The sequence below is a fragment of the Spirilliplanes yamanashiensis genome (genome assembly GCF_016863475.1).
Taxonomy (GTDB): Bacteria; Actinomycetota; Actinomycetes; order Mycobacteriales; family Micromonosporaceae; genus Spirilliplanes; species Spirilliplanes yamanashiensis.
Window position 1 is genome coordinate 109,389 of sequence record NZ_BOOY01000002.1, and the last position, 44,039, is coordinate 153,427.

The 44,039-nt window shown below is 74.5% G+C and carries 50 protein-coding genes (1 of these 50 only partly in view); 27 read left to right on the forward strand and 23 right to left on the reverse strand.

Annotated features, from left to right (window positions below):
• Positions 1-752, reverse strand: the 5' portion of a protein-coding gene (locus Sya03_RS01915; RefSeq protein WP_203936362.1) for an anti-sigma factor RsbA family regulatory protein. The gene continues 181 nt to the left of window position 1, outside the view; the window shows 752 of its 933 coding nt (coding positions 1-752); its start codon is at positions 750-752; its stop codon lies off the left edge, out of view.
• 191 nt (positions 753-943) lie between these two features.
• Between Sya03_RS01915 and Sya03_RS01920 the strand changes: the two genes are divergently transcribed.
• A complete protein-coding gene (locus Sya03_RS01920) occupies positions 944-1,279 on the forward strand; it encodes a hypothetical protein (RefSeq protein WP_203936363.1) in 336 nt (111 codons plus the stop codon).
• A gap of 9 nt (positions 1,280-1,288) precedes the next feature.
• Here Sya03_RS01920 and Sya03_RS01925 read toward each other — a convergent pair whose 3' ends face one another.
• Genes Sya03_RS01925 through malQ form a run of 3 tightly spaced genes read right to left on the reverse strand, consistent with a single transcriptional unit; the run spans position 1,289 to position 3,624 of the window.
• On the reverse strand, positions 1,289-1,468 hold the full coding sequence (locus Sya03_RS01925) for an antitoxin (RefSeq protein ID WP_203936364.1): 180 nt from the start codon (positions 1,466-1,468) through the stop codon (positions 1,289-1,291).
• Positions 1,469-1,522: 54 nt separating this feature from the next.
• Positions 1,523-1,702 (reverse strand): antitoxin, encoded by a 180-nt coding sequence (locus Sya03_RS01930; RefSeq protein WP_203936365.1) that lies wholly within the window; start codon positions 1,700-1,702, stop codon positions 1,523-1,525.
• Positions 1,699-3,624: a 4-alpha-glucanotransferase gene (malQ, locus tag Sya03_RS01935; protein WP_203936366.1), complete on the reverse strand. Its 1,926-nt coding sequence runs from the start codon at positions 3,622-3,624 to the stop codon at positions 1,699-1,701. Before malQ ends, Sya03_RS01930 begins: the two co-directional genes overlap by 4 nt.
• A gap of 71 nt (positions 3,625-3,695) precedes the next feature.
• Here malQ and Sya03_RS01940 point away from each other — a divergent pair, with 71 nt between their 5' ends.
• The 4 genes from Sya03_RS01940 to Sya03_RS01955 all read left to right on the forward strand — a co-directional run bounded on the left by Sya03_RS01940 (position 3,696) and on the right by Sya03_RS01955 (position 6,786).
• Positions 3,696-3,959, forward strand: coding sequence for a hypothetical protein (locus Sya03_RS01940; RefSeq protein WP_203936367.1), 264 nt, complete (start codon positions 3,696-3,698; stop codon positions 3,957-3,959).
• Positions 3,960-3,972: 13 nt separating this feature from the next.
• On the forward strand, positions 3,973-4,806 hold the full coding sequence (locus Sya03_RS01945) for a phosphoribosylaminoimidazolesuccinocarboxamide synthase (protein ID WP_239107056.1): 834 nt from the start codon (positions 3,973-3,975) through the stop codon (positions 4,804-4,806).
• 53 nt (positions 4,807-4,859) lie between these two features.
• A complete protein-coding gene (locus tag Sya03_RS01950) occupies positions 4,860-5,768 on the forward strand; it encodes a chitosanase (protein ID WP_203936368.1) in 909 nt (302 codons plus the stop codon).
• A gap of 133 nt (positions 5,769-5,901) precedes the next feature.
• A complete protein-coding gene (locus Sya03_RS01955; protein ID WP_203936369.1) occupies positions 5,902-6,786 on the forward strand; it encodes a GNAT family N-acetyltransferase in 885 nt (294 codons plus the stop codon).
• Here the strand turns inward: Sya03_RS01955 and glpK are convergent.
• The 4 genes from glpK to Sya03_RS01975 all read right to left on the reverse strand — a co-directional run bounded on the left by glpK (position 6,783) and on the right by Sya03_RS01975 (position 11,280).
• On the reverse strand, positions 6,783-8,270 hold the full coding sequence (glpK, locus tag Sya03_RS01960; protein WP_203936370.1) for a glycerol kinase GlpK: 1,488 nt from the start codon (positions 8,268-8,270) through the stop codon (positions 6,783-6,785). The two genes, Sya03_RS01955 and glpK, sit on opposite strands and share 4 nt — an antisense overlap.
• 82 nt (positions 8,271-8,352) lie before the next feature.
• Complete coding sequence (locus Sya03_RS01965) at positions 8,353-9,621, reverse strand: glycoside hydrolase family 16 protein (RefSeq protein ID WP_203936371.1); 1,269 nt, start codon at positions 9,619-9,621, stop codon at positions 8,353-8,355.
• 114 nt (positions 9,622-9,735) lie between these two features.
• Positions 9,736-10,704, reverse strand: coding sequence for a family 16 glycosylhydrolase (locus Sya03_RS01970; RefSeq protein WP_239107057.1), 969 nt, complete (start codon positions 10,702-10,704; stop codon positions 9,736-9,738).
• A 162-nt stretch (positions 10,705-10,866) separates the two neighbouring features.
• Entirely contained in the window at positions 10,867-11,280 is a 414-nt protein-coding gene (locus Sya03_RS01975; protein WP_203936413.1) for an ATP-binding protein, read from the reverse strand.
• Positions 11,281-11,348: 68 nt separating this feature from the next.
• Here Sya03_RS01975 and macS point away from each other — a divergent pair, with 68 nt between their 5' ends.
• From macS to Sya03_RS01990, 3 genes are all read left to right on the forward strand, one after another.
• On the forward strand, positions 11,349-12,491 hold the full coding sequence (macS, locus tag Sya03_RS01980) for a MacS family sensor histidine kinase (RefSeq protein WP_203936372.1): 1,143 nt from the start codon (positions 11,349-11,351) through the stop codon (positions 12,489-12,491).
• A gap of 34 nt (positions 12,492-12,525) precedes the next feature.
• Complete coding sequence (locus Sya03_RS01985) at positions 12,526-13,161, forward strand: response regulator (protein WP_203936414.1); 636 nt, start codon at positions 12,526-12,528, stop codon at positions 13,159-13,161.
• 149 nt (positions 13,162-13,310) lie between these two features.
• Positions 13,311-14,138, forward strand: a complete 828-nt coding sequence (locus Sya03_RS01990) for a nitroreductase/quinone reductase family protein (protein ID WP_203936373.1) — start codon at positions 13,311-13,313, stop codon at positions 14,136-14,138.
• A gap of 40 nt (positions 14,139-14,178) precedes the next feature.
• On the opposite strand, the gene Sya03_RS01995 is transcribed toward Sya03_RS01990, so the two are convergent.
• Positions 14,179-14,739, reverse strand: a complete 561-nt coding sequence (locus Sya03_RS01995) for a DUF5709 domain-containing protein (protein ID WP_203936374.1) — start codon at positions 14,737-14,739, stop codon at positions 14,179-14,181.
• A gap of 281 nt (positions 14,740-15,020) precedes the next feature.
• Here Sya03_RS01995 and Sya03_RS02000 point away from each other — a divergent pair, with 281 nt between their 5' ends.
• Positions 15,021-16,292, forward strand: coding sequence for a sigma-70 family RNA polymerase sigma factor (locus tag Sya03_RS02000; RefSeq protein WP_203936375.1), 1,272 nt, complete (start codon positions 15,021-15,023; stop codon positions 16,290-16,292).
• On the opposite strand, the gene Sya03_RS02005 is transcribed toward Sya03_RS02000, so the two are convergent.
• Positions 16,293-17,027, reverse strand: a complete 735-nt coding sequence (locus tag Sya03_RS02005; RefSeq protein WP_239107058.1) for an ATP-binding protein — start codon at positions 17,025-17,027, stop codon at positions 16,293-16,295.
• Positions 17,028-17,084: 57 nt separating this feature from the next.
• The gene (locus Sya03_RS02010) at positions 17,085-18,068 is read right to left on the reverse strand and encodes an SDR family oxidoreductase (protein WP_203936377.1); all 984 of its coding nucleotides are present in this window, start codon (positions 18,066-18,068) and stop codon (positions 17,085-17,087) included.
• 195 nt (positions 18,069-18,263) lie between these two features.
• Between Sya03_RS02010 and Sya03_RS02015 the strand changes: the two genes are divergently transcribed.
• Entirely contained in the window at positions 18,264-19,421 is a 1,158-nt protein-coding gene (locus Sya03_RS02015) for a glycosyltransferase (RefSeq protein ID WP_203936378.1), read from the forward strand.
• A 10-nt stretch (positions 19,422-19,431) separates the two neighbouring features.
• Here Sya03_RS02015 and Sya03_RS02020 read toward each other — a convergent pair whose 3' ends face one another.
• The 4 genes from Sya03_RS02020 to aroA form a co-directional block, all read right to left on the reverse strand.
• Positions 19,432-20,388 carry a DMT family transporter gene (locus Sya03_RS02020; protein ID WP_239107065.1) on the reverse strand — a complete coding sequence of 319 codons (957 nt, stop codon included), beginning with the start codon at positions 20,386-20,388 and terminating at the stop codon, positions 19,432-19,434.
• 91 nt (positions 20,389-20,479) lie between these two features.
• Positions 20,480-21,292, reverse strand: a complete 813-nt coding sequence (gene hisN, locus Sya03_RS02025; RefSeq protein WP_203936379.1) for a histidinol-phosphatase — start codon at positions 21,290-21,292, stop codon at positions 20,480-20,482.
• 10 nt (positions 21,293-21,302) lie between these two features.
• Positions 21,303-22,172 (reverse strand): ribosome small subunit-dependent GTPase A, encoded by an 870-nt coding sequence (gene rsgA / locus Sya03_RS02030; RefSeq protein WP_239107059.1) that lies wholly within the window; start codon positions 22,170-22,172, stop codon positions 21,303-21,305.
• 154 nt (positions 22,173-22,326) lie between these two features.
• A complete protein-coding gene (gene aroA, locus Sya03_RS02035) occupies positions 22,327-23,613 on the reverse strand; it encodes a 3-phosphoshikimate 1-carboxyvinyltransferase (protein WP_239107060.1) in 1,287 nt (428 codons plus the stop codon).
• A gap of 85 nt (positions 23,614-23,698) precedes the next feature.
• Here aroA and Sya03_RS02040 point away from each other — a divergent pair, with 85 nt between their 5' ends.
• The 5 genes from Sya03_RS02040 (at position 23,699) to rsrA (ending at position 26,796) form a co-directional block, all read left to right on the forward strand.
• On the forward strand, positions 23,699-24,388 hold the full coding sequence (locus tag Sya03_RS02040) for an SOS response-associated peptidase (protein ID WP_203936381.1): 690 nt from the start codon (positions 23,699-23,701) through the stop codon (positions 24,386-24,388).
• A gap of 203 nt (positions 24,389-24,591) precedes the next feature.
• Complete coding sequence (locus tag Sya03_RS02045; RefSeq protein WP_203936382.1) at positions 24,592-25,002, forward strand: WhiB family transcriptional regulator; 411 nt, start codon at positions 24,592-24,594, stop codon at positions 25,000-25,002.
• A gap of 61 nt (positions 25,003-25,063) precedes the next feature.
• On the forward strand, positions 25,064-25,663 hold the full coding sequence (locus Sya03_RS02050) for an alpha/beta hydrolase family protein (RefSeq protein ID WP_203936383.1): 600 nt from the start codon (positions 25,064-25,066) through the stop codon (positions 25,661-25,663).
• Between the two features lie 54 nt (positions 25,664-25,717).
• On the forward strand, positions 25,718-26,521 hold the full coding sequence (locus Sya03_RS02055; protein ID WP_239107061.1) for a sigma-70 family RNA polymerase sigma factor: 804 nt from the start codon (positions 25,718-25,720) through the stop codon (positions 26,519-26,521).
• 5 nt (positions 26,522-26,526) lie between these two features.
• Positions 26,527-26,796 (forward strand): mycothiol system anti-sigma-R factor, encoded by a 270-nt coding sequence (gene rsrA, locus Sya03_RS02060; RefSeq protein ID WP_203936385.1) that lies wholly within the window; start codon positions 26,527-26,529, stop codon positions 26,794-26,796.
• A 60-nt stretch (positions 26,797-26,856) separates the two neighbouring features.
• Here the strand turns inward: rsrA and Sya03_RS31815 are convergent, their stop codons facing one another.
• On the reverse strand, positions 26,857-26,931 hold the full coding sequence (locus tag Sya03_RS31815; RefSeq protein ID WP_369700219.1) for a 50S ribosomal protein bL37: 75 nt from the start codon (positions 26,929-26,931) through the stop codon (positions 26,857-26,859).
• Between the two features lie 125 nt (positions 26,932-27,056).
• On the opposite strand from Sya03_RS31815, the gene Sya03_RS02065 reads away from it, so the two are divergent.
• Entirely contained in the window at positions 27,057-27,275 is a 219-nt protein-coding gene (locus tag Sya03_RS02065; RefSeq protein ID WP_203936386.1) for a biotin/lipoyl-binding carrier protein, read from the forward strand.
• A 12-nt stretch (positions 27,276-27,287) separates the two neighbouring features.
• Here Sya03_RS02065 and Sya03_RS02070 read toward each other — a convergent pair whose 3' ends face one another.
• Entirely contained in the window at positions 27,288-29,126 is a 1,839-nt protein-coding gene (locus Sya03_RS02070) for a tetratricopeptide repeat protein (RefSeq protein WP_203936387.1), read from the reverse strand.
• A 218-nt stretch (positions 29,127-29,344) separates the two neighbouring features.
• On the opposite strand from Sya03_RS02070, the gene Sya03_RS02075 reads away from it, so the two are divergent.
• The 6 genes from Sya03_RS02075 to Sya03_RS02100 all read left to right on the forward strand — a co-directional run bounded on the left by Sya03_RS02075 (position 29,345) and on the right by Sya03_RS02100 (position 35,661).
• On the forward strand, positions 29,345-30,379 hold the full coding sequence (locus tag Sya03_RS02075; RefSeq protein ID WP_203936416.1) for an SIS domain-containing protein: 1,035 nt from the start codon (positions 29,345-29,347) through the stop codon (positions 30,377-30,379).
• Between the two features lie 37 nt (positions 30,380-30,416).
• Complete coding sequence (locus tag Sya03_RS02080; protein ID WP_203936388.1) at positions 30,417-31,961, forward strand: sensor histidine kinase; 1,545 nt, start codon at positions 30,417-30,419, stop codon at positions 31,959-31,961.
• A 322-nt stretch (positions 31,962-32,283) separates the two neighbouring features.
• Positions 32,284-33,987 carry a nitrite/sulfite reductase gene (locus Sya03_RS02085; RefSeq protein ID WP_203936389.1) on the forward strand — a complete coding sequence of 568 codons (1,704 nt, stop codon included), beginning with the start codon at positions 32,284-32,286 and terminating at the stop codon, positions 33,985-33,987.
• The gene (locus Sya03_RS02090) at positions 33,984-34,142 is read left to right on the forward strand and encodes a hypothetical protein (RefSeq protein ID WP_023562204.1); all 159 of its coding nucleotides are present in this window, start codon (positions 33,984-33,986) and stop codon (positions 34,140-34,142) included. Before Sya03_RS02085 ends, Sya03_RS02090 begins: the two co-directional genes overlap by 4 nt.
• Positions 34,139-34,903, forward strand: coding sequence for a phosphoadenylyl-sulfate reductase (locus Sya03_RS02095; protein ID WP_203936390.1), 765 nt, complete (start codon positions 34,139-34,141; stop codon positions 34,901-34,903). Before Sya03_RS02090 ends, Sya03_RS02095 begins: the two co-directional genes overlap by 4 nt.
• On the forward strand, positions 34,885-35,661 hold the full coding sequence (locus Sya03_RS02100; RefSeq protein WP_203936391.1) for a sirohydrochlorin chelatase: 777 nt from the start codon (positions 34,885-34,887) through the stop codon (positions 35,659-35,661). Before Sya03_RS02095 ends, Sya03_RS02100 begins: the two co-directional genes overlap by 19 nt.
• A 910-nt stretch (positions 35,662-36,571) precedes the next feature.
• Here the strand turns inward: Sya03_RS02100 and Sya03_RS02105 are convergent.
• The gene (locus Sya03_RS02105) at positions 36,572-36,826 is read right to left on the reverse strand and encodes a WhiB family transcriptional regulator (protein WP_203936392.1); all 255 of its coding nucleotides are present in this window, start codon (positions 36,824-36,826) and stop codon (positions 36,572-36,574) included.
• A gap of 418 nt (positions 36,827-37,244) precedes the next feature.
• The gene (locus Sya03_RS02110) at positions 37,245-38,189 is read right to left on the reverse strand and encodes a diacylglycerol/lipid kinase family protein (RefSeq protein WP_203936393.1); all 945 of its coding nucleotides are present in this window, start codon (positions 38,187-38,189) and stop codon (positions 37,245-37,247) included.
• A 64-nt stretch (positions 38,190-38,253) separates the two neighbouring features.
• Here Sya03_RS02110 and Sya03_RS02115 point away from each other — a divergent pair, with 64 nt between their 5' ends.
• Entirely contained in the window at positions 38,254-38,646 is a 393-nt protein-coding gene (locus Sya03_RS02115; RefSeq protein WP_239107062.1) for a hypothetical protein, read from the forward strand.
• A gap of 61 nt (positions 38,647-38,707) precedes the next feature.
• Positions 38,708-39,403 (forward strand): FadR/GntR family transcriptional regulator, encoded by a 696-nt coding sequence (locus Sya03_RS02120; protein ID WP_203936394.1) that lies wholly within the window; start codon positions 38,708-38,710, stop codon positions 39,401-39,403.
• A 16-nt stretch (positions 39,404-39,419) separates the two neighbouring features.
• Here Sya03_RS02120 and Sya03_RS02125 read toward each other — a convergent pair whose 3' ends face one another.
• The 3 genes from Sya03_RS02125 to sodN all read right to left on the reverse strand — a co-directional run bounded on the left by Sya03_RS02125 (position 39,420) and on the right by sodN (position 40,808).
• Positions 39,420-39,821, reverse strand: coding sequence for an ATP-binding protein (locus Sya03_RS02125; protein ID WP_203936395.1), 402 nt, complete (start codon positions 39,819-39,821; stop codon positions 39,420-39,422).
• Between the two features lie 94 nt (positions 39,822-39,915).
• The gene (locus Sya03_RS02130; RefSeq protein ID WP_203936417.1) at positions 39,916-40,347 is read right to left on the reverse strand and encodes a GNAT family N-acetyltransferase; all 432 of its coding nucleotides are present in this window, start codon (positions 40,345-40,347) and stop codon (positions 39,916-39,918) included.
• 56 nt (positions 40,348-40,403) lie between these two features.
• On the reverse strand, positions 40,404-40,808 hold the full coding sequence (gene sodN / locus Sya03_RS02135) for a superoxide dismutase, Ni (protein WP_203936396.1): 405 nt from the start codon (positions 40,806-40,808) through the stop codon (positions 40,404-40,406).
• Between the two features lie 85 nt (positions 40,809-40,893).
• Between sodN and Sya03_RS02140 the strand changes: the two genes are divergently transcribed.
• The 3 genes from Sya03_RS02140 (at position 40,894) to Sya03_RS02150 (ending at position 43,457) form a co-directional block, all read left to right on the forward strand.
• A complete protein-coding gene (locus tag Sya03_RS02140; protein ID WP_203936397.1) occupies positions 40,894-41,229 on the forward strand; it encodes a S24 family peptidase in 336 nt (111 codons plus the stop codon).
• A gap of 160 nt (positions 41,230-41,389) precedes the next feature.
• Positions 41,390-42,475: an NAD(P)-dependent malic enzyme gene (locus Sya03_RS02145; protein ID WP_203936418.1), complete on the forward strand. Its 1,086-nt coding sequence runs from the start codon at positions 41,390-41,392 to the stop codon at positions 42,473-42,475.
• 31 nt (positions 42,476-42,506) lie between these two features.
• Positions 42,507-43,457, forward strand: coding sequence for a zinc-binding dehydrogenase (locus Sya03_RS02150; protein ID WP_203936398.1), 951 nt, complete (start codon positions 42,507-42,509; stop codon positions 43,455-43,457).
• Between the two features lie 172 nt (positions 43,458-43,629).
• Here Sya03_RS02150 and Sya03_RS02155 read toward each other — a convergent pair.
• The coding region (locus tag Sya03_RS02155; RefSeq protein WP_203936399.1) for a hypothetical protein at positions 43,630-44,039 on the reverse strand (410 nt) is incomplete at its 5' end.

Here is a 44,039-nt window from a genome sequence, read left to right on the forward strand (position 1 = left end):
GAGCGGTCGGTGACCCAGACCGACAGGCCGCGCAGGCCGCCGCCGTGCCGGACGCCGTTCGTGGTGATCTCGCTCAGGGCCAGGACCAGTTCCTCCAGGCGCTGTTCGCCGAGCCACCCCTCGCGCTGCGCCCGGGTGCGGAGCGTCTCGCGCAGGCCCGCCACGGTCGCGTCGACGGGCAGTCGCACCGTGGGCGGGCCGGGCGCGGCGATCGGCGGCTCGGGGATCTCGCGCAGCAGCGCCTGCGGGGGCGTGTAGCGCGGGCTCGGCCGCGGCGTGCCGTCGTGCAGGCACGGGTGCGTGCGGTACGACGAGGTCAGCACGTCCGGCGGCAGCGTGCGGGTGTCGTACGGGCACAGCAGGTCGGCCGCCGCGCCGGCCAGGGCGGCGTTGACCGCCGACTCGTAGCGGATCCACCGGCGGTGCGCGTCGGGCTCGCCGAAGCGGACCTCGCCGACCAGCCGGGTGAACGTGTGCCCGCGGGCCGCCGACGCGGCGAGGACCCGGACCCAGCCGGCGATCGTGCGGCCGGGCGCCGTGTACCACTCGTGGTCCGGCAGGAACAGCACGTCCGCCGCGGCGTCGCCGAGCGCCTCGCGCAGCAGGCCCACCCGTCGCGGGCTGGTCGCCACCACCACGCCGTCGCCGCGGCCGAGCGCCGCGCCCACGTGCGCCACCAGCGTGGTGACGTACTGCTCGTCGGAGTCGTAGGGGAACGCGAAGTGGTCGAGCGGGGCGGTGCTGCTGCTCATCAGGCGGGATCACTGTCGTCGTCGGTGTGCTGACCACAAGCTAGCACCGGGTGGGCGCGTGCCGGGCCGGTCGCAGGGGCCGAAAGCACCGGCTCGGGTGACAGACCGCCGTGGGATTGACAAAACGGGCAACACGTCCAGAAGGGCGCGCGCAGACTGAACCGGTACGCGGATCAGTGGAGGTGGTTGCGGTGGCGACGAGCAGCGTGCTCATGGAGATCGGCCGGATCCCGGTGCCCGCGTCGGCGCCGGTGCCGCCCGGGCCGGCCCTGGTGGTGCGCCGGTGTCACCCCGAGGAGGGGGACGCCTACTGGCGCTGGGACTGCCGGCGCTGCGGCGAGTACGGCGGCGGGCGCAGTCACGGCGACGCCATCGAGCGGGCCGACCGGCACTGCGTCGAGCACCCGCGGCACCGCTCGTCGCTGCTGCCGCCGGTGCGCTGCCGGGAGCGCAACCTCGCGGTGCACCCGGCGCTGTTCGCCGCGGTCGACGAGAGGGAGGCCGGACCGGCCCCCCTCGACGTCTGACCCGCTGTCCTACTGGACGGTGTCGCCCTGGCCGGTGCGCTGCTGCGCCTGGTTCTGGCCCTGGTCGACCTTGTCGGCGTACTTGCCGCCGGTGCGCTGGTCGATCTGGTCGCCGGCCTTCTCGATGCCCTGGTCGACCTTGTCGTCGTGCTTCTCGGCCATGTCCTTGGCCTTGTCCAGGAAGCTCATGTCGGATCCCTTCCGTAGGTCACGGAAGGGATGCCCGACGCGGACGGCGGCAAACTAGCGGACGGTGTCGCCCTGCCCCGTGCGCTTCTGCGCCTCGTCGACGGCCCGGTCGATGTGCGCCGAGTGCTTGCCGCCGGTGCGGCGGTCGACCTCGTCGCCCGCCTTCTCCAGCAGCTGGTCGACCTTGTCGTCGTGCTTGTCGAGCATGTCCTTGGCCTTGTCCAGGAAACTCATGCCGCCCCCTTCGTCGCGTTCAGCACCCCGACGATACGGCGTACCCGCGGGTCGGTCTGGATCTCCTCCAGGCTCGCCGGCAGCGGGATGCGCCAGTTCGGGTACTCGTCGGTCGTGCCGGGCAGGTTGGGCTGGCGGACCTCGTCGAGCACGTCGTACAGCGACGCGGTGACCAGCCGGCACGGCGTGTTGCGCAGGAACGCGTGCATGGCCACCACGATGTCGGCGTTCGTGGCGTCCTCCGCCAGCAGCTTCTCGCCGCGCAGCAGCTCGATGAGCTCCGCCCGGTCGGCGTCCGCGCGGGCCCGCTCCTGCTCCACCGGGCCGGCCAGCTGGTTCAGCTCCGCCCGGACCGTGACGTGCTCGCCGGTCAGGAAGCCGGACGCGGTGGGCAGGTCGTGGGTGGAGATGCTGGCCAGGGCGTTGCGCGGGTAGTCGGCCGACGCCACGTACTCGCCGTCGTCGGTCTTGGTGAACCACAGCACGGCCGAGCCGAGCATGTTCTGGTCCTGCAGGCCCTTCGTGACGACCGGCAGCACCGTGCCCAGGTCCTCGCCGACGACGACCGCGCCGGCCCGGTGCGCCTCCAGGGCGAGGATGCCCAGCATGGCGTCCGGGTCGTAGCGCACGTAGGTGCCCTCGGTGGAGGCCATGCCCGGCGGCACCCACCACAGCCGCCACAGCTGCGCCACGTGGTCCACCCGGATGCCGCCGGCCCGGCGCAGCAGGCGGCGCAGCATGTCCCGGTACGCCGCGTAGCCGGTGGCGGCGAGCCGGTCGGGCCGCCAGCAGGCCAGCCCCCAGTCCTGGCCGAGCTGGTTGAACGCGTCCGGCGGGGCGCCCGCGTGGACGCCCTCGGCGAGCACGTCCTGCAGCAGCCAGCCGTCGGCGCCGCTCGGGTCGATGCCGACGGCCAGGTCGAGCACCACGCCGACGCTCATGCCGTCGGCTGCCGCGGTGGCGGCGGCCAGCTGCTCGTCGAGCAGGTGCTGGAGCCAGGCGTGGAACGCCACCCGGTCGGCGTTCGCCGCGGCGCGGGCGGCCGGGCCGGGCCGGCGCAGCTCCTCCGGCCAGGTGTGCCAGTCCGGGCCGTGCGTCTCGGCGAGCGCGCAGAACGTGGCGAAGTCCGTCAGGCCCGGGTCGGACGCCAGGTCCACCTCGCCGGCGAGCGGCCACAGCAGCTCCAGCGCCGCCCGCTTGGCCTGCCACACCGCCGTGTAGTCGATGAGGTCGCCCCCGGGCCGGGCCGCGCCGGCCAGGGCGTCGACGTTCGCGCGCAGCGGCTCGTCCGCCCGCTGGTAGGCGGCCGTGTCGGCGATCCGCAGGTACAGCGGGTTGGCGAACCGGCGGCTCGACGGCGAGTACGGCGACGACGGCACCGGCAGCGTCGGCGTGATGGCGTGCAGCGGGTTGAGCAGCACCAGCCCGGCGCCGTCGGCGGCCGCCCAGCCCGCGAACTCCCGCAGGTCGCCCAGGTCGCCCATGCCCCACGAGCCGGCCGAGTGCAGGGCGTACAGCTGCAGCATCCAGCCCCACGCCTCCGGCGCCTCCGGCAGCCGCTCCGGCACCACGACCAGCGTCGCCTCCGCGTCGGCGGTGCGCAGCGTGTGCCAGCCCAGCGGCAGGTCGCCCGGCACCCCGGCGGCGGCCTCGACGGTCGAGCCGTCCTCCAGCGTGATCGTCGCCGGGCCCGGCAGCGCGTACGTGGCGCCGGTGCGCACCACCACCGTGCCGGGCAGCCCCGGCTCGCGCACCTCCGCCAGCGCCGCGCGCACCGCCTCCGCGCTGCTCGCGTCCACGCCGAGCAGGCCCAGCACCGCGACCACCGTGGCCTCCGGCACGTCCTGCCGCTGCCGCTGCGAGTTCTCGAACCACGTCGCCACCCCGTGCGCCTCGGCCAGCGCCACCAGATCCGCGTCCATCCCGCCCCTTCCGTGGTTGGAGTTCCCACTCTGCCGTACCCCGGTGGCCGGGGTTGCCATCACCGCGCACGATGGACGGCATGCTGACGTGGTGGGCGCGGATCTGCGCCGTGGCGACGACGACGATGCTGGCCGTGTTCGTGCCGGTGGCGGCCTGGGCGGCCGACAACGAGCTGGTGCTGGAGGCGGCGCGCGGCCGGGGCCGGCGCGGCGGCGGGTCGTTCCTGTTCATCGGCGGGGCCCTGTGCTGCCTGCTGGTCGTGGGCGGCATCGTGCTCGCGGTGGTGCTCGTCTCGCGCAACCGCCGCCGCAAGGGCCCGCACGACCACCCGTGATGTAATCCCGTCCGTGGAGCTGCTGCACTCGGGCAAGGTCAGGGACGTGTACGCCGACGGCGACGACATCATCCTCGTCGCCTCCGACCGGGTGTCGGTCTACGACGTGGTGCTGCCCACGCCGATCCCCGACAAGGGGCGGGTGCTGACGGCGCTGTCGCTGTGGTGGTTCTCCCAGCTCGCCGACATCGTGCCCAACCACGTCATCTCCGCGACGGACGTGCCGGCCGAGTTCGCCGGGCGGGCGCTGCGCTGCCGGCGGCTGTCGATGGTGCCGGTCGAGTGCGTGGCGCGCGGCTACCTGACCGGCTCCGGCCTGGCCGACTACGAGAAGACCGGCGCGGTGTCCGGCGTCGAGCTGCCGCCCGGCCTCGTCGAGGCGTCCCGGCTGGCCGAGCCGATCTTCACGCCGTCCACGAAGGCGCCGGCCGGTCAGCACGACGAGCCGATGACGTACGCCGAGGTCGAGACCGTGGTCGGCGCCGACACCGCGGCCGAGCTGCGCCGGATCACCCTGGAGGTGTACCGGCGCGGCTGTGAGCTGGCCGAGGCGCGCGGCATCATCGTCGCCGACACGAAGATCGAGCTGGGCTGGGCCGCCGACGGCACGCTCATGCTGGGCGACGAGGTGCTCACCTCCGACTCGTCCCGGTTCTGGCCCGCCGACGGCTACACCCCCGGCCGGCCGCAGTTCTCCTTCGACAAGCAGAACGTGCGCGACTGGTCGGTCTCCACCGGCTGGGACAAGAAGCCGCCGGCGCCGCCGGTGCCCGCCGACGTGGTCGAGCTGACCCGGGCCCGGTACATCGAGGTGTACGAGCGGCTCACCGGCGACCGCTGGACCTGACGGATTTGCCGAAACGACCCCCGCGCCGGGCGGCGCCGGGGACCCTGGGGGGCATGCGCATCCCCGGGCGGTTCCTGGCGGGCGGCGTCGTCCTCGCGCTGCTCGCCGCGACCCCGCTCGCCGTGCGCGCCGCCGACGCCGTCACCGCGTCGTTCGGCGGCGTCCCGGCGATCGCCGTGGCGGTCCACGACCTCGCCGCCGCCGGCGACCTGGGCCGCGCGGCCGCCCCGGCCGCCGTCCCGCCCGGCGCGCGCCCCGGCGTGCGCCCCGGGCTGACCTTCCCGCTGCGCAAGGAGATCGCCATGCGGCTGGTCTCCAGCGCGGAGAACTCGTCGCTGAACTGGCGCGCCCAGTACGGCTACATCGAGGACATCCGGGACGGGCGCGGCTACACCGGCGGCATCGTCGGCTTCTGCTCCGGCACCTCCGACATGCGGCAGCTGGTGGCCGCGTACACCCGGCGCCGGCCGGCCAACCCGCTGGCCCGCTACCTGCCGGCGCTGCGCCGCGTCGACGGCACGGCCTCGCACGCCGGCCTGGACCCGACGTTCGTCCGGGACTGGCGGCGCGCCGCCGCCGACCCGGTGTTCCAGCGCACCCAGGACGCCGAACGCGACCGGCTCTACTTCACCCCGGCCGTCGCCCGGGCCCAGGCCGACGGGCTGCGGGCCCTCGGCCAGTTCGCGTACTACGACGCGGCCGTCATGCACGGCTACTCCGGCCTGCTGCGCATCCGCGCGGCGGCCCTGCGCCGGGCCAAGGCGCCCGCGGGCGGCGGCGGCGAGACGGCGTACCTGCACGCGTTCCTCGACGCCCGGGTGCGGGAGATGCGCACCGAGGCCGCGCACTCCGACACCTCCCGGGTCGACACCGCGCAGCGGATCTTCCTGCGGGCCGGCAACCTCGACCTGCGCCGGCCGATGGTCTGGTGGGTCTACGGGGACCGCTACCAGCTCGGCTGACGTGGCATGATGCTCGGGCACGCCACCGCGTCCCGGAAGGAGGTCAGAACCATGTCCGATGTTCTGCGCCCCCTCCGCGACCCGGCGTCCACGCGGAGCTGATGCCGGGCGCGCGCTGCCCGGAGGTTCCGCCATGACCGATCTGGTCGTCCGCCCGCTCGCCGCGGGCGAGGAGAGTCTGTTCGAGTCCCTGCCCGACCCCCTGCCCGAGGTCCGCCGGATGGGCTACGCCGACGGCCTGGCCGGCGGCGGGTACCGCCCCGAACGCACTTGGGTAGCCCTGCGCGGTGGCCGCGTGGTGGCCCGCGCCGCCTGGGCGCTGCCGCCCGGCGCGGTGGGCGCCCCGTGGCTGGACCGGTTCGACGTGGTCGCCGAGCCCGAGGCCGGGGCGGCGCTGCTGCGCGCGGCCCACGCCGCGCTCGGCGGGCCCACCGTCTGCTACCTCACCCTGCCCCCGGACTGGCGGCGCCGGCCGGAGGTGCCGGCCATCGTCGGGGCGACGCTGGCCGCGGCCCGCCTGGCCGGGCTGACCGAGCGCGGCGAGCGGCTGCGGCTGACGTGGGCGGGCACGCCGCCGCCGGCGCCCGCCGGGCGGTACGCGTTCCGCCCGCCCACCGGCGCGGCGGAGATCCGCGAACTGGTTGCCCGGGTCGCGGCGCCCGAGGTGCTGACCGGCGCCGAGACGGCGCTGGCCGTCGCCGGGGTGGACCTCGCGACCGACCCGCTCGGCTGGCTGACCGGCCCGCCCGACGCGTGGCGGGTGGCGCTGCGCGACGGCGAACCGGCCGGCCTGGCGGGCACCGCCGGCGACGCCTGCTACCCGCTGCTCGCCTGGGCGGGCCTGCTCGACCCGGGCGCCCGCGGCGCGCTGCTGGCCGAGGCGGTGCGGGTGCTGGCCGCCGGCGGCGCGCGGGAGGTGGTGGCCGACGTGGACGCCCACCGGGCGGCGACCGTGGCGGAACTGGAGCGCACCGGCTTCCGCCCGCTGCGCTCCCGGCTCGTGCTGGCGCCCCGCTAGGCCCAGTCGAGGGTGCGGGCCACCGCCTTCTTCCACTGGGCGTAGTCGGCCTCGCGGCCGGTCGCCGGGGTCCAGCGGGCGTCCTCACGCCAGTGGGCGCGCAGGGTGTCCGTGTCCTTCCAGTAGCCGACCGCGAGGCCCGCCGCGTACGCCGCGCCGAGGCACGTCGTCTCGGTGACCGCCGGGCGCACCACGGGGACGTCGAGCGCGTCGGCGAGGAACTGCATGAGCAGGCCGTTGGCCGTCATGCCGCCGTCGACGCGCAGCTCGGTGAGGGGCACGCCGGAGTCGGCGTTCATCGCGTCGACGACCTCGCGGGTCTGCCAGCCGGTGGCCTCCAGCACGGCGCGGGCGAGGTGGCCCTTCGTCACGTAGCCGGTGAGGCCGGCGATGACGCCGCGCGCGTCCGGGCGCCAGTGCGGGGCGAACAGCCCGGCGAAGGCGGGCACGAAGTAGCAGCCGCCGTTGTCGTCGACGGTGGCCGCGAGCTGCTCGATCTCGGCGGCCGAGGAGATGAGGCCCAGGTTGTCGCGCACCCACTGCACCAGCGAGCCGGTCACCGCGATCGCGCCCTCCAGGGCGTACGCGGCCGGCTGGTCGCCGATGCGGTAGCCGACGGTGCTGAGCAGGCCGTGCCCGGACGTGACGGGCGAGTCGCCGGTGTTGAGCAGCAGGAAGCTGCCGGTGCCGTAGGTGCACTTGGCGTCGCCGGGGGAGAAGCACGTCTGGCCGAACAGGGCGGCCTGCTGGTCGCCGAGCGCCGACGCCACCGGCACCCCGGCCACGACCCCGCCGGCCACGTCGGCGCGGGCGCGCCCGTACACCTCGGCGCTGGACCGGATCTCCGGCAGCATCGCGGCGGGGATGCCGGTCGCGGCGAGGATCTCGTCCGACCAGGACAGTGCGCGCAGGTCCATCAGCAGGGTGCGGGAGGCGTTCGTGACGTCGGTGACGTGCCGGCCGGTGAGCCGCCAGATCAGGTACGCGTCGACGGTGCCGAACAGCACCTCGCCGCGCGCCGCGCGCTCGCGCAGGCCGTCCACGGTGTCCAGCAGCCAGGCCAGCTTGGACCCGGCGAAGTACGGCGACAGCGGCAGCCCGGTGCGCTCCCGGAAGGTGTCGTCGCCGAGCGCCTCGTCGAAGCGGGCGAGCTGGTCGGCGGTGCGGGTGTCCTGCCAGACGATGGCGTGGTGGACGGGATCGCCGGTCGCGCGGTCCCACACCACGGTGGTCTCGCGCTGGTTGGTGATGCCGATGGCGGCCAGGTCGCCGGCGGCCAGGCCGGCCGACTCCAGGGCCTCGCGCAGCACGGTCTGCACGTTGGCCCAGATCTCGGCCGCGTCGTGCTCCACCCAGCCGGGGCGCGGGAAGATCTGCCGGTGCTCGCGCTGGGCGACGGTGACGACGGCCCCGTGCTCGTCGAAGACGATGCACCGCGAGCTCGTGGTGCCCTGGTCGATGGCGGCGATGTGGGTGGCGGACACGGGCCCCATCATTCCAAGAAGAACGGCGGCCACACCATGTGTGGCCGCCGTTCCCCTGCCGGAGGATTGGTCTTCGGTCAGATCAGAAGCGGGTCCACTTCTGGCTGGGGCCGCCGTGGCAGTCCCACAGGTGCAGCTTGCCGCCGTTGGTCGTCTGCTGGGCGCGCACGTCGACGCACCGGTTGGCGCTGATGTTCACCAGGTCGCCGGCCCCGCTGAGGGTGAACCGCTGCGCGGGGTTGCCGTTGCAGGTGACCAGGTTGACCTCGGTGCCGTTGGCGGTGCCGGCCCACGCCGGGTCCATGCACTTGCCCATGGCGCGCACGGTGCCGTCACCCTCGAACGTCCACGCCTGGGCGGCGGAGGTGTTGCAGTCCCACAGCTGGAGCAGGGCGCCGTCGACCGGGTTGGCGCCGGGGATGTCGGCGCAGCGGCCGCTCTGGTTCTGGCGTAGGCGGGTGCCGTTGCCGGCCGGCGGCGGGGTGCCGCCGTCGTTGGTCCACGAGTTGACCCGGACCCAGTCGACGAGCATCTGCTGCGGGAACTGGGTGCTGGCGTCGGGGTAGCCGGGCCAGTTGCCGCCGACGGCGACGTTCAGGATGAGGAACTCCGGCTTGTCGAAGACCCAGCGGTTGCCGTTGAGGTTGGCCGGGGTGATGCGGTGGTACTCGGCGCCGTCGAGGAACCAGCGGATCAGGTTGGGCGACCACTCGATGCCGTAGGTGTGGAAGTCGTCGGCGAGGGGGCGGCCGATGTTGCGGCTGCCGGTGATGCCGGCGCCGCCGGAGTAGCCGGGGCCGTGCACGGTGCCGTAGACGGTGTTGGGCTCCTTGCCGACGTTCTCCATGATGTCGATCTCGCCCGAGTTCGGCCAGCCCACGCTGCCGATGTCGGTGCCGAGCATCCAGAACGCCGGCCAGATGCCCTGGCCGCGCGGGATCTTGATGCGGGCCTCCATCTTGCCGTACGTCTGGGAGAACTTGCCGGCGGTCGTCAGGCGGGCGCTCGTGTACGTGCACCGGCCGTACCAGCACTGGTAGTTGGCCGGGTTGTCGCGCCGGGCCGTGATGACCAGGTTGCCGTTGCCGTCGTGCACGGAGTTGGACGTCGAGTTGGTGTAGTACTGGTGCTCGTTGTTACCCCAGCCGCCGCCGCCGATCTCGTGGTTCCACTTGCCGCCGTCGACGGGGGTTCCGGCCGGGGCGTTGAACTCGTCCGCCCACGTCTGGGGGCCGACGGCGGCTTCGGCGGTGTCGGCGCGGCTGGGCAGCCAGAAGGCTGTAGCCAGGCCCACGGCGGCGACGGCGGCGAGGACGACCGCGCGCGACCGGCGGAGAGAGCGTTTTCTCACCACGGGGACTCCTTGACGGAAGGACGTGTGGTTAACAGTTCATAACCTTTAAATATCCACGTCCGTCAGTCAATGGGTTCACGGTTCCGGTACCGCCGGGCCTTGGGTGAAGGTTCAGACCCGGGCGAACAGGCCGGTCGCGGCCGGTGGCTCCCATCCGGCGAGGGCGGTGTGCGCCCGCAGCACCCGGTAGTGCGCGCCGTCGTACGTGACGACCTGACCCGCCTGCAGCGCCCGGCCCGCCGCCCAGGCCGGCTCGTACGCCCACACCCGGATCCAGTCGACGGTCAGCGTCTGCGGGAACACCGTCGACGCGTTCGGCGCGCCCGGCCACGCCCCGCCGATCGCGAGGTTCAGCAGCAGGTGGTACGGCTTGTCGAAGACCCACCTGTCCCCGCCCACGTCGGCCGGCGTGACCCGGTGGTACTCGACGCCGTCGAGCAGGAACACGATCAGGCCGGGCGACCACTCCACCGCGTACGTGTGGAAGTCCTTCGACAGCGGCGCGGCCGCCTTCGCGGACCCGGCGACCCCGTCGGCGGCCGAGTAGCCGGGGCCGTGCACGGTGCCGTAGACGGTGTTCGGCTCCTTGCCGACGTTCTCCATCACGTCGATCTCGCCGGACGCGGGCCAGCCCACCTCGTCGAAGTCGTCGCCGAGCATCCAGAAGGCGGGCCACACCCCCTGGCCGTACGGCAGCCGCATCCGGGCCTCGAAGCGGCCGTAGAGCTGGGCGAACGTGCCGTTGGTGACGAGCCGGGCCGACGTGTAGCGGCAGTAGCCGTACGGGCACCAAGCCCCGCCCGGGTTCTCCTCGCGGGCGGTGATCACCAGGTGGCCGGCGCCGTCGTGCACCGCGTTGCGGGTGCTCGTCGTGTAGTACTCCAGCTGCCGGTTGCCCCAGCCGTGGCTCCCGGTGTCGAAGTTCCACCGCGCCCGGTCCGGGCCGGTGCCCGCGGCGGCGTTGAACTCGTCGCTCCAGGTGAGCGTCCGCTCGGCGGGGCGGGTGGCCGACGGGCTCGGGGCGGGGGGTGGCGCGGCCGACGTGACCACCGGCTCGGGCACCGCCCCGGCGTCACTCAACGTAGGCACCCAGAGGGCGCCGACCGTGGCCGAGGCGGCGATGACAACGGCAGCCAACGTGCGGATTCGGCGCAAGACACAATCCTTCGGGTGGCGGGCGATCACCCCACTGTCCGTCACTCACCGTGAAGGCGTCAAGGAAACCCAGGCACTTCACAGCCGTCAGGCGGACGCCCCGCTGCTGATCCGGACAGTTGTGCCGTCCGTCCGGCTCTCGATCTCCATGTGGTCCGTCAGCTCGCCCGCGAGCCACAGCCCCCACCCGCCCGGGGTGTCCGGCGCGGGCTTGTGGGCCGGCCCGGCGTCGGGCGGGGCGAACCCCTCGCCCGAGTCGGCGACCTCGCAGACCACGGCGCCGCCGGAGCGCCACAGCCGCAGCCGGCCCTCGCCGCCGCCGTGCCGCACTGCGTTCGTCAGCAGCTCGTTGACCGCCACCACGAAGTCGCCCAGCTTCTCGCCCGCCAGCCCCGCCCGCTCGGCGCAGGACGCGACGGCGTGCCGCAGCGCGGTGATCCGGCTGTGGTCGAAAGCTTCGGTGAGCAGCAGATCGGTCCTGATCCCTCGACGGTAGGCGATACCGGACGGCGCCGCCCGCCGGGCAGCCCGCGCCCCACCGACGGTGGATCATGTGCGAACCTCGGAGCATGACGGAGCGCGACGTGGCAGGCGGCCTGCAGGCCTCGCTGTGGCGCGCCGTCGCCGTCTTCCGCATCGCCGCGCTCGCCTACGTCACGATCCTGGTCATCAACAACGTCGGCGTGTACCTGCGCCCGTGGCTGGCCTGGCCGGTGCTCGCCGTGACGGCCGCCTGGACCGTCGTCACCACCTACGCGTACGCGAACCCGGCGCGGCGGGGCTGGCCGCTGCTGGTGGCCGACCTGCTCGTCACGATGGCCGTGCTGGCCTCGACCGTGCCGGTGGTCGGCCCCGCGGCCCTGGAGGACGGCCGCCCGACGCTCGCCGTCGCCTGGCACGTGGCGCCCGTGCTGGCCTGGGCCGTCGCGGGCGGGCGGCGCTGGGGCCTGGCCGCCGCGCTGACCATGGGCGCCACCGACCTCGTCGTGCGCGCGCACTGGGACCAGGCCGCGTGGACCGGCACGATCCTCATGTCGCTGGCCGCGTTCGCGCTGGGCTACCTGGTGCGGCTGGCCACCGTCGCCGAGCAGCGGCTGCAGGCCGCCATCGAGCTGGAGGCCGCCACCCGCGAGCGCGAGCGCCTCGCCCGCGACATCCACGACTCCGTGCTCCAGGTGCTGTCGCTGGTCAAGCGGCGCGGCGAGGCGCTGGAGGGCGAGGCGGGCGAGCTGGCCCGGCTCGCCGGCGAGCAGGAGGCCGCGCTGCGCGCGCTGGTCACCGCGCCCGCCGCGGCCGCCGTCGCCGACGACGCCACCGACCTCGACCTGGTCGCCCTGCTCAGCCGGTACGCCACCGCCGGCACCACGGTGTCGTCGCCGGCCGGGCCGGTGCGGCTGCCGGCCCGCGTCGCCGAGGAGATCGGCGCCGCCGTCGGGGCCGCCCTCGACAACGTGGCCAAGCACTGCGGGCCGGGCACCAAGGCGTTCGTGCTGGTCGAGGACGAGCCCGGCGCCGTCACCGTCAGCGTGCGCGACGACGGCTGCGGCATGGACGCCGACCGGCTGGCCCGCGCCGCCGACGAGGGCCGCCTCGGCGTCGCCCAGTCGATCCGCGGCCGCATCGCCGACCTGGGCGGCACCGTGCGCATCGACTCCCGCCCCGGCGACGGCACGGAGGTCGAACTGGTCGTGCCCCGCCGCCCGATATCGTGATCGCGTGGCAGACGACGAGGCGCAAATCCGGGTGATGGTGGTCGACGACCACCCGATGTGGCGCGAGGGGGTCAGCCGCGACCTGACCGCCGCCGGCTACGACGTCGTCGCCACCACCGGCGAGGGCCGCCAGGCGGTGCGCATCGCGGCGGCCGCCCGCCCGGACGTGGTCGTGCTCGACCTCCAGCTGCCCGACATCTCCGGCGTCGAGGTCATCCACGGCCTCGCCGAGACCCACCCGGGCGTGCGCATCCTCATGCTGTCGGCCAGCGGCGAGCAGCAGGACGTGCTCGACGCCGTCAAGGCCGGCGCCACCGGCTACCTGCTCAAGTCGGCCGGCCAGGCGGAGTTCCTCGACGCGGTCCGGCGCACCGCCGCCGGCGACACGGTGTTCACCCCCGGGCTGGCCGGCCTGGTGCTGGGGGAGTACCGGCGGCTGGCCGCCGAGCCCGCCGCCCCCGGCGACGACGGCGCGCCCCGGCTCACCGAGCGGGAGACCGAGGTGCTGCGGCTGGTCGCCAAGGGGCTGTCGTACCGGCAGATCGCCGAGCGGCTGGTGCTGTCGCACCGCACCGTGCAGAACCACGTGCAGAACACGCTGGGCAAGCTGCAGCTGCACAACCGGGTCGAACTCACCCGCTACGCCATCGAACAGGGCCTTGACGACTGATCTAGGCTGATGGGCGTGACTGCCGGGTCGGCCCGTACGGGCCATTACCGAGTGGGGCACCCGGCCGGCGCTTGACCGGCGGGCGGCCCCGCGGGCCGCCGTTTCCTCCGTTCGTCGTGACGTTTCTTCCCGTCCGAGAATGGAGACGAATGCCCGATTTCAACCAGCAGATCATCGCCGAGTTCCGCGCCACCGGCGGCCGCGTCGGCGGCTGGCTCGCCGACTCGCGGCTGCTGCTGCTGACCACCACCGGGGCCCGGTCCGGCGCCCCGCACACCGTCCCGGTCGGCTACCTGCCCGACGGCGAGCGGCAGCTCGTCATCGGCTCGGCCGGCGGCTCGTCCCGCCACCCCGCCTGGTTCCACAACCTGGTCGCGCACCCGCGGGCCACGGTCGAGGACGGCATCTTCACCTACGAGGTCACCGCCACCGTGCTCACCGGCGCGGAACGCGACGCGGTGTTCGCGCGGGCCGTCGAGGCCGACCCCGGCTGGGGCGCCTACGAGGAGACGTCCGGCCGCACGCTGCCCGTGGTGGCGCTGGAGCGGGTGCCCGGGCCGCCGGTGCCGCCGGGCACGCCGTTCGGCACGGGGCTGCGGATGATCCACGATGCGTTCCGGCGCGAGCTGGAACTCATCCGCGCCGAGGTGGCCCGCGCCGAGGGCCCGACGCTCGGCGCCCAGCTGCGCGTCAACTGCCTCACGCTGTGCCAGGGCCTGGAGTTCCACCACACCATGGAGGACCGCGGGATGTTCCCCGCCGTGGCGGCGCAGCGCCCCGACCTGGCGGACGTCATGGCCCGGCTGCGCCGCGAGCACGAGGTCGTGGCGGCGCTGCTGGCCGACCTGCAGGCGGCCGTGAGCCGCGACGACCCCGACCGGGCGGCCGTGCGGCGCGACGTCGAGCGGCTGACCGCCCAGGTGGAGGCCCACCTCGCGTACGAGGAGGAGCACCTGGTGCCGGTGCTGAACGGGTGAGGTCGCGCGGGGCCGGTTCGCCGGCCCCGCGCGCACGCCGTCAGCGGTAGCCCGGCTCCTGCGTCTCGTGGATCGCCAGCTCCTCGGCGCTGGCGCCGCCGCCCGACGTGCCGGCGTCGTACGCCACGCTGTCGGGCTCGTCGTCCGGGCCGATGCCCTGGTCCGGGTCGACCAGGCGGCCCACCGGGGCCGACGCGTCGTCGAGCTGGCCGTCGTCGTACATCGAGATCGCGGAGTTCGGGTCAGACGTGGGGCTCTCGCCGTACACGTCCGCGTCCAGGCGGGCCTGGCGCGCGCCGGCCTCGTCGATCGCCTCGTCGGCCAGCGGGCCCGGGTCGTCCAGGTCGGTCTCCGGCTGCACGTCCGGCTGCTCCTGCCAGAGCCGCGCATTCAGCGACTCGCCGGTCCGCTGCTCCTCCGCCGTGGTGCCGAAGTGGTCCACGCCGAGCGGCTCGTCGGACGGCAGCGCGGCCGGGTCGGGCCCGTCCGCCCAGCGCCCCGTGTCGGCCCCGTCGTTCGCGGTGGAGTCGTCGTCGGCCGTGCCCGGCAGGCCTTCGGCCTCCGGGTCCGAGGGCGGGGTCGGGTACTGGTCGTTTCGCATGACCTGGTTCGTACCCCCGGGGTGCCCTGCCCTAACGCACCGCCGGGCGGGCCGGAACGTGCGCGCAGAGTGATCGATGATTGCCGCTGCGCTACTCCGGCAGTAGGGTCAGGGGGCAATTCACGGCCAACGCAGGCCGCCGCCGGCACGCGCCCGGGTGTTCCCGAGCTGACCTCGAGCTGACGCCGGGGTCTCGCCTGGCAGCGGGCATCTGACCTCCGCCGCGGCTCCTGCCGGCAATGCGGGCAGCGTCTCGACGGTGACGGCGAGGAGGCAGCACGATGACCTCTCCGAGCTCCACCGAGCAGATCGTGATCCGGCCCCGCCCGAACGCGGCGCCGGCGGCCGGCCACCGGGTGCGCGACACCCGGTCGCCCGAACCCCCCGCGCCTCCCGAGCCACCCCCGCCTCCCGCGCCGCACGCCGACCACCTCGACACGACCGCGATGGACGAGCTCGTCGCGGCGTACGTGCGCGAGGCGCCCGAGCTGCCGCCCGGCCTGCGCCGGGCCCGCCGCGACGCCGCCGTCACCGCCGCGCTGCCGTTCGCCCACCGGCTCGCCCGTCGCTACTCCGGCCGCGGCGAACCCCTCGACGACCTCGAACAGGTCGCCGGCCTGGCGCTGGTGCGCTCCCTCGACCGCTACGACCCGTCCCGCGGGCCGTTCAGCGCGTACGCGGCCGTCACCGTCATCGGCGAGCTGCGCCGGCACTTCCGCGACACCGGGTGGGCCATGCACGTGCCCCGGCGCATGCAGGAGGCCAGCCTGGAGGTCGGCCGCGCCGCCGCCGCGCTCACCGTGCGGCTGGCGCGCGCGCCCAGCGTCGCCGACCTGGCCCAGCACCTCAACACCAGCGAGCAGCAGATCAGCGTGGCTTTGCAGACCGTGTCGGCGTACGCCCCGCCGTCGCTCAACGCCCCCCGCCGCGAGACCGGCGGCGAGCTGGGCGACGCGATCGGCGACCTCGACCGGGCGCTGTCCGCCGTCGACGACCGGATCACCGTCGGCGACCTGCTCGGCCTGCTGCCCGAGCGCGAGCGGCGCATCCTCACCCTGCGGTTCTACGGCAACCGCACGCAGGCCGAGATCGCCGCCGAGCTGGGCATCTCCCAGATGCACGTGTCCCGGCTGATCTCCCGGGCGCTGACCTGGCTGCGCGAGGCCATGCTCAGCGACGAGCCGACCCGCTGGCAGGCGGCCACGGCGCCGGCCGACACCGCCCGCCTGGAGCTGTCCGCCCACGCCGGCTCCGACGGGTCGTTCGTGCTGACGGTGAAGGGGGAGCTGGAGCGCGACAACGCGGGCCGGTTCCGGGACCGGCTGCTGTCGGTGGTGCGCCGGGCGCGGGCCGACTGCGCCGTCGACCTGTCGGCCGTACCGCTGATCGACGCCGCGGGGATCGCGGCCCTGCAGGCCGGCTACGAGGCCGCCCGCGCGCGCGGCCTGCGGCTCAAGGTGTGCGCCGCGCCGCGCCTGGTGCGCCGCACCCTGCTATCCGCCGGGCTGCTGCCGCTGCTCGACCCGCCGCCGACGGGCACCGTGCCTCAGTAGTCAGTAGTGCTCGTCCTCGTCGGGGTCGAGGACCGCCCACACCACCTTGCCGCCGCGGAACGCCCACGTGCCCCACCGCACCGCCACCGAGTCGATGAGCAGCAGGCCCCGCCCGCCGTACGCGGTGGGCGACACCGGCCCCCGGAACTCCGGGACCGTCGGGCTGGTGTCCTGCACGGCCACCAGCAGGTGCCCGTCGGAGCGGGCCAGCCGGACCGTCATCGCGGTGTGCGCGTGCGCCACCACGTTGTTGACCATCTCGGTGACGACGATGCACGCCGAGCCGGCCGCCCCGGGCAGCTCCCAGCGCAGGCACGCCTCGGTGACCAGCTCGCGGGCCCGCCGCGCGGCGCCCATGATCGGCTCCAGGCCCGTCGACAGCTGCGCCATCGGCGGGTACGTCCCCAGCGCGTCGAGCGCCGACTCCACCGTCGGCAGCACCGGCAGCCCCGTGGGCTGCCACTGCGCGGCGAGCGCGGGGCGCGCGCACATCACCAGCCGGCTCGCCGGCCAGTCCGCCGAGTCGACGACCAGCCGGGTGACGGCCGCCAGCGCCTCCGGGTCGGTGACCTCCAGGTCGGAGACGTCGAGGACCAGGGCGGGCGGCTGGTCGGCCAGCGGCGTGCGCAGCGCGGAACTGACCTCGGCGACCGTGCCGCCGTCGAGCACCCCGAACAGCCGCACAACCGGGAACGGTTGTCCGGTCTCCATCCGGTGGCGGACCTCGGTCGGCATGATCGCTCCATTGTGCATGTCAGACTCCACGGCGGCATTTCGGCTGCACGGGCGGCGTCAGCCGCGCTGCCGGACGCGCCGGCGGGCGAGTGCGGCAGCGGCGCCGGCGGCCACCCCGACGGCCGCGGTGGTCCGCAACGGGTGCCGGCGGGCGCCCCAGCGCCCGTTCGGCTCCGCCTGCGCGCGCGGCTCGAACAGGTTGCCCGACGACACCGGCGCGGTGCCCCGGCGGAACTGGGCGCGGGCGGCGTACGCGCCGAGCACCCGCTCCGTGACGCCCGGCAGCAGCCGCCAGGAGGCGCCGAGCAGGGCGGCCGCGCGGCCCGCGTAGACCTCCCGCCGCGGGTGCGTCAGCAGCCGGGCGATCGCGCGCGCCACCAGCTCCGGCGGGTAGACCGGGGGCGGCGGGCGCAGGGCCCGGCCCGTGTGGTTCGCGGCGGTGCGGAAGAACGGGGTGTCGATCGTGGCGGGCAGCACCGTGCACACCGACACCTCGCGGTGGCCGCTCACCCGCAGCTCCTGGCGGACCGTGTCGGACAGCCCGCGCACGCCGTGCTTCGCCGCGTTGTACGCCGCCTGGTAGGGCATGGTCACCTCGGCCAGCGCGGACGCGTTGTTGATCAGCACGCCGCCGCCACCGGCGATCAGGTGCGGGATGGCGGCCTGCACCCCGTAGGCGGTGCCGAGCAGGTTGACCTCGACCACCCGGCGGAACTCCTCAGCCGGCACCTGGTCGGTCAGCCCGTACACGGACACGGCCGCGTTGTTCACCCACGCGTCGACGTGCCCGAACTCGGCCGCCGCCCGGGCCGCCAGGTTCTGCATCTGGTCCGGGTCCGCCACGTCCGTGGGCACCGCGAGGGCGCGCCCGCCGAGGCGCCGGCAGTCGTCGGCGACCGTCTGCAGGGCGTCGGCGCCCCGGGCCGCCAGGACGACCGTCGCGCCGCGGGCGGCCAGCTCGTGCGCGGTCGCCGAGCCGATGCCGCTCGACGCGCCGGTGATCACGACGACGGCCTCGTGCAGGGGGCGCTGGAGTGGCATGGCGGGTAGGTACCCCGGAACCGCGTCCTCATACCGCCGGGGCAGGTTTCGACGCACGGGCAGTGCGGGGAACTCCTGCGGGGGATCGACGCGTCGGCGATGCTGGGGCGACGCGATCGATGAAAAGAGTTTTGCCCACCCGTGTGCCGGATACCCGCAACGGAGGCAACTCCCATCAATGCCCGGAGGTCAATCATGCGGGTCGGTCTCGTGTGCCCCCACGCCAGCCCCGGCGAGCCCAGGCTGGCGCCGGTGCCGGAGACGCACGAACACGTGACCCGGGTGGCGACCGAGCTGTCGGTCCGCGGGCACGACGTGCGGCTCTACGAGCCGGAGGGCAACGCCTCCGGCGGCAGCTTCACCGTCGAGCGGGTGCCCGTCGAGGCGCCGTCCGCCGCCCCGGTCAGCCGCCTCACCAGCCACGTCGCGTCGTTCGGCCGCTGGCTCGCCGACCGGTGGACCCGCGAGTGGCGTCCCGACGTGGTGCACGGCCACTTCTGGGTCGGCGGCCTGGCCGCGGCCACCGCCGTGCGCAGCACCAGCATCCCGGTCGTGCAGACGTTCCACTCGCTGGCCGCCGAGCAGCGCCGCCACCTGGGCAGCGCGTACGCGGGCCCCGGCGAGCGCGCCACGCTCGAGCGGGCCCTCGGGCGCGCCGTCGACCAGGCCGTCGCCTACAGCGGCGACGAGGCCGACGAGCTGACCCGGATGGGCCTGCCCCGCGCCAACGTCACCGTCGTGCCGCCCGGCGTCGACACCGAGCTGTTCCACCCCGAGGGCGACGCCCAGCCCCGGGCGGGCCGGCCCCGCATCCTCGCGGTCGGCCTCGACGCCGGCCACGGCCAGGACGACGTCATCCGCGCCCTGCGCCTGGTCGCCGACGCCGAGCTGGTCGTCGTGGGCCGCGGCGCCCGGCACGCCGAGGCGCGCCGCCTGCAGGAGCTGGCGGCCTCCGTCGGCCTGGGCGACCGGGTGCGCATCGTCGACGGCGTCGCCGAGCACGAGCTGCCCGCCTGGTACCGCTCCGCCGACGTGGTGGCCTGCGCGCCCGCCCACTCCGGCGCCGCCCGGGTCGCCCTGGAGGCCATGGCGTGCGCGGTGCCCGTCGTCGGGTACGCCGTCGGGCCGACCGGCGAGTGCGTCGTCGACAAGGTCACCGGCCGCCTCGTCACCCCGGGCGACGTGCGCGAGCTGGGCAACGGCCTGCGCCGGCTCACCACGGACGGCACCGAGCGGTTCGCGTACGCCAACGCGGCCGTCGACCGGGTGCGGGTGCGCTACACCTGGGAGCGCACCGCGGCCGGCCTGGAGCGGGTGTACGAGCGGGCGGTCGACAGCCGCCGCGCCGCGTAGCGCCGGCGGCTCAGCGGCGCGCCGGGCTGGGGTACGCGGCCGTGCTGCCCCGCGCGTGCCGCACGCCGTCCTTGGCCGCCTTGTCCTTGCCGGGGCCCTTGCCGGGGTCCTTGCCGGCGCCCTTGCCCGGGCCGCCCGGCGCCGGTGGGTCCTGGTGGGCCATGGCGTGGTGGTGCTGCGGTTCGGCGTAGCGGGTCATGCCGATGACGGCCGCCAGCGTGGCGAGGAAGCCGACGGCGGCCAGCCACTCGCGGCCCGGCCAGATGCGGTCGCCGAGCAGCAGCAGCCCGACGATGGCCGCCGGGACGGCCCCGGCCGCGTCCATGGCGGCGACCGCCGCCGTGGTGGAGCCGCGCTGCATGGCCAGCCCGAGCAGGAGCTGGCCCACCAGCGAGTGCACGATCAGCAGGTAGAGCAGGGGGTCGGCGACGAACGCGCCGAACGTGTGGGCGCCGGCGAGCGGGCGCGCGGCGATGGCGGCGGCCGAGAAGGCGCAGCCGGCCAGCGAGCCGAGCACCACGGAGCCGAGGGCGCCGTGCAGGCGGACGGCGAAGAAGCCCGCCACGGCCACCAGGACGGCCGCGCCGAGCAGCACGCACACCCCGACGAAGCCGAGCGGCTGGGCCGGGGCCGGGCGCGCCGACACGACCAGCGCCGCGACGCCGCCGCACAGCAGGCCGAGCAGGGCCACCTCGGCCAGCGGCAGGCGCCACTTGAGGATGAGGACGCCGAGCAGGGCGGTGACGCCCAGGCCGGCCGCCACGGACGCCTGCACGAGGAACAGCGGCAGGTCGCGTCTGGCCAGGAAGGCGAGCACGAAGCCGAGGACCTGGCAACTGAGCCCGATGAGGTACGTCCGGTGGCCGGCGAGGCGCAGCAGCAGCCCCGGGTCGAACGTGTGGTGCACGGTCGTGCGCGTGGCCGCTACCGACTGCAACAGGTTGGCGACGCCGTACGCGGCGATCATCGCCGCGAGGAAGAACCAACCACTGGACACCCGCCGAGGATAGACGAGTGCGGGCGCTCGCGCGTGCGCTCCAGGAGTGACAGCGAACCGGTCAGTAACGATCACTCACGGCTACGCCGAGCCGGGCGGTGATCTCCGGGTGCAGCTTGCCGTTGGTGCCGATGGCGCTGCCGCCGGTCGGTCCGGTGCGGCCCGCGAGGTCGGTGAAAGTGCCTCCGGCCTCGGTGACGATGGGGATCAGGGCGGCCACGTCCCACAGCGAGAGCTCGGGTTCGACCATGACGTCGACGGCCCCCTCGGCGAGCAGCATGTAGCCGTAGAAGTCGCCGTAGGCGCGGCTGCGCCACGAGCCGCGCATGATGTCGAGGACCGCGTCGAGTTTCCCGATCTCCTCCCAACCGGTGAGGCTGGAGTAGCAGAAGCTGGCGTCGGCGAGGGTGGCGACGCCGGAGACGGACAGCCGGGTGGCGGCGCTCTGGTGGCGCCCGGCGTACGCGCCGAGGCCGGTGCCGGCCCACCACCGGCGGCCGAGGGCGGGGGCGCTGACGAGGCCCACCACGACGTCGTCGCCGTCCATGAGCGCGATCAGGGTGGCCCAGATGGGCACGCCGCGGACGAAGTTCTTGGTGCCGTCGATCGGGTCGACGATCCACCGGCGGCTGGTGCGGCCCGCGGCCGCGTCCGTGGCGCCGAACTCCTCGCCGATGACGGCGTCGCGCGGCCGGGCGCGCGCGAGCGTGGCCCGGATCGCCTTCTCGACGGCGGTGTCGGCGTCGGAGACCGGGGTCAGGTCGGGCTTGCTGTCGACCTTCAGGTCGAGCGCCCGGAACCGGGCCGTCGAGATCTTGTCCGCGGTGTCGGCGAGCAGGTGGGCGAGGGCGAGGTCGTCGGCGTATCCGGCCATGTCCGGCAACCTACTCGATCTCGCCCGCCCGGGACGCGAGCAGCCGCCGGTACGAGGCGAGCCGCCGCGGGTCCGCGTTGCCCTGCGCGACCCAGGCGTCCAGGGCGCAGTCGGCCTCGGCGGGGGTGTGCTCGCAGTTCGGCGGGCAGTCGACGGTGCCCTCGACGAGGTCGCCGAAGCCGTGCAGCAGATCGTCGGCGCTGACGTGGGCGAGCCCGAAGCTGCGGATGCCGGGGGTGTCGATAATCCAGCCGGCGCCGCCCGGCAGGCGCAGCGCGACGGCGCTGGTCGAGGTGTGCCGGCCCTTGCCGACGGCGCTGACCACGCCGACGGCCCGGAACGCGTCCGGCACCAGGCGGTTCACCAGCGTGGACTTGCCGACGCCGGAGTGGCCCACCATCACCGACACCCGGCCGGCGAGGGCGGCGCGCACCTCGGTGAGGTCGCTGTCGGGCCGGCACAGCACGTACGGCAGGTCCAGCTCGGCGTAGTAGCCGAGCACCGCGTCGGGGGTGCCGATGTCGGCCTTGGTGAGGCAGAGCAGCGGCTCGATGCCGGCGTCGTACGCGGCCACCAGGCAGCGGTCGATGAACCCGGTGCGCGGCGGCGGGTCGGCCAGCGCGGACACGATGACGAGCTGGTCGGCGTTGGCGACGACGACCCGTTCGAGGCGGCCCTCGGGCGTGGTGTCGTCGTCGTCGGCGGTGCGCCGCAGCACGGCGGTGCGCTCGGCGATGCGCACGATGCGCGCCAGGGCCCCGGCCGCGCCGGTGGTGTCGCCGACCAGCGCGACCCGGTCGCCGACGACGACGGACTTGCGGCCCAGCTCGCGGGCGCGCATGGCGGTGACGTCGGCGCCGTCAGTGCCGTCGAGGGCCACGGTGTAGCGGCCGCGGTCGACGGCGAAGACGAAGCCCTCGACCGCGTCGTCGTGGGCGGGCCGGGTGCGGGTGCGCGGGCGCGTCGAGCGCGACGGCCGGATCCGGACGTCGTCCTCGTCGTACTCGCGCTTCTTCCCCGCCAGGGTGTGCTCCCTACTCCGGGCCGTCGGCCACCATGCTCGACCATAGTGCCGGGAACTCCGGCAGTGTCTTCGAGGTGCACGCCACGTCGCTGAGCTCGACGCCGGGCACGGCCAGGCCGACGACCGCGGCGGCGTGCGCCATCCGGTGGTCGTCGTAGGTGGCGAACGTGGTGCCGGTCAGCGGGCGCGGGGTGATGCGCAGCCCGTCGTGGTCCTCGGTGACGCCGGCGCCGAGCGCGGACAGCTCCTTGGCGAGCGCGGCGATCCGGTCGGTCTCGTGGGCGCGGATGTGCGCGACGCCCCAGAACCGCGACGGCGTCCGGGCGAGGGCGGCCAGCGCGGCCAGCACGGGGGTCAGCTCGCCGACCTCGGACAGGTCGGCCTCGACGCCGCGCAGCTCGCCGGTGCCGGTGACGGTGAGCCCGTCGGCGCCCACGGCGACCGTGCCGCCGAACGCGGTGAGCAGCTCGCGCAGCTTCTCGACCGGCTGCCAGCTGGACCGCGGCCACCCGGTCAGCGTGACGGTGCCGCCGGTGACCAGCGCGGCGGCGAAGAACGGGGCGGCGCCGGACAGGTCCGGCTCGATGTCCCAGCCGCGGCCGGACAGCCGGCCCGGCTCGACGGTCCACACGTCGGGGGTGGCGTCGTCGACGGCGGCGCCCGCGGCGCGCAGCATGTGGGTGGTCATCCGCAGGTGCGGCGCGGACGGCACGGGCGGGCCCTGGTGCCGCACGGTGACGCCGCGGTCGAACCGGGCGGCGGCCAGCAGCAGGCCGGAGACGAGCTGGCTGGACGCGGACGCGTCGATGACGACCTCGCCGCCGCCCACCCGGCCGGCGCCGTGCACGGTCAGCGGCAGGCCGTCGGCGGCCGAGGCGTCGATGCGCACGCCGAGGTCGCGCAGGGCGCGCACGAGGGGGCCCATCGGCCGGGTGCGCGCGTGCGGGTCGCCGTCGAACGTGACCGGCCCGTCGGCGAGGCCCGCGACCGGCGGCACGAAGCGCATGATCGTGCCGGCCAGCCCGACGTCGACGGTGGCCGGCGCCGTGAACGGGGCGGGGCGCACGAGCCACCGCTCGTCGTCGGCGGTGGACACGCCGACCCCGAGGGCCCGCAGCGCCCCGGCCATCAGCTCGGTGTCGCGGGCGCGCAGCGGCCGGTTGACGGTCGACGGGCCGGCGCCGAGCGCCCCGAGCACGAGGGCGCGGGCGGTCATCGACTTGGAGCCGGGCAGCCGCACGGAGGTCGCGACCGGGCCGCGCGCGACGGGGGCGGTCCAGGGCAGGGGATTCGGCACCCCGACAGTCTGCCGGTCCCCGGCCGGGCGCGGACGCGCGTGTGGGGGACACCACGCGCGCGTCTTCCGGCGTAACCTGGCCGCCATGTGCGGGCGGTACGCGACGGCGCGGAGCAACGCGGACCTGTCCGCGTTCTTCGACGCGTACGACGACACGCCCGCCGAGCTGGCGCCCAGCTGGAACGTGGCGCCGACCGACCCGGTGCCGGTGGTGCGGTTCTCGCGCAGCCGGGAGCGCCGGGTGGTGAGCCTGGCCCGCTGGGGGCTGGTGCCGCCCTGGGCGCCCGACCTGCGCGGCGGCGCCCGCATGATCAACGCCAGGTCGGAGACGGTGGCCACGTCGCCGGCGTTCGCCCCGTCCTTCGCCCGGCGTCGCTGCCTGGTCCCGGCCGACGGCTGGTTCGAGTGGGTCCGGGGCGCGGGCGGCAAGCAGGCGTACTACATGACCCCGGAGCACGGCGCCCCGCTGGCGTTCGCCGGCCTGTGGACGGCGTGGGGACCGGAGCCGGTGCTGACGTGCAGCGTGCTCACCGCACCGGCGCGCGGACCGCTCGCCGCCGTGCACGACCGGATGCCGTTGGTGCTGCCGTTCGACCGATGGCAGGAATGGCTGAACGGCCCATCCGGCGACGTCGATCTGCTGCGGCCGACGCCCGACGAATTGATCGCGGAAATCGACGTCCGGCCGGTCGGCGCGGCGGTCGGCAACGTGCGCAACAACGGCCCTGAGCTGGTGCTCCCGGCGGCCGTGGCCGAGAGCCCGACCTTGTTCTGACCTTGAGTAAACCTTGAGGATTGCGGTATCGCGCATTCCGAATGTCCGGTTCGCGCATTCCTATCGGTAAACTTTCTTGAGAGATTGATAAGGCCCTTGCCCTCGCGCTCCGACCTCCGGTAGAAATCCCGGCGCCGGCAACACGACGCTCTGCACGGGGCGAGCGTCCGACCTTTGCCGGTCCCACGGGGGAGGTGGGTTCATTGACGCGCGCACGTATGCCACGCCCGCACGAGGTGGCCGCCGCACGACGGGACTTCCGTCTGCAGCGGGCCCTGCTCGAACGAGACGCCGACGAGGCCTGGCGCACCCGGGGGGCGTGCCGGGGAGTGGATCCCGAGACGTTCTTCCCGGCTCCGAACGAGCCGGCGGACGGGGCGGTGTCGCTCTGCCGGAGCTGTGACGTCCAGGGGCCGTGCCTGGCCTGGGCCCTCGAGGTGGGCGACTGCCACGGGGTCTGGGGCGCCACCACACCGCGCGAACGCCGGGCCATGCTGGTGGCCTGGCGCGAGCAGGTGACGGAGGCCGCCGAGCTGGTCGCCGAGGGCGCGGGACCGCCCGTACGCGACGGCCTGCTGACCATGCTGCCGATCGTCGCGGTGACGCACGGCTGACAAACGCACCGTCTGCGCCGTCGTCCCCGATCCCGGGGGCGGCGGCGCTTTTAATGGTGGCGTGCGCACCATCGAGACCCCGCGCGGCACGGCCGGCGTGGACCTGTACGAGGCGGCCGACCCGGTCGCGCTGCTGACCCTCGGGCACGGCGCGGGTGGCGGGGTGGACGCCCGCGACCTGGTGGCGACCCGCCGCGCCGCGGTGGCGGCGGGGGTGAGCGTCGCCCTGGTCACCCAGCCGTACCGGCTGGCCGGCCGCAAGGCCCCCGCGCCCGCGAACCACCTGGACGAGGCGCTGACCGCCGTCGTCGCGGCGATCCGCGGCGACCTGCCGCTCGTGCTGGGCGGCCGGTCGAGCGGCGCCCGGGTGGCGTGCCGCACCGCCGGCCCGCTCGGCGCGGCCGGCGTGGTGTGCCTCGCGTTCCCGCTGCACCCGCCCGGCCGGCCCGAGCGCAGCCGCGCCGGGGAGCTGCCCGCCGGCATCCCGGTGCTGTGCATCAACGGCGACCGCGACCCGTTCGGCGTGCCCGCGCCCGCCGCGAACGTCACCGTCGAGGTGCGCCCGGGGGAGCGGCACGACCTGCGCGGCGACGTGGCCGCCGTCGGCGCACTCGTGGTGGCCTGGCTGGCCCGGCACGGCTGGGCGCGTCCCCCGGAATGATCGCGGCCGCCGCGTGGTTACAGCCAGCGGACGAAGCGGAAGGGGTCCTCAGAAATGCCCATGGCAACCGATCGCGTCGATCGCAGTGGCGCGCAGCTGCGCCGGGTGCGCGACCTGCTCGGCGCCCCCGAGTGGCCCGCCCGGGAAGAGCGCCCATCGGTGAGTGTCAGCACACCGGCGGTTTTCGAGACCGCGACCGGGGCACTACACGTATCCTCGCCTGATCGGTCGAGGGAGGACGTGCGGGTGACCCCAACTGAACGGACCGAGGAGCGCCGGTCGCGCTTCGAGCGTGACGCGCTGCCGTTCGTCGACCAGCTGTACGCGGCGGGTCTGCGGATGACGCGCAACCCGGCCGACGCCGAGGACCTCGTCCAGGAGACGTTCCTCAAGGCCTACTCCGCCTTCCACCAGTTCGAGGAGGGCACGAACCTCAAGGCCTGGCTGTACCGCATCCTGACGAACACCTACATCAACTCGTACCGCAAGCGGCAGCGGCAGCCCGTCCAGGCGCCCACCGAGGAGATCACCGACTGGCAGCTCGCCGAGGCCGAGTCGCACACCTCCAAGGGCCTGCGCTCGGCCGAGACCGAGGCGCTCGACAAGCTGCCCGACAGCGACGTCAAGGACGCCCTCCAGCAGCTGCCGGAGGAGTTCAGGCTGGCCGTGTACCTGGCCGATGTGGAAGGCTTCTCCTACAAGGAGATCGCCGACATCATGGGCACCCCCATCGGCACCGTGATGTCCCGGCTGCACCGCGGCCGGCGAAACCTGCGCAAGCTTCTCGAGAGCTATGCCGAGGAGCGCGGCTTCAACCGGACCGCGACGGCGCAGGGCGCCGCCGCGCAGGAGGTGTGATTCCGGTGAGCTGCGGCGAACACCACGAGACCGACTGCCGTGACGTGCTCGACGAGGTCTACCTCTACCTCGACCTGGAGTGCAGTGAGGACCGGCGGGCGCTGATCCGCACGCACCTCGACGAGTGCAACCCCTGCCTGCGCCAGTACGGCATCGAGCAGGAGGTGAAGGCGCTGGTCGCCCGCTGCTGCGGGGCCGAGAAGGCGCCGACCGAGCTGCGCGACCGGCTGCGGCTCAAGCTGACCGAGCTGACCGTCGAGGTCGACCGCGGCTGACACGACACACGACAGGGCCCCCTCGCCACGAGGGGGCCCTGTCGTCGTTTCCGGCGCCGCTCAGGAGTTGGGGCGCTTGCCGTGGTTGGCGCCGCTCTTCTTGCGGGCCTTCTTCTTCCGGGCCTTCTTCGCCATCGTCGGTCTCCTCTCGCGGCGGACGTGTCGCGCCGATGCTAGTCGGCCACGGTGGTATGCCCGCGCTCCGGGCCGGATCGTGATTGGATACCGTGCACGCGTCACGCCTACGAGGAGGCAGGTTCATGGCCGAGGAGATCCGGGCCGAGATGGTCGCCAACGTCTGGAAGGTCGTCGTCGCCGCCGGTGACTCCGTCGAGGAGGGCGACACCCTGGTCATCCTCGAGTCCATGAAGATGGAGATCCCGGTCGTGGCCGAGGTCGACGGCGTGGTCGCGCAGATGGCCGTCAACGAGGGCGACGTCGTCCAGGAGGGCGACCTCATCGCCGTCATCGAGGACTGACCGCAGCCGGTCCTAGCGCCGCCGCAGCCAGCGCCGCAGCTTCGAGGGGCGGCGCTGCCGCGGCGCCACCCAGTGCAGCTCCGCGCCCTCGATGATCGTGCGCGCCACGTCGCGCGCCGGGGCGTCCAGGTCCGGGGTGGCGAGCGCGAGCTGCGCCACCGACCAGGCGATCGACACCGGCCGGTGGGTGCCGACCCGGGCCACGTCCGCCAGCCGCTCGGCCACCACCCGGGCCACGTCCGCGCGCACCGCGGGTTCCACCCAGGCGTTCGTGACCAGCGCGAACAGCGCCGCCTCGGTCACCCAGTCCTCGATGCCCCAGACCAGCTCGACGAGCAGGCGGCGCCGGGCCGACGTCTCCCACGGCTCGTCGGTGCGGTGGTGCAGCAGCCCCAGGCACGCCCACACCTGGGTGCAGCGCACCCACAGGGCCGGGTCGTGCTCGGCCAGCGCCCGGCCGACCTCGGTGTCCGGCGCGGCGGGCGGGTGCACGAGCAGGGCCAGCAGGTCGCCGGCGTCGACGGCGGCCAGGCCGATCGCGGCGTCGTAGGCGGCGGGCGGGTGCGGCCACACCGGGTGGGCCAGCTCGCGCAGCCGCTCGGCGGCCGCCGGCGACGGCGGGGCCAGCGCGGGGGCGGCCGAGGTGCCGTCGTAGCGCCACAGCGTGCGGCCGTCGGCCCGGCGCGGCTCGCGGATGTCGGGCGTGGGCACGTCGTCGACGGCCACCGACAGCTCGGGCGCCACCGAGGCGAGGGTGCGCAGGGCGCTGGGCGCCTCCAGGGAGCTGAGCCGCAGCTGGCTGCCCACCGCCAGGTCGGACGACAGCACCTGGCGCAGCGCGTCGAGCACCACGTCGCCCGCGGCGGGCACCCGGCCCAGCCACGGCTGGTCGGAGCAGCACTCGGCCAGGTCGGTGTGCTGGTGGGTGTCGTCGGGGTGGTGGCGCTGGAAGTCGGCCAGCCGCACGAGGTGGGCGAGGTCGCCGTCGTGGCGGTAGCGCAGCCGGTGCGCGGTGTGCACGGCGCAGTCGAAGGTGGGGTCGCGCTCCAGCGCCCGGTCGGTCCAGCGCAGCGCCTCGGTGAGCCGCCCGTGGTCGGCGAGGGTGCCGGCGATGTCGGCGTACACGGACAGGTCGTCGGGGTCGTGGTCGACGGCCCGGCGCAGCGCGGCGATGCTGTCGCGGATGCGGCCGTCGCTGCGGTAGGCGTAGCCGAGCCAGATCTCCGCCAGCTTGGACGGCTCGGCGGCGGCGCCGCGCTTGGCCCACTCGACGGCGAGGCGCACCTCGCCGAGCCGGCGGGCGAGCGCCGAGCCGGCGCCCAGCAGCAGCGCGTGGCGCGGGTTGACGGCCAGCGTGTGCCGCACGGCCGTCAGGTACGGCCGCAGCGGGGGGATCTCGTCCTCGGCGGCGGGGTCGGCGACGGCGGTGCACAGCTGCATGGTGATGCGCGCGAGCGTGCCCGGGTCGACGCGGTCGCCGAGCGCCGGGTCGGACACCCACGGCACGCCGGCCCAGTCGGCGGCGGGGTCGTGGCCGCTGGCGGCGGCGAGCAGGGCGAGCCCCTCGGCCGGCATCCCGGCGGCGGCGAGCAGGTGGCCGCGGGCGACGACGGTGCCGATGAACGCGTGCGGGTCGAGCGGGAAGAGGTCGAGCCCGCCGCCGGTGCGGGCGGCGAGCAGGGCCAGCAGCTCGTGCGCCTCGGGCAGCGCGGGCGCGGCGGCGAGCGCGGTCGCGACGTGGGCGGCGGCGTGCCGCCAGTCCTCGTCGGCGACGGCCCGGCGGGCCTCGGCCAGCTCGGCGCGGGCGGGCTCGAGGGCCGGGTCGCCGGCTGATCGGCGCGGATCCTCCATGGCTGGGGCCACCCTCTCGCGGTCGTTCGGTGCGCCGGCGGCTTCCCGGGTCGGGAAGACCATAGGGCAACCGGCGTCGATGCGGGGACCCTTGCGCAGAGCTGCGCGTATCATTGCCTCACGTTTCAATATCGTGCAAGACTGCGCACCAAACGAGCGCTATCGCGCAGTGATGGATTGATGGGGAGGGATGTCCGGTGTCCGAGCGCGGCCAGGGCATGGCAGCCGACATTGCGGAGCAGCCGGCGGGATACGCCCGCCTGCTCGACGACGAGCACGCCACGGCCATCGCCGAGGTCGCCGCGCAGGTGGCCGCCCGGCGCCCGCGGCACGTCGTCTTCGTCGGCCGGGGCACGTCCGACCACGCCGCCCTCTACGCGGCCTACCTGACCGAGATCCGCCTCGGGCTGCCCGTCGCGTCCGCCTCGCCCAGCGCCATCACCCTGTTCGGCGCCCGCCCCGACCTGTCCGACGCGCTGGTCATCGGCGTCAGCCAGAGCGGCGGCTCGCCCGACCTGACCGCGGTGCTCGACGTCGCCCGCGCGTCCGGCGCGCTCACCCTGGCCGTCACCAACAACCCGTCGTCGCCGCTCGCCACCTCGGCCGAGCTGTCCATCGACGTGGCCGCCGGGCACGAGCGGGCCGTCGCCGCCACCAAGACCTACACCGCCGAGCTGCTCGCGCTGCTGCTGCTCATCGAGGGCGTGCGCGCCGGCGACGGCCGCCTGCCCGCCGAGGAGCGGGCCGCGATCGCCGCCTTGCCCGAGCTGGCCGAGAAGACCCTCGCCGACGACGGCGTCACCGAGCTCGCCCGCCGCTACCGGTTCGCGGCGCGCATGGTCACCACCGGCCGGGGCTACGCGTACCCGACCGCGCGCGAGACCGCGCTGAAGCTCATGGAGACGTCGTACCTGCCGTCGCTCGCCTTCTCCGGCGCCGACCTGCTGCACGGCCCGCTCGCCATGACCGACCCCGACGTGCCCGTGCTGGCGGTCGTCGGCTCCGGCCCCGGCGGGCAGTCGATGAGGGACGTGGTGACCCGCCTCGGCGAGCGCCGCGCCGACGTCGTCACCGTGGGCGCCGAGGACGTCCCCGGCGCCGCCGGCCGCCTCGCCGTGCCCGCCGTCGACGAGAAGTACGCGCCGCTGCTCGACATCCTCCCGCTGCAGAAGCTGGCGCTCGCGCTGGCGCTGACCCGCGGCGAGGACCCGGACGCCCCGCGCGGCCTCAAGAAGGTCACCGAGACGATCTGAGCGGGTCCGCGCGGCGTGGGCATGGCAGGCTGGTGCCGTGTCCACGCTGCGCGACCTCGCCGAGGAGCACACCGGTCTCGGCCCCGCCGAGATCGACCACCTGCACCGGCTCGCCGGTGACTGGCAGCTGCTCTCCGACCTCTCCTTCGCCGACCTGCTGCTCTGGGTGCCGGTCGGCGCCGACCCTCAGCCGCCGCGCACGTTCCTGTGCGTGGCGCAGGTGCGCCCCACCACCGCGCCCACCGCGTACCAGGACGACCAGGTGGGGCGGATCGTCGGCGGCGCCGAGGTGGCGCACCTCGACATCGCGTACGCCCAGGGCCGGATCTGGCGCGAGGGCGACCCGGTCTGGTACGGCGACACCCCCGCCCGGCACGAGGCGATCCCCGTGCGGCACCGCCTCGACGGCGAGCAGGGCCCCGTGCTGGCGGTGATCGGCCGCGACACCAACCTGTCCACGGCGCGCACCCCCAGCCAGCTGGAGCTCAACTACCTGACCACCGCCGACGACCTGGCGCAGATGGTCGCCGACGGCACGTTCCCGCCGCCGCGGCACCCCGGCGAGACCACGTCGGCGCCCCGCGTCGGCGACGGCCTGATCCGGCTCGACGCCGCCGGCAAGGTCACCTACGCCAGCCCCAACGCGCAGTCCGCGTTCCGCCGGCTCGGCTTCAACGCCCACCTCGTCGGCGAGGAGCTGGCCGCGCTGCTCGGCCGGCTCACCACCGACCCGCTGGAGGGCGGCGACGCCGGCGCCCGCATCCACGCCGCCCTGCGCGGCGAGGCCCCGCCCCGCAAGGAGCTGGAGGCGCGCGGCGCCACCGTCCTCAGCCGGGCGCTGCCGCTGATGCCCGCCGGCGTGCCGATCGGCGCGCTGGTGCTCGTGCGCGACGTCACCGAGGTGCGCCGCCGCGAGCGCGCCCTGATGACCAAGGACGCCACCATCCGGGAGATCCACCACCGGGTGAAGAACAACCTGCAGACCGTCGCCGCGCTGCTGCGCCTGCAGGCCCGCCGCGTCGACATCCCGGCCGCCCGCGAGGCCCTCGAGGAGTCGGTGCGCCGGGTCGCGTCCATCGCGCTCGTCCACGAGACGCTGTCCATGTCCAGCGACGAGGCGGTCGAGTTCGACGGCATCGTCGACCGGGTCGCCACCGCCGCCGCCGAGGTCGCCACCACCGACGTCGCCGTCCGGATGCGCCGCGAGGGCACGTTCGGGGTGCTGCCCGCCGAGATCGCCACCTCGCTGGTCATGGTGCTCAACGAGCTGCTCATCAACGCCGTCGAGCACGGCTTCGCCGACGCGCCCGCCGCCGTCGGGGGCGGCGCCGGCGTGCTGCCCGACCAGCCCGCCGCCGAGGTCGTCGTGTCCGCTCACCGGTTCCGCAAGCAGCTGCACGTCACCGTCGCCGACAACGGCCGCGGCCTGCCGCCCGGCTTCGTGCCCGACGCGGGCGGCCGGCTCGGCCTGCAGATCGTCAAGGCGCTGGCCACCGGCGAGCTGCGCGGCACCATCGAGCTGCGCAACCGCGCCGGCGGCGGCACCGAGGCCGTCCTGGTCGTCCCGCTCGGCACGCGGTGACCGTCGCCGGTGACCCGTGGGGCGGGCCACACTCCCGGAATCTGGGCCGGACTGGTCGAGATGGCCGCCGCGTGAGAGGCTTTGCCGCATGACCGCTGCACTGGACCGCCGCTTCGTGGCTCGCCGCCACGTCGACTACGGCCGCGTCCGCAGCGCCATGTGTCCGGCGTGCTGATCGCCGTCCGCAGTTCGTAGCTGACTCCGGGCGCCACGCGCCGGCTGGTCGAGACATCGACGTCATCGCCACCGCCTCCCACCTCCGGGAGCCGACGCGTGTGCGCCACCGCCGATATGCCTCGCACCAGACGACAAGGATGCCTCGATGGCGCTCAGCAGCACCGACCGTCCCGCCGCCCGGCCCGCCGCCCGGCCCCGCAAGGCCCGCGGTGAGGGCCAGTGGGCGCTCGGGCACCGGGAGCCGCTGAACCCGAACGAGCGGATCAAGAAGGACGACGACCCGCTGAACGTGCGGGCCCGGATCGAGAACATCTACGCGCACACCGGCTTCGCGGGCATCGACCCGCAGGACCTGCGCGGCCGGTTCCGCTGGTGGGGGCTCTACACCCAGCGCAAGGCCGGCATCGACGGCGGCAAGACCGCCGTGCTCGAGCCGCACGAGCTCGAGGACGAGTACTTCATGCTGCGCGTCCGGGTCGACGGCGGCCGGCTCAGCCTCGCCCAGCTGCGCGTCATCGCCCAGATCAGCCAGGACTTCGGCCGCGACACCGCCGACATCACCGACCGGCAGAACATCCAGCTGCACTGGATCCGCGTCGAGGACATGCCGGAGATCTGGCGCCGGCTGGAGGACGTCGGCCTGTTCACCACCGAGGCGTGCGGCGACTGCCCCCGCGTCGTGCTCGGCAGCCCGGTCGCCGGCGTCGCCGAGAACGAGGTGCTCGACGCCACCCCCGCCATCGACGAGATCCTGCGCCGGTACGTCGGCGACAAGCGGTTCTCCAACCTGCCGCGCAAGTTCAAGACGTCCATCGGCTGGCTCGCCGACACCCCGTACGAGGCCAACGACATCGCGTTCATCGGTGTCGAGCACCCGCAGCACGGCCCCGGCTTCGACCTGTGGGTCGGCGGCGGCCTGTCCACCAACCCGCGCCTCGCCGAGCGCCTCGGCGTCTGGGTCCCGCTCGACGAGATCCCGGACGTGTGGGAGGGCGTCGTCAGCATCTTCCGCGACTACGGCTACCGCCGCCTGCGCAACCGGGCCCGGCTGAAGTTCCTGCTGGCCGACTGGGGCGTGGAGAAGTTCCGCGAGGTGCTGGAGAAGGAGTACCTGGGCCGCGCGCTGATCGACGGCCCGCCGCCGGTGCTGCCGGACAAGCCGATCGACCACATCGGCCCGTACCGGCAGGTCGACGGGAAGTACTTCGTCGGCGCCTCGCCGGTGGTCGGCCGCTCCTCCGGCACCGCCCTCGCCCGGCTCGCCGACGTGGTCGAGGCGCACGGCAGCGACCGGGTCAGCCTCACCCCGTACCAGAAGCTGATCGTGCTGGACGTCGAGGAGTCGAAGGTCGACTCGCTGATCGAGGCCATGCGCGGCGCCGGCTTCGACGCCCGCCCGTCCGCGTGGCGGCGCAACACGATGGCCTGCACCGGCATCGAGTTCTGCAAGCTGGCGATCGTCGAGACGAAGGCCCGCGGCGAGGAGCTGGTGGCCCGGCTCGAGCAGCGGCTGCGCGACTTCGACACCGACATCAGCATCCACATCAACGGCTGCCCCAACTCCTGCGCCCGCACCCAGACCGCCGACATCGGTCTCAAGGGGATGCTCGTGCTCGACGAGCACGGCAAGCAGGTCGAGGGCTTCCAGGTGCACCTGGGCGGCGGCCTCGGCATGGCGCAGGGCCAGACCGCCGGCTTCGGCCGCAAGGTGCGCGGCCTCAAGACCACGGCGGAGGAGCTGCCCGCGTACGTCGAGCGCCTCGCCACCAACTACCTCGCCGGCCGCACCTCCGCCGACGAGAGCTTCGCCAGCTGGGTCATCAGAGTGGACGAGGAGGAACTCCGGTGAGTGACGCCCGATCTGCGCCCCTGTACTGCCCCTACTGCGGTGAGGAGGACCTGCGGCCCAACGAGGCGTCGCACGGCGCCTGGGAGTGTCACTCCTGCGCCCGGGTCTTCACGGTCAAGTTCAACGGACTGCTCGCCAAGGGAGTGAACCGATGACCATCACCGCCGCCACCGGGCTGGGGCTGATCAACCTCGGCGCGCCGGTCGCCGCCGCCGACCCGGCCCGCCGCGACCCCGCCTCCCTCAAGGCGCTCGCCGACGAGGCGGGCCGTGCGCTCGAGGGCGCGCCCGCCGAGGAGATCGCCCGCTGGGCCGCCGAGGAGTTCGGCGCCCGTTTCGCCGTCACCAGCTCCATGGCCGACGCCGTCGTCGCGCACGTCGTGTCGCGGGTGCACCCCGGCGTCGACGTGGTGTTCCTCGACACCGGTCTGCACTTCCCCGAGACCCTGAAGGTGCGCGACGCCGTCGCCCGCACCATGGACGTCAACGTCCGCTCCATCCGGCCGCGCCTCACCGTCGGCCAGCAGGACGGCGAGTACGGCCCCCGGCTGTTCAACCGCAGCCCCGACGAGTGCTGCTTCCTGCGCAAGGTGGAGCCGCTGGAGCGCGCCCTCACCGACTACGACGCCTGGGCGGCCGGCCTGCGCCGCGACGAGTCCCCGACCCGCGCCAACACGCCCGTCGTCGCGTTCGACCCGAAACGCGGCAAGATCAAGGTCAACCCCATCGCCGCCTGGACCCAGGCCGACGTGGACGCCTACATCTCGCGCTGGAACGTCCCGGTCAACGAGCTGTTCAAGAAGGGGTACGGCAGCATCGGCTGCTGGCCGTGCACCCGGCGCACCAAGGCCGGCGAGGACCCGCGCGCGGGCCGCTGGGCCATGTTCGACAAGACCGAGTGCGGCCTGCACGTCTGATGAGCGCCCCCACCGCCCCGCTGGTCCTGGTAGCCCACGGCAGCCGGGACCCGCGGGCGGCGGCCGCCACCCGCGCCCTGGCGGCCGCCGTCGCCGCCGCGCGCCCCGGCACCGACGTGCACACCTCGTACCTCGACCACAGCCTGCCCCGCCCCGATCAGGTGCTGAGCGCCCTGGACGCGCGCGGCTGCCCCCGTGCGGTGGTCCTGCCGCTGCTGCTGACGCCCGCCTACCACTCCCGCGCCGACGTCCCCGGCGCCATCGCGGCCGCCCGCGCCATCGGCACCACGATGCCCATCGACCTCGCCGACGTCCTCGGCCCCCGCACCGACGCCCCCGTCGAACCCCTCCTGCTGCGCGGCCTCACCCGCCGCCTGCCCACCCCCGGCACCCTCGACGCGGTGGTCCTGGCAGCGGCCGGCACCCGCGACGCGGCGGCCCGCGCCGGCGTGGAACGGGTCGCGGACGCCCTGGGAGCCACCCTGGGCCTCCCGTGCACCGTCGCGTACGCCTCGGCGGCCCCACCGGACGCCGGCACGGCCGTCCGTCGCCTGCGGGCCGCGGGCGCCGAGCGGGTGGGGGTGGCGTCCTACTTCCTGGCCCCCGGGCTGCTCTACGACGCCGCTATGGCCTCGGGGCGGGATGCCGGGGCGGTCGTCACGGCCGAGCCCCTGGAGGACGCGCCGGAGCTGGCCGCTCTGCTGCTTGCTCGGGCGGATGCGGCGCTGGGCGCGGCTGCCGTGCCTCAGGCGGCCTGAGAGGCCCTCAGGGCCTTCATGCCTTCGCGGCGTGGTTCGAGTGCCCGCCGCGGGCTTTGGCGGGCTGACACGACCGCTTGGAGGCTGCGAACCCGCCCGCCGCCCGGGGTTCCCGCTTGGACGGCCTTGGGGGCGGCCCTCGACATCAGCCACGACGGCCCTGGGCCCATGGGCCCCGTCATGGCCGTGGCTGGTCACCTCAACCACCACGTGGGTGGCCTTAGACCCGGCCACCGCCGTGGGTGGTCCTTGAGTCCCGCCACCCCGCCGAGGGTGGCCTTCGACCCCACCACCACCGTGGGTGGGCCTGCCTCCCCCACCGCCGTGGGTGGTCTTTGAGTTCCGCCACCGCCGTGGGTCGCCTTCGGCCTCATGGGTGGGGGTGCCGCCGCCCACCACGGCCGTAGGTGGCTCGCGGCCTGGGCCCACTCACCCGGAAGTGACTCTGCGGCCTCGCGGCCGGCCACCACTCGGTCCCAGCGCCCCCGCCGCGACTCGGCCGCCGACAATGCGGTCCTCGGCTTCGCGGACCACGCTGCTCGGGGAGCAGGCCGCAGCATCGCCTGCCTTCCGCGGAGCCCGGTAGCAGAGTCCGGCACGCTGCGTCGATTTCGTGCCGCGGGCGGGGGCGCTGGGTGAGCGGCGCCACTCGACCGTGGTCGCCCGGGGGCCCGGTGGAGCCAACCTTTCGGGCGACCCCGCACGAGTGTCACGCTGGGTGGTGAAACCGCGACGAATTGCAGTCACGCTCGTTACCCGGCACCATTCCCCGCGCATTTCGAGATCATTTCCCGCTGCGTGATCGGAATGGCGCGCTGCGTCGACTTAGGGCGGCCTAAGAAAATCGTCCCCGGACAGCATGACGCCCCGGGCCGAACGGCCTCGGGGCGTGAATGCTGTGGTGGGTGGTTCAGGCGGTGGGAGCGCCGACCCGCAGGCCGCCACGGCGCTTGACGGCGCGCCGTTCCTCTTCGCTCATACCGCCCCAGACGCCGGCGTCCTGACCGGACTCGAGGGCCCACTGGAGACACTCGTCGGTCACGGAGCAGCGCCGGCAGACGGCCTTGGCCTGCTCGACCTGCAGGAGCGCCGGGCCGGACGTCCCGATCGGGAAGAACAGCTCGGGGTCCTCGTCGCGGCAGACAGCACGGTGGCGCCAGTCCATGGCGGCAACACTCCTCGTTCTGGATGGTGGCTGTGAATTGCGGTGCGATTACCTCTATTGCGTACGCGGCGGGTGATCGACGGACTGCGTCCGCCGGGTCACCAGCGCGTGAGCAAGCGTTCCGATGTCCGGAGCCGCTGTGCACCCCTCGGACAATGAACGGGTCCGGGCGGCATCCGGTTACTCATTTCGCTTGTGAATGCTTTCACGAACTGCTGCGATGTCAAGAGTCGCGCTCGGATTTTCTCCGACTGCGTGAGGTACTTCACGACCCTTTTGTCCGGTTCTGGGTGCTACACCAGAAGCCGACGTACGACCGCTCCCATCAATGTAGTACGGTCGCGGCCCGAACGCCGGTCTTTCGGCCGGTGTTCTGTGACTGATCGTGAGGATCGCACCGATCGGCACTACCCGATGTTCAGCAGATCACACGTAGCGCGTCGGGGACGGACAGAAAGTGCACCTTCTCGCGCTCGCCCAGGTAATCGCCGTCCACCTGGAACGCCTGGGGCCTGGCGGAGCGCACCGTGAACTCGGCCCGGTCGTGCAGGCGTAGGATCTGCGGGCCGTTGGCGGTGCCGGTGGTGAGCAGTTGGGTCACTGTGCGTGTCGTGGCGGGGACGGTGAGGCGGCGCACCGCGAACACGTCCAGACCGGACTCGAACGAGGCGCCGGGGTTGGGGTCGACGGCCCGGTCGCCGATGTACGTCCACGGGGCGGTGTTCTGCACGACCACCATCGACAGGTCGGTCTCGGCGACCTCGTCCGGGGTCTCCACGGCCAGCGGCGGGTTGCGCCGGTCGCCGGCCAGCAGCTGGCCCAGGAACGCGTTCAGGTAGAGCCCGGGGCTGGAGGTGCGGCCGCGCAGCCGGGCCTGTTCGACGCGGCGCACGACGGCGGCGTCCAGGCCGAGGCCGGCGGTGAAGGTGAAGTAGCGCTCGTCGGCGCGGCCGAGGCCGATGACGCGGTACCGCTCGTCGCGCAGGCCGTCGAGGATCACGCTGGTGCCCTCGGCCCAGTCCTTCGGCAGGCGCAGCGCGCGGGCGAAGACGTTGGTCGATCCGCCCGGCACGACGGCCACGGCGGGCAGCACGTGCGCGGTCGGGGCGTCCCGGACGGCGAGGGCCGGCTTCGACGTCAGCAGGCCGTTGACGACCTCGTTGACGGAGCCGTCGCCGCCGAGGATGGCCACCACGTCCACGCCGTCCTCGGCGGCGGCGCGGGCCAGCGTCGCGGCGTGGCCGCGGCGGCGGGTGTACTCGACGGTGAGGGAGACCTCGCTGCGCAGCGCGCGGACGAGGACGTCGCGGCTGCGCTCGGTCGTCGTGGTGGCCTTGGGGTTCACCACCAGGAGGGCGCGCATGGGCGGCACTGTACCCCGCACGGGCCGGGGTATCGGCCCCTAATCCGACAGGTAGCCTGCGCTCGTGACAGCCGACGGCCCCGCCCCGAACCCGACGACGTTGCGCCTCGCCGTGGGCCTGATCATGCTGGAGGCCGCCGCGGTGGCGGTCGTGACGGCGTACCTGTTGTGGCAGGACCTGACCGGGCGGGCGACGGTCATGTCGGTGGCGATCGGGGTGACGCTGTTCGCGGCGATCGGCGTGGTCGTGCTGGCGGCGGTGGGCCGCGCGCTGGCGCGGCGCCGGTCCGGCGCGCGGGGGCCGGCGGTGGTGCTGCAGCTGATGGTGATCGTGATCGGCTACTACATGACCCAGGGCGGGCTGGTCTGGCCGGGCGTCGGGCTGATCGTGCTCGGGCTGGTCACCGGCGGACTCGTGGTCAGCCCTCCGACGACCCGTGCGCTCGGGCTCGGTTGAGCGCCTAGGCTGGGAGACGGACGCGACGGCCACGCCGCCGCCGCTGCGGAGGTGCATGGTGATGATGACAGAGGCGGGCCGCCCGCCTGCCTACCAGGCGCTGGCGGACGAGTTGCGGGCCGACATCACGTCCGGGCGGTTGCGGCCCGGGCAGCGGCTGCCGGCGGAGCCCGAGCTGTGCGCGCGGGCGGGCGTGAGCCGCAGCACGGTGCGCGAGGCGCTGCGCCTGCTCGCCAGCCAGCACCTCGTCGTCACCACGCGCGGGGTGACCGGCGGCAGCTTCGTGGCGCAGCCCGACGCGGGCAAGCTGTCCGACTCGCTGGCCGTCGGCATGACGATGCTGCGCAGCGCCGCCATGGTGGGGCTGGCCGACCTGGTCGAGGTGCGCGAGGTGCTGGAGGCGCCCATCGCCGAGCTGGCGGCCGCCCGGCGCACCGAGGACGACCTGGTCGCGCTGCGCGAGGCGCTGTTCGACCCGGCCGACGCCGGGGTGGAGGAGATGGTGCGCGCGCACGCCGAGTTCCACGGCGCGCTGGCCGCGGCCACCGGCAACCCGCTGTTCGAGCTGGTCACCCGGCCGCTCTACCAGCTGCTGAACGGCGACGAGCTGGGCGACGCGGCACCGGCGTCGTACTGGCGGCAGATCGACGCCGACCACCGCGAGCTGCTGGCGAAGGTGGAGGCCGGCGACGGCCCCGGCGCGGCCGAGGTCAGCCGCCGGCACCTGCGCTACGTCGGCGAGAACATGCCCTGCTAGCCCCGCAGGGCGGCGGTCAGGGCGCGGTGCGGCGGGTCAGCAGCCGGATGGTGGCGGACGTGCCCGTCGCCTCGGCGCTCGCCGCGGTGGTCAGGGCGGTGAGCACCTTCCACGCGAACGACGACTCGGCCGGCAGCCGGGCGCCCCGCACCGTCGGCACGGTCACCTCGACGGTGAGCGCGTCGTCGGTCACCGCGAAGCGGCAGCACAGCTCCGCGTCGCGCACCGCGACGGCGAGCAGCATCGCGCACGCCTCGTCGACGGCGATGCGCAGGTCCTCGATCTCGTCGAGCGCGAAGTGCAGCCGCGCCGCGAGCCCGGCGGTGGCGGTGCGCAGGACACCGAGATACCCGCCGTCGGCGGGCACGGTGAGCAGCACGACGTCGTCATCGAACGCCGGCTGCGACTGTTCGGTCATCAGCTGAGTCACCCGAGCCATCCCCCCAATGGGCAGACTCTAGCCGTAATCGAACGGCCGTGGGCAGGCCCCTCGGCCGGCCCCGCGATCGGGGTCACCGCGCCGCGCCCGCGAGGCCGGTCAGGGCGTCGCCCTCGAGCCGGTACGGGATCCAGTCGGTCATGGCGGTGGCGCCGAGCCCGGCGTAGAAAGCGCGGGCCGGGTTCCAGTGCAGGACCCACCAGTCGAGCCGCCGGTAGCCGCGCTCGACACACACCGCGGCGAGGGTGGCGAGCAGCGCCTGGCCGACCCCGTCGCCGCGCGCCTCGGGGCGCACGTAGAGGTCCTCCAGGTGGATGCCGTGCACGCCTTCCCAGGTGGAGTAGTTGAGGAACCACAGGGCGAAGCCCGGTAAGGACCGGTCGGGGGCCTCGGCGACGTGCCCGAACAGGGCCGGGGACGGGCCGAACAGGGCGGCGTGCAGTTGCCCGGCGGTCAGGTGGCAGCTGTCGGCCGCCTTCTCGAACTCGGCGAGATCGTGCACCATGCCGACGACGGCCGGCACGTCGGAAGGACGTACCGGCCGGATCGTGACGGGCTGGCTCACGCCTGCTTGGTCTCCCAGAAGATCTTGGAGATCTGCTCGATCTTCGCGAGGAGCTGGTCGGCGACCCCGGGGTCGACCGAGCCCTTGGCGCCGGAGGCGCCGGCCAGCTTGGTGGCCTCGTTGAACAGCTGGTGCAGCTCGGGGTACTTCTCGAAGTGCGGGGGCTTGAAGTAGTCGGTCCAGAGCACCCACAGGTGGTGCTTCACGAGCTCGGCCCGCTGCTCCTTGATCAGGATGGCCCGGGTGCGGAACTCCGGGTCGGTGTTGGCCTGGTACTTCTCCGCGATGGCCTTGACGGACTCCGCCTCGATCCGGGCCTGAGCCGGGTCGTAGACGCCGCACGGCAGGTCGCAGTGGGCGCTCACCAGGGTGCGCGGCGTGAACATCCGCGGAAGTCGCATGAGGACCCCTCCAAGAAATTTGCGATGATCCGGGTCCGACACTACTCCTTACAGAAGTGCCCGCACGGGCTAGGGGACTGATGCCATGAAGTGGCAGTTGCCGCTGTTCGCCGCGTTGGTGCAGGGGCCCAGCATGGCGCCGACGCTGCGGCACGGCGACGCCCTGCTGGTGCGCCGGGCCACCCGGGCCCGGCCGGGCCGGGTGGTGGTGGCGCGGTTCCGGTCGCGGCCGGACCTGCTCGTCGTCAAGCGGGTGGTGCGCGCCGTCGACGGCGGCTGGGAGCTGCGCGGCGACAACCCGCTGGTCACGGACGACAGCCGGGCGTACGGCGTCGCCGACCTCGTCGGGGTGGTCGTCTGCAAATACTGGCCGCGGCCCGCGCGGCTAGGTTACCCTCCAGTAGGTCGCGACGCACCGTAGCTCGCGACCACGCCCCGGGTGACCCCCGCAGCGCTGCCGGACCGCGCACACTCGCGCCTCCCAGCCGGCCGCGACCATCACGTCCTGCCTGCGAGGAGTCCCCGTGACCGTGCTCAGCACACCCATCGATCCCGTTTTCGACCTGCACCGCGGCGGCAAGATGGCCGTCGCCGCCACCGTCCCGCTGGCCTCGCGCGAGGACCTGTCCCTCGCGTACACCCCCGGGGTCGCCACGGTCTGCGAGCGCATCGCCGCCGAGCCCGCGCTGGTGCGCGACTACACCTGGGTCGGCAACGCCGTCGCGGTGGTCACCGACGGCACCGCCGTGCTCGGGCTCGGCGACATCGGCCCGCAGGCGGCCATGCCCGTCATGGAGGGCAAGGCGATCCTGTTCAAGCAGTTCGGCGGCGTCGACGCCGTGCCGATCTGCCTGGACACCAAGGACCCCGACGCGATCGTCGCGGCCGTCACCGCCATCGCGCCGTCGTTCGGCGGCATCAACCTCGAGGACATCAGCGCCCCGCGCTGCTTCGACATCGAACGCCGCCTGGACGCCGCCCTGCCGATCCCCGTCTTCCACGACGACCAGCACGGCACCGCCATCGTCACCCTGGCCGCGCTGCGCAACGCCGCCCGGCTGCTGGGCCGCGACCTCGGCGACCTGCGGGTCGTCATCAGCGGCGCGGGCGCGGCCGGCATCGCGGTCGCCCGCATGCTGATCACCGGCGGCGTCGACCCGGCCCGGCTGGCGGTGTGCGACTCCCGCGGCGTCCTGGCGCCCGGCCGCACCGACCTGAACCCGGAGAAGGCGGCACTGGCGGCCGACACCCGCCCGCGCGGCGGCTCGGCGGCGGACGCGCTGCGCGGCGCCGACGTCTTCATCGGACTGTCCGGCGGGCGGGCCGACGTCAGCGCGATGGCGCCCGGCGGCATCGTGTTCGCGCTGGCCAACCCCACCCCCGAGGTGCACCCGGACGTCGCCGCCCGGTACGCGGCCGTGGTCGCCACCGGCCGCAGCGACTTCCCGAACCAGATCAACAACGTGCTGGCGTTCCCGGGTGTCTTCCGCGGCGCCCTGGACGCCGGCGCGAGCACCGTCACCCCGGCCATGAAGCTCGCCGCGGCCGGCGCGATCGCCGCCGTCGCCGCGGACGACCTGCGGCCGGACGCGATCGTCCCGTCCGCTCTGGACCCGCGGGTGGCCCCGGCGGTCGCGGCGGCGGTGGCGGCGGCCTGGCGCGCCTGACGCCGGCGGCGGGAGGCGTAGGTTCGGCACCATGCGTGCCGCCTACGCCTCCGCCATCGACGCCGATGACCCGCTCGCCGCGCTGAGCGTCGGCGACCTCGCCGCCCCGGAACCGCCCGACGGGTGGGTCACCGTCGACGTGCGGGCCAGCTCGCTGAACCACCACGACCTGTGGTCGCTGCGCGGCGTCGGCCTGCCCGCCGACCGCCTGCCGATGATCCTCGGCTGCGACGCCGCCGGGATCGGCCCGGACGGCCGCGAGGTCGTCGTGCACGCGGTCGTCGAGGACCCGGCCGACCCGCGCGGCTTCTCGCTGCTGTCCGAGCGGCACCCCGGCACGTTCGCCGAACGGGTGTCGGTGCCCGCCGCCAACGTCGTCGCCAAGCCCGCCGGACTGTCCTTCACGGACGCGGCCTGCCTGCCCACGGCCTGGCTCACCGCCTACCGGATGCTCACCACCCGCGGCCGGGTGGACGAGGCCGAGGCCGTGCTCGTGCAGGGCGCCGGCGGCGGCGTCGCCACCGCCGCCGTCGTGCTCGCGGCCGCCATGGGCAAGCGGGTGTACGCCACCAGCCGCGACGCCGGCAAACGCGAGCGCATCGCCGCCCTGGGCGCCACCGCCGTCGAGCCGGGCGGCCGCCTGCCCGAACGGGTCCAGGTGGTCATCGAGTCGGTGGGCGCGCCGACGTTCGAACACTCCCAGAAGTGCGCGGCCCCGGGCGCCCGGATCGTCGTCTGCGGCGCGACCGGCGGCATGGTCGCCCCGCTCAACCTGCCGCGGGTCTTCATGATGCAGCTCGACGTGCTGGGCAGCTCGATGGGCACGGCGGCCGAGCTGGCGGCCCTCATGGACCTGCTCGTCGAACGGGACATCCGGCCGGTGGTCGACTCGGTGCACGGCTTCTCGCAGGTGCGCGACGCGTTCGCGCGGCTGGAACGCGGGGACGTCTTCGGCAAGATCGTCCTCGACCACACCCGCTGACCTGGGAGCACGCCGGTCGATCTCCCACGGAGGCATTTCGGGGGACAATCCGTCCACTGACTGATCCGGTCCGGCGCTCGGCTCGTATCTCGATTCGGTAACACCGCAGTGGTGGCAACCGGAAGGGGAGCGGCACATGGTGCGTCGAGGCAGAGACGGCAGGGCCAAGAAACTACTGCTGGGGGCGGCGGCGGCCGTGATCCTGGGGAGCAGCTTCGCGGTGAGCACGGGCTTCGGCAACGCCGCCGTCGAGACCGACTGCGGGGCCCAGCAGGGAGCCGCCGGCGGTCCGGGTCAGGGCGGTCCGGGTCAGGGCGGTCCGGGTCAGGGTGGTGCTGCCGGCGATGACGCGGACGCGGGTGGTCCTGGTCAGGGCGGTGCGGGTGAGGGTGGTCCAGGTCGGGGTGGTCGCGGTCAGGGTGGCGCTGCCGACGATGACGCGGACGCGGGTGGTCCTGGTCAAGGCGGCGCGGGTCAGGCCGGTGCGGGTCAGGGTGGTCCGGGTCGGGGTGGTCGCGGTCAGGGTGGCGCTGCCGACGATGACGCGGATGCGGGTGGTCCGGGTGGTCCGGGTGGTCCGGG

Coding starts and splice junctions, on each gene's coding strand:
- Sya03_RS01925 (WP_203936364.1), bottom strand. CDS start 1,468: ATGAGCTTCCTGGACAAGGCCAAGGACATGGCCGAGAAGCACGACGAC.
- Sya03_RS01930 (WP_203936365.1), bottom strand. CDS start 1,702: ATGAGTTTCCTGGACAAGGCCAAGGACATGCTCGACAAGCACGACGAC.
- malQ (WP_203936366.1), bottom strand. CDS start 3,624: ATGGACGCGGATCTGGTGGCGCTGGCCGAGGCGCACGGGGTGGCGACG.
- Sya03_RS01940 (WP_203936367.1), top strand. CDS start 3,696: ATGGACGGCATGCTGACGTGGTGGGCGCGGATCTGCGCCGTGGCGACG.
- Sya03_RS01950 (WP_203936368.1), top strand. CDS start 4,860: ATGCGCATCCCCGGGCGGTTCCTGGCGGGCGGCGTCGTCCTCGCGCTG.
- Sya03_RS01955 (WP_203936369.1), top strand. CDS start 5,902: ATGACCGATCTGGTCGTCCGCCCGCTCGCCGCGGGCGAGGAGAGTCTG.
- macS (WP_203936372.1), top strand. CDS start 11,349: ATGACGGAGCGCGACGTGGCAGGCGGCCTGCAGGCCTCGCTGTGGCGC.
- Sya03_RS01985 (WP_203936414.1), top strand. CDS start 12,526: ATGGTGGTCGACGACCACCCGATGTGGCGCGAGGGGGTCAGCCGCGAC.
- Sya03_RS01990 (WP_203936373.1), top strand. CDS start 13,311: ATGCCCGATTTCAACCAGCAGATCATCGCCGAGTTCCGCGCCACCGGC.
- Sya03_RS01995 (WP_203936374.1), bottom strand. CDS start 14,739: ATGCGAAACGACCAGTACCCGACCCCGCCCTCGGACCCGGAGGCCGAA.
- Sya03_RS02000 (WP_203936375.1), top strand. CDS start 15,021: ATGACCTCTCCGAGCTCCACCGAGCAGATCGTGATCCGGCCCCGCCCG.
- Sya03_RS02005 (WP_239107058.1), bottom strand. CDS start 17,027: ATGCCGACCGAGGTCCGCCACCGGATGGAGACCGGACAACCGTTCCCG.
- Sya03_RS02010 (WP_203936377.1), bottom strand. CDS start 18,068: ATGCCACTCCAGCGCCCCCTGCACGAGGCCGTCGTCGTGATCACCGGC.
- Sya03_RS02015 (WP_203936378.1), top strand. CDS start 18,264: ATGCGGGTCGGTCTCGTGTGCCCCCACGCCAGCCCCGGCGAGCCCAGG.
- Sya03_RS02020 (WP_239107065.1), bottom strand. CDS start 20,388: ATGATCGCCGCGTACGGCGTCGCCAACCTGTTGCAGTCGGTAGCGGCC.
- hisN (WP_203936379.1), bottom strand. CDS start 21,292: ATGGCCGGATACGCCGACGACCTCGCCCTCGCCCACCTGCTCGCCGAC.
- Sya03_RS02040 (WP_203936381.1), top strand. CDS start 23,699: ATGTGCGGGCGGTACGCGACGGCGCGGAGCAACGCGGACCTGTCCGCG.
- Sya03_RS02055 (WP_239107061.1), top strand. CDS start 25,718: ATGCCCATGGCAACCGATCGCGTCGATCGCAGTGGCGCGCAGCTGCGC.
- Sya03_RS02065 (WP_203936386.1), top strand. CDS start 27,057: ATGGCCGAGGAGATCCGGGCCGAGATGGTCGCCAACGTCTGGAAGGTC.
- Sya03_RS02070 (WP_203936387.1), bottom strand. CDS start 29,126: ATGGAGGATCCGCGCCGATCAGCCGGCGACCCGGCCCTCGAGCCCGCC.
- Sya03_RS02075 (WP_203936416.1), top strand. CDS start 29,345: ATGGCAGCCGACATTGCGGAGCAGCCGGCGGGATACGCCCGCCTGCTC.
- Sya03_RS02085 (WP_203936389.1), top strand. CDS start 32,284: ATGGCGCTCAGCAGCACCGACCGTCCCGCCGCCCGGCCCGCCGCCCGG.
- Sya03_RS02095 (WP_203936390.1), top strand. CDS start 34,139: ATGACCATCACCGCCGCCACCGGGCTGGGGCTGATCAACCTCGGCGCG.
- Sya03_RS02105 (WP_203936392.1), bottom strand. CDS start 36,826: ATGGACTGGCGCCACCGTGCTGTCTGCCGCGACGAGGACCCCGAGCTG.
- Sya03_RS02110 (WP_203936393.1), bottom strand. CDS start 38,189: ATGCGCGCCCTCCTGGTGGTGAACCCCAAGGCCACCACGACGACCGAG.
- Sya03_RS02120 (WP_203936394.1), top strand. CDS start 38,708: ATGATGACAGAGGCGGGCCGCCCGCCTGCCTACCAGGCGCTGGCGGAC.
- Sya03_RS02125 (WP_203936395.1), bottom strand. CDS start 39,821: ATGACCGAACAGTCGCAGCCGGCGTTCGATGACGACGTCGTGCTGCTC.
- Sya03_RS02130 (WP_203936417.1), bottom strand. CDS start 40,347: ATGGTGCACGATCTCGCCGAGTTCGAGAAGGCGGCCGACAGCTGCCAC.
- sodN (WP_203936396.1), bottom strand. CDS start 40,808: ATGCGACTTCCGCGGATGTTCACGCCGCGCACCCTGGTGAGCGCCCAC.
- Sya03_RS02140 (WP_203936397.1), top strand. CDS start 40,894: ATGAAGTGGCAGTTGCCGCTGTTCGCCGCGTTGGTGCAGGGGCCCAGC.
- Sya03_RS02145 (WP_203936418.1), top strand. CDS start 41,390: ATGGCCGTCGCCGCCACCGTCCCGCTGGCCTCGCGCGAGGACCTGTCC.
- Sya03_RS02150 (WP_203936398.1), top strand. CDS start 42,507: ATGCGTGCCGCCTACGCCTCCGCCATCGACGCCGATGACCCGCTCGCC.